The organism is Bacillus sp. PAMC26543 (genome assembly GCF_014250375.1).
Classification (GTDB): Bacteria; Bacillota; Bacilli; order Bacillales; family Bacillaceae; genus Bacillus; species Bacillus halotolerans.
Window position 1 is genome coordinate 295858 of sequence record NZ_CP060193.1, and the last position, 57671, is coordinate 353528.

Consider the following 57671-nt stretch of genomic DNA (forward strand, 5'->3'; position numbering starts at 1 on the left):
AAGAGACGTTCTGACTAAATTCCGGATGTGCCGGAGTGCCGAGAAACGAGTGCTGATGCCGGTCAAGCATTTTATTCGCAAGGAGCGAGGCATTGATGTACGATAATAAAGGGTCATTTATCCTAGCAGCCGTCATAAATCAGCAACAAAATAGACAATAATCCGTCACATCGTGTGGGTCTTTTTAGGTATTTCGGGCTTTATTTTTGAAGCAGATCGTTGTAAAGTACTTAATATGAACCATATAGAGATCGTGCCATTCGTCAGTCTGGCAATCTTGAATCATATTGGACGATTTTTTGACGTATTTGTGAAATATTGAACAATATTTTTTTCGTTTATTTTGTGAAATACTGATCAAAGTTTCGGTTCTGCTTGTGAAGTAGTGAACAATATAACATTCTCAACCGGAAATGGAGGATAAAGCATGAGTGAATTAGTATTAGCCCGCATTCAATTTGCATCAACAACGTTGTTTCATTTCTTGTTTGTGCCAATGTCTATCGGGCTTGTGTTTATGGTTGCATTGATGGAGACTCTTTATCTTGTGAAGAAAAATGAGCTGTACCTCAAAATGGCGAAGTTTTGGGGACACTTATTCTTAATAAATTTCGCAGTCGGTGTTGTTACGGGGATTTTACAAGAATTCCAGTTTGGACTGAACTGGTCTGATTATTCCCGTTTTGTCGGAGATGTATTTGGCGCGCCGCTTGCGATTGAAGCATTATTGGCGTTTTTCATGGAATCTATTTTTATCGGATTATGGATTTTCGGGTGGGACCGCCTGCCTAAAAAAATTCATGCGCTCTGCATTTGGCTCGTGTCATTCGGAACGATTATGTCGTCTTTCTGGATCTTAACAGCGAACTCCTTTATGCAGGAGCCGGTCGGCTTTACGATCAAAAACGGCCGCGCGGAAATGAATGACTTTGGCGCGCTGATTACAAATCCGCAGCTTTGGGTTGAATTCCCGCACGTCATTTTCGGTGCGCTTGCCACCGGGGCTTTCTTTATCGCCGGTGTCAGTGCTTTTAAACTATTAAAGAAAAAAGAAGTGCCATTCTTTAAACAATCTTTCAAACTCGCAATGATTGTCGGGCTTTGTGCAGGCCTTGGCGTCGGCCTTAGCGGACACATGCAGGCTGAACACTTGATGGAGTCACAGCCAATGAAAATGGCTGCCAGTGAAGGGCTTTGGGAAGACAGCGGCGACCCTGCCGCTTGGACGGCCTTTGCCACAATTGATACGAAAAATGAAAAGAGCTCTAATGAAATCAAAGTTCCTTACGCATTGAGCTATCTGGCTTATCAAAAATTCAGCGGCAGTGTCAAAGGAATGAAAACACTTCAGGCAGAGTACGAAAAAGTGTACGGAAAAGGCGACTATATTCCGCCTGTCAAAACGACGTTCTGGAGTTTCCGCATTATGGTTGGAGCAGGTGTTGTCATGATTCTTGCTGCGTTAGGCGGCCTTTGGCTAAACCGCCGCAAAAAGCTGGAAAACAGCAAATGGTATTTGCGCATCATGATCGCATTGATTTCCTTCCCGTTTATTGCGAACTCCGCGGGCTGGATTATGACAGAAATCGGGCGTCAGCCTTGGACGGTCATGGGTTTAATGACAACGGCTCAATCCGTGTCGCCTAACGTAACGGCGGGCTCCCTGTTATTCTCAATCATCGCGTTCGGTGTGATGTATATGATTTTGGGCGCATTGCTCGTCTTCTTGTTCATCCGTGAAATTAAAAAAGGCGCGGAGCATGATGATCATCATGATGTTCCTGTATCAACAGATCCATTTAGTCAGGAGGTATACCATGGCATCTCTTCATGATCTTTGGTTTATACTCGTTGCTGTATTGTTTGTAGGTTTCTTCTTTTTGGAAGGCTTTGATTTTGGGGTCGGCATGGCGACCCGTTTTCTTGGCCATAATGAATTAGAGCGCAGAGTGCTGATCAACACGATCGGACCGTTCTGGGACGCGAATGAAGTATGGCTTTTGACTGGTGCGGGTGCTATCTTCGCGGCGTTTCCAAACTGGTATGCAACAATGCTGAGCGGTTATTACATTCCGTTTGTCATTGTGCTGCTTGCGTTAATGGGCCGCGGGGTCGCGTTTGAATTCCGCGGCAAGGTTGATCATTTGAAATGGGTAAAGGTTTGGGACTGGGTGGTTTTCTTCGGCAGTCTGATTCCTCCGTTTGTGCTCGGTGTGTTATTTACGACATTATTCCGCGGTATGCCGATTGATGCGGATATGAACATTCACGCGCACTTATCTGATTATATAAATGTATATTCTGTACTAGGCGGCGTGACCGTAACACTTCTTTGCTTCCAGCATGGATTAATGTTCATCACGCTGCGTACGATTGGTGATTTGCAGCAGCGCGCCCGACAAATGGCGCAAAAGATAATGGGTGTTGTTTTTGTGGCGGTGCTTGCTTTCGCGGCCCTTTCTGCTTATGAGACAGACATGTTTACACGCCGCGGCGAGATTACAATACCGCTTGTTGTTTTAACTGTCATCTGCTTTATGCTTGCAGCTTTATTCATCCGCAAGAAAAAAGACGGCTGGACATTTGCGATGACAGGCGCGGGGCTTGCTCTGACCGTAGGAATGATTTTCATTTCATTATTCCCTCGGGTGATGGTCAGCTCGATTCAAAGCGCGTTCGATTTAACAGTAGCTAACGCTTCTTCCGGTGATTATTCGCTAAAAGTCATGTCAATTGCAGCATTAACGCTATTGCCGTTTGTAATCGGCAGCCAGATCTGGAGCTATTATGTCTTCCGGAAGCGCGTCAGTCATAAGGAGCCTATGACTTATTAATGGGAAAAGACCTGTTTCGATATAAAGGAATGAAGCGGATTCTCACCGTGATTACTTGCTTAACGCTGATTCAGACAGCCGCTATTATCATGCAGGCAGAGTGGCTGAGTGAAGCTGTAACCGGGCTTTTCAACGGGAAGAGCATTGCCTCCCTGTTTCCGGTGATCGGCTTTTTCCTCATCGCTTTTGTCGCGCGGCACGGGGTGACAGTGGCGCGTCAGAAAATCGTCTATCATTATGCCGCCCGGACGGGAGCTGATTTGAGGAAAAGCTTTCTCGATCAGCTGTTCCGCTTAGGCCCCCGCTTTGCAAAGAAAGAGGGGACGGGGCAAATGGTGACGCTGGCGATGGAAGGCATCAGCCAATTCCGCCGCTATCTAGAGCTGTTTTTGCCGAAAATGGTCAGCATGGCGATTGTGCCGGCTGCGGTTGTCATCTACGTGTTTTTTCAGGACCGGACTTCTGCGATTATTTTAGTTGCGGCCCTGCCGATTCTGATTATTTTTATGATTCTTCTTGGCCTTGTCGCACAGCGAAAAGCGGATCGCCAGTGGAAATCATACCAGACATTGTCCAACCATTTCGTTGATTCTCTTCGCGGATTGGAGACTTTGCGTTTTTTAGGATTGAGCAAATCGCATAGCAAAAACATTTTCCACGTCAGTGAGCGGTATCGCAAAGCGACAATGAGCACACTGCGGGTGGCGTTTTTATCTTCATTTGCTCTCGATTTTTTCACGATGCTGTCGGTGGCGACAGTTGCTGTGTTTTTAGGCTTGCGTTTGATTGACGGCGATATTTTGCTTGGCCCCGCTTTAACAGCGCTTATTCTGGCACCTGAATATTTTCTGCCGGTGCGGGAAGTGGGAAATGATTATCATGCGACACTTAATGGTCAGGAAGCGGGCAAGACGATTCAAAACATATTATCTCAGCCGGGATTCAAAGAAGAGGCACCGCTTCAGCTTGAAACATGGTCCGATGAGGATGAACTGAAGCTGTCAGGTGTCTCAGCCGGCCGAGCGATGTCTGATATTACTCTTTCATTTAAAGGGAAGAAAAAAATCGGCATCATTGGAGCAAGCGGTGCCGGAAAATCAACTTTAATCGATATTCTCGGAGGATTTTTGGAGCCCGATGACGGTGTTATCAGTGTGAATGGTTCAAGCCGTTCGCATCTGCAGGACGGGAACTGGCAGAAAAACCTGCTCTATATTCCGCAGCATCCTTATATTTTTGATGATACGCTGGCGAACAATATCCGGTTTTATCACCCAAGCGCTTCTGCTGAAGATACAGCCCGCGCTGCTTCCTCAGCGGGATTGACGGAGTTTGTAAACACTCTTCCTGAAGGGTTGGAGGGACGGATCGGAGAAGGCGGCCGGGCGCTCAGCGGCGGTCAGGCTCAGCGTGTCGCGCTTGCCCGCGCTTTTTTGGGTAACCGCCCGATTCTGCTGCTGGATGAGCCGACCGCCCATCTGGATATCGAAACAGAATATGAAATAAAAGAAACGATGCTGGATTTATTTGATGACAAGCTCGTCTTTCTCGCGACACACCGCCTCCATTGGATGCTTGATATGGATGAAATTATGGTGCTTGACGGAGGCAGGGTAGCAGAAATCGGGACTCACGATGAATTGCTGTCGAAAAACGGTGTGTACACCAAACTCGTGAAGGCACAACTGGGGGAAAGAGCATGAAGAAAGAAGAATGGATTCTGCCGTATATCAAGCAAAATGCCCGTCTGTTTGTTCTTGTTGTCTTTTTGGGTGCGGTAACGATTTTTTCCGCTGCTTTTCTCATGTTTACTTCTGGGTTTTTAATTTCAAAGGCGGCGACAAGGCCGGAGAACATCCTGCTCATTTATGTGCCGATTGTCGCCGTTCGAACCTTTGGGATCGCCCGGTCTGTGTCACGCTATGTGGAGCGCCTGATCGGGCATCATATCATTTTGAAAATCGTGTCCGACATGCGCGTCCGCCTTTACAACATGCTTGAGCCTGGCGCTTTGATGCTGCGGTCCCGTTTTCGCACGGGAGATATGCTCGGCATTTTGTCTGAGGATATTGAGCATTTGCAGGATGCCTTCTTAAAAACCATTTTCCCTGCCATCTCAGCCTTGCTTTTGTATGCTGTTTCAGTGATTGCGCTTGGCTTTTTCTCTTGGCCGTTTGCCATTTTGCTGGCGCTTTATTTGTTTGTTCTGGTTGTGCTGTTTCCGGTCGTGTCTTTGCTTGTGACGCGGGCGAAGAATGCCAAGCTGAAAAGCGGGCGAAATGTGCTGTACAGCCGTCTCACAGATGCCGTGATGGGTGTCAGCGACTGGATGTTCAGCGGCCGCCGGCATGCTTTTATTGATTCCTATGAAAGAGAAGAAAACGCTTGGTTTGAGCTGGAACGCAAAAAACATCGTTTTACAAGATGGCGGGATTTTGCCGCGCAATGCCTTGTCGCCGGCCTCATTTTGCTGATGCTGTTTTGGACGGCGGGGCAGCATGCAAATGGCGAACTCGCCAAAACGATGATTGCTGCCTTTGTGCTTGTTGTGTTCCCGCTGACAGAAGCTTTTCTGCCGCTTTCTGATGCTTTGGGCGAAGTGCCGGGTTATCAGGATTCTATCAGAAGAATGAACAAGGTGGCTCCTCAGCCTGAGGCTTCACAAACAGAGTCTGCGGCTGACAGGCTTGATCTCAAAGACGTCACTTTGGCGTTTCGTGATGTGACGTTTTCTTATGACAACAGCAGCCAAGTACTGAACCATTTTTCCTTTACGCTGCGCCAAGGAGAAAAAATGGCGCTGCTCGGCCGGAGCGGCTCAGGAAAATCAACATCACTCGCATTAATTGAGGGCGCATTGAATCCTGACTCAGGCTCGGTAACGTTAAACGGAGTGGACACGGCGCTTGTAAAGGATCAGATTGCTGATGCGGTGGCTGTGTTAAATCAAAAGCCTCACTTGTTTGATACAAGCATTTTGAATAACATCAGGCTCGGAAACGGAAAGGCGAGCGACGAGGATGTGCGCCGCGCCGCAAAACAGGTGAAGCTGCATGATTACATTGAGTCGCTGCCTGACGGATATCATACTTCAGTTCAGGAAACCGGAATCCGATTTTCAGGAGGAGAGCGGCAGCGGATCGCGCTCGCCCGGATTTTGCTGCAGGATACGCCGATCATTATACTTGATGAGCCTACAGTAGGCTTGGACCCTATCACGGAACGCGAACTGATGGAAACCGTGTTTGAGGTGCTGAAAGGTAAAACGATTCTTTGGATTACGCATCACTTGGCGGGAGTGGAAGCAGCCGATAAAATCGTCTTTCTTGAAAATGGAAAAACAGAAATGGAAGGAACACACGAGGAACTGCTGGCGACGAACGAACGGTATCGCCGTCTTTATCACCTCGACGTTCCTGTAAAATAAAAGACAGCCTCTGGGGCTGTCTTTTTTGTTTGAAAAGGAAGTAGTGCAGGAAAAATAAGAAGAGATAATAAGAGGAGGTATGGATATGAATGTTCCGATTTGGACGGAAGAGCATGTAAGGGCTGCGCTCCCTGAAAGAGATGCAGCGAGCCATAAAGGTACGTACGGTACGGCTTTGCTGCTGGCGGGAAGCGACGACATGCCGGGCGCTGCGCTTTTAGCCGGGCTTGGTGCCATGCGGAGCGGTCTCGGCAAGCTTGTCATCGGCACGTCTGAAAGCGTGATCCCGCTGATCGTTCCGGTTCTGCCGGAGGCCACGTATTGGCGTGACGGCTGGGAAAAAGCGGCGGGCTCTGGCCTTGAAGAGACGTACCGGGCAATTGCGATCGGTTCGGGGCTTCCGCAAACAGAGAGGGTGCAGCAGGCCGTTGATCATGTCCTTGAGAAGGATTGCCCCGTTATTTTGGATGCCGGGGCGCTGACAAAGCGCACGTATCCGAAACGGAAGGCGCCCGTCATCCTTACGCCGCATCCAGGTGAGTTTTCCCGAATGACAGGGGTTCCGGTGAAAGACTTACAAAATAAAAGAGCGGAATATGCCAAGGAGTGGGCGGTTCAGCTGCAAACGGTGATCGTGTTAAAAGGAAATCAAACCATCATCGCGTTTCCCGATGGCGACTGCTGGAGCAATTCGACCGGAAACGGGGCACTCGCCAAAGGCGGAACCGGCGACACACTGACGGGAATGATATTGGGCATGCTTTGCTGCCACAAAGACCCGAAACATGCCGTATTAAATGCCGTATACTTGCACGGTGCATGCGCCGAGCTTTGGACTGACGAACACTCTGCTCATACGCTGCTCGCCCACGAGCTCTCTGACATGTTGCCTCGTGTGTGGAAACGATTTGAATGAAAAAAGCTGTCTTCATAGGGAAGACAGCTTTTCTTGATAAGCCGCTCGTTTTTTCAGGCGCGGTTTCATGAGTACATAATATAGAACAGAAGGCACGGCTAAGCCGATAATCCATGCAATATCCCCGCCGCCAAACATTTTTGCCAATGGCCCGATGTAAAAGGATGTATTGATAAACGGAATTTCTAACAAGATGGACAGAATGAAAGCAATCGTTGTGATCCAATTGACTCTTCCATATGGCCCGTTGACATCAAACATCGCTTTGACCTCATAGTTCCCGTGGCGGACGAAGTAGTAATCCACTAAATTGATCGCCGTCCATGGAATTAAGAAATAACTGATAAAAAAGATAAAATTCAAAAACAGCTCCATAAAATTACTTTGCCCGAGAAGGCTTAGGACTGTTCCGACGATTGTGACGCCAAGGATCATGATGATTCTGATTTTCGGTGTGACTTTTAATTTCAGAAACGGCTCAAGCGTAGTCGTCGTGGACATAAAAGCTCCATACAAGTTAAAGACATTAATCGCCATCTGGCCAAATAAAACAATGATCAGCATAATGAACGAGAAGGGACCGAACAATTGCACAATCTGGGTCCCTGAGTTTGTCGTAAAATCAGGAAGTGCCGTGGTCAGCAGCGCGCCGAGCAGCATCATCCAGATGGAGCTGACAGATGTTCCTGCATAGCTGTACCAAAACGTTTGGGACGCCGGTGTTTTAATTGGCAGATATCTGGAATAATCGGCGACATAAGGCGCATAGGCAAGCTGCCAAGTTGCTACGGCGCTGACTGCCACCAAGAAAACGGGCAAGTCGATCGTCCCGGGCATCCAGCTGCCTGCCGGAATCGGTAATTGGAAAATGAGTATCGTTGCAGCAAAAAATACGGCAAAAGAGGTCCAAGAAAGGATTTTTTGCATTTTGTGAATCAAATCATGACCGAAAATGGTGAGTAAAAAACATGCGGCGCTTAAGCCTATAATGCTCCATGATCCCGGGATGGGAACAAAGCTGCTTAAGGTCCCGGCCGCCAGAATTGTACTGCTTGCGAAGAAACCAAGGTAGATAAACATGACTAAGAAGAGGGGAAGAATCGCTCCGATTACGCCGAATTGGGCACGGCTTTGAATCATTTGCGGGATGCCGAGCTGGGGTCCTTGCGCGGAATGAGAAGCCATAAATATGGCACCAATTAAGGTTCCGCAAATAATAGCGGCAACACTCCAAAACAGATTAAGTCCCATTGCAACGGGAAGAGTACCGGTCACTAACGTGGTGATATGCATATTGGCCCCGAACCATACGGGAAATAAATCTTTTGCTTTACCATGTCTTTCTTCATTCGGAATATATTCAATCGTTCGCCTTTCTACTTTCAATGCATCGTCCTCCATATATAATGAAATTTTGAAATAGACATAAAAACATAGCTTAACAGACTGTACTTCGCTTTACAAATTTAGATGTTCACGAAAACTGATGAGAGGCCAGTGAAGTCAATAGATCAAAAGAATTATAAAAAAAGTTGAACGCTCTGGAATCCGGTGTCGTCTCATAAGGCAAGATAACAAAAAAAGGGGGGATCGCGGCCGTTGGATACAAATGAAGAACAGCAATTGATTCAGCAGGCGAAAGAGGGAAGCGACGAGGCGTTTACAGCCCTTTTTCAGCATTATTATTCTTTTCTATATAAATACTTGTTAAAGCTTTCCCTTCACCCTGACGTTAGCGAGGATCTAGTTCAGGAAACCTTTCTGAAAGGATACGTCCATCTGGGGAGTTTTCAAGGCCGATCCAAATTCTCCACTTGGCTGATCTCTATCGCGTCAAGACTCTACCTTGATCACCAGAAAAAGAGGAAGAGAGAATGGAAACGAAATCAGGCTGTTACAGAGGAAACGATACGCAAGATCAAATGGGATGTGTCAATGAAAGGCTCTGAGTGGAGCGAGACGCTTGATCTCTTTTCTCAGCTTGACCCGAAGCTGCGCACGCCCGTTTTATTAAGGCACTATTACGGCTATACCTATGCTGATATCGGGCTGATGCTGCATATCAAAGAAGGCACGGTAAAGTCCAGAGTCCATAAAGGGCTCCAGCAAATCAGAAAGGAGTGGACTGATGAATAAAGAAAAGCGATCTGTTCATTTAAAATCGGAATTGCAGAAAATTGACCAATGCGCCAACCCGAATATACCGAGTCAAAAAGAATTGCTTGATCAGCTGTCACAAATGAAAGCCGAACGAAGAAAAAGCGTGCTGAAAGAAGTTATCTTATTTGTGTTCTGTGCACTGATGGTGGTAAGCGCGGCGACTCTGGCATTTACTCAAGTTCCCGCTGCTTTTGTCGTGTTTCAGGTCTGTGCGCTGGCAGTCCTGCCGATTTTGATTGCGGCTGAGAAAAAACGATACCTTGGCGAACGTGAGGTGAAGCGCTGATGTCCCAAACAGATTTGACGATTTTTGTGTTTGCTTATCTCATTGCATTGGCACAGGGAATCTTTTTATTCATTGATGCGAAAAAACGGGATCGTCTGGCATGGGTGTGGGGAATTGTCGGACTGATTCAAGTGCCGATGCCTCTGATTTGCTATTACTTTTTTGTGATAAGGCCTGACCGAAAAAATAGGAGGATCAGCTAATGAATATTTCTTGGGAAATGATTGTACCGCTGATTGTGTTACAGGCCGTGCTGGCAGTGTTTGCCCTGATCAGCTGTGTGAAAGAAGAGCGGACAAATGGGCCGAAATGGATGTGGGCAGCAGTGATTATATGCATCAATATTATTGGGCCGATTTTATTTTTTACCGTCGGCAGAAAGCAAAGGTGAGCGAGCATGCTATCTATTGAGTCATTATGCAAATCATACCGGCATCATCAAGCTGTACGGAATGTCAGCTTTCAAGTCATGGAGAACGAGTGTGTCGCTCTATTAGGACCGAATGGGGCTGGTAAAACCACAACGCTTCAAATGCTGTCCGGCCTGCTGTCACCCACCTCCGGGACGATCAAGCTATATGGGGAGCAAAAGGCAGATCGCAGTATGATCGGCTATCTTCCGCAGTACCCGGCTTTTTATTCCTGGATGACGGCTAATGAATTTTTAACATTTGCCGGGAGACTGTCTGGCCTTTCAAAGAAAAAATGCCAAGAGAAAATAGGCGAAATGCTGGAGTTTGTCGGTTTGCAGGACGCGGCAAACAAAAGAATCGGCGGTTATTCTGGCGGCATGAAACAAAGGCTCGGTCTGGCTCAGGCTCTGCTTCATAAACCGAAGCTTTTGATTTTGGATGAACCGGTTTCTGCCCTGGATCCTTCAGGGCGTATCGAGGTGCTGGATATGATGCGGGAGCTGAAAAAACATATGGCTGTTTTGTTTTCTACTCACGTTTTGCACGATGCGGAGCAGGTGTGTGATCAAGTCGTGATCATGAAAAGCGGCGAGATTTCATGGAAAGGCGCTTTACAGCAGCTCAAAGAACAGCATCAAACGAATGTTTTCACTCTTACTGTGAAAGAGAAACTGAAGGGCTGGCTTGAAGAGAAGCCTTATATATCCGATGTTGTCTATATGAATCCGTCCCAAGCTGTATTTGAGCTAAGCGATACAGGATCTGGCAGGATATTGCTGAGTGATTGTATCCAAATGGGATTGACAGTCACCCGTTTTGAACAGAAAACAGAGTCTCTCGAAGACGTCTATCTTAAGGTGGTGCACGCATGAATGTCATGATGACGCTATTACAAAAGGAATGGCTGGAAGGCTGGAGAAGCGGAAAGCTGATCTGGCTGCCCATTGCGATGATGATCGTGGGGCTGACACAGCCGCTGACCATTTATTATATGCCGGAAATCATTGCGCATGGGGGGAATCTTCCAGACGGTATGAAAATCAGTTTTACCATGCCTTCCGGATCTGAGGTGATGGTGAGCACGCTTTCCCAATTCAACACGCTTGGCATGGCGCTGATCATCTTCAGTGTCATGGGCAGTGTGGCGAATGAAAGAAATCAAGGTGTAACGGCTCTGATTATGTCGCGGCCTGTGACGGCAGCCCAGTATATATTGAACAAATGGATCACCCAAAGCATGATCGGGATCGCGTCGTTTGCAGCTGGGTACGGACTTGCTTATTATTACGTCCGGATATTGTTTGAGCATGCATCGTTCAGCCGCTTTGCAGCAAGCCTCGGGCTCTACTCTCTTTGGATGATGTTTATTGTTACTGCAGGGCTTGCCGGAAGCACGATGTTTCGGTCTCTCGGAGCAGCCGCGGCAGCCGGAATTGGGCTGACGGCTGCCGTTTCCTTTGCTGTCTCGCTTTTTCCTGATGGTGCGAAATGGCTGCCGGCTGAGCTTTGCAAGCAGGCGGAGCATATTCTGCTTCATGGAGAGCGGGCGGACTTTTTCGGATGGTCGCTCACATTCTCCATTCTGTGCATCATGCTTCTGGCCGTTTTTTCTGTGTGGCGCTTCCGCCGGTATGAAAGCTATTAACTGATCAGTTTTCGCTTTGTGGCCAGCATCATCATCAAAGCGGCCAATGCCATCAATCCGGCTCCATAAAATACCTCGGCCAAACCGAAAATCTGTGCGATTTTTCCGGCGAGAAGGGGGCCGGTAAAGATGCCCAGCGCATAAAACGATTGATAAAATCCCATGGCTGACATTTTTAAACGCGCTGAGCTGATATCGACGACCCGGCTTAACAATAGGGGAAACACAAAGCCAAGCGCCAGACCGATGAAAGCATGGGTCATGCAAACTGTGAGCAATGAAGCTGAAAAAGGAACGAACATCAAACAGACTCCAATGACAGCAAAACAGATCAGCATGGTGCCATAGGCGACTCTTCCGGTAAAACGCAAAAACAAAAAGCTCAGGGTAGCCGCTGCATGAGGGAGAAAAAAGGCGCTCATCACCCAAAGCAGTTCGATGTCTCCCATTCCGAGCTGGTTCATGTAAAGCGGCGTAAAACCAAACACCGTCATAAATAGCACGGCATGAGCTGTCATAGATAGAATCGTGAAAAGCTTCAGCTTCGGCAGCCGCAATGTGTCTTTGATGTATTGCGTTATACGGAGAGACTTACGTTGCCCAGGAGAAACGGACGGATCTTTAATAAAGCAGCATATCACAAGGCCGATGCACGAGGCAGCCAGTGCCATCCAAAACGGAACCTGCCTGCCTAAATGCGCTGCTGCAAGCCCGCAGAACACAATGCTGACAAACTGAGGCATGACGGTAAAAAACTGCATGATGCCCATTGCTTTTGAGGCACTGCCATCTTTGAAATAATGAGCGTATAGAATCGTCGCCATCACCCACATGGATGCTGTAATCCCCGCGAGAAGCCGGGCGGTCAGGACGAAGAAAAAAGAATCAAACGCAAGAAAAAGCACGCTGCTGAGAATGGAACATCCAAAGCCGGCGATTAACAATGGCTTGCGCAGAGAAAATAGAATTTCTGACAGAAGCCCAAGCGGGAACCGCAGCAGGATTTGGGTCACCCCGTAGCTTCCGAGAATCATGCCGATCGCTCCGTATGAAAAGTGCAGATCCTCCAAATACAGGCTGAAAACAGGAACGTAAATATAGCCCGAAAACCAAAAACAAAATACCATGCATAAGAAAACGGCGTGATCTAAAGTGCCGATTGTTTTTTGCTGAGGAATCAGCGGCTGCTGAATTTCCATGCTCTCACCACCTCTTTCCTTCCAGTACAACACAATTTGTGGAAACGTTTCAATAGAGAAATGAAAAAACAGGACTTCAAAAAGTCCTGTTCTTGGTGTTAATACGGATCAGACGGATGGCTTTCCTGTTCAGCCTGCTCGGCGGCTTGAGCCGTTTCTGTCGTGCCAACCGGTCCGTTGCTGTTATTTTCTGAAGCCTTTTTCAGCCCTTCCGCCACGCGTTTTCCGTAGTCCGGATCGGCTTTTGTGAAATTCTCAATCATTTGCTCCTGAATTTCTTTTCTGCAGGTTGAAAGCGTATTGACCAGATTTGTGATGAGTTCAGTACGCTCAAACTCAGTAAATCTCCGGTACGTTTCACCGGCTTGTCCGAAATTGTTCGTTCTGTCGATCGTTTCCCGCTTCAGGTTACCTTCGACATGCGGGGTGTGGTCTTTACCATCTTGCTTCGCTTCCTTCAGCCCGCCCATAATCGACGGTTCATAGTTGACATGCGGATTTTGACCTTCGCCGATATCCACGCGGTATTGCATTTGCCCCCCTTGCTGGTTGGTCGCGACGTGTTTTTTCGGTGAGTTGATTGGCAGCTGCAGGTAGTTTGCGCCAACTCTGTACCGCTGCGTATCGGAATAGGCAAACGTCCGTCCTTGAAGCAATTTGTCATCAGAAAAATCAAGTCCGTCGACAAGGACCCCTGTGCCGAATGAAGCCTGTTCTACTTCAGAATGGTAATTCTCAGGGTTTTTGTTTAACACTAATTTGCCGATCGGCTTCCACGGAAAGTCCTCTTTATACCACAGCTTAGTCGGATCAAGCGGATCAAAGTCGAGCTCCGGATGCTCGTCATCACTCATGATTTGGGCATACACCTCCCACTCCGGATAATCGCCGTTTTCAATAGCTTCATACAAATCCTGTGTCGCGTGGTTGAAGTTTTTCCCCTGAATCTTTTCTGCTTCCTTCTGTGTCAGGTTGCGGATGCCCTGTTTCGGTTCAAAATGGTATTTCACAAGAACGGCCTTGCCTTCCTCATTCACCCATTTGTAGGCATGAACGCCTGAACCCTGCATCTGCCGGTAGTTGGCCGGAATGCCCCAAGGCGAAAACAAGAATGTGATCATATGTGTCGCTTCAGGAGATTGAGAAATGAAGTCGAAAATACGTTCACCATCTTGGATATTGGTCACCGGATCAGGCTGAAACGCGTGTACAAGATCCGGGAATTTCAGCGGATCGCGAATAAAAAAGATTTTCAGGTTGTTCCCGACCAAATCCCAGTTTCCGTCTTCAGTATAAAGCTTAACGGCAAAACCGCGCGGGTCCCGTAATGTTTCAGGTGAATGTTTTCCGTGATTCACCGTGGAAAAACGGACAAATGCCGGCGTTTTCTTGCCTTTTTCCTGAAAAAGCTTCGCTCGTGTGTACTTTGAAATCGGCTCGTCTCCAAAACTGCCATAGGCTTCGAAATATCCGTGTGCGCCTGCACCCCTGGCATGCACAACACGTTCGGGAATGCGTTCCCTGTCAAAGTGGCTGATTTTTTCGAGAAAATCGTAATTTTCCAGCGTTGTCGGCCCTCTGTTCCCGACCGTCCTCACATTCTGGTTGTCGGTGACAGGATGCCCCTGTCTGTTCGTCAAGGTATCCTCTGACTCGTTTTTCCCGGATGTCTTATGAGAAAGTGCATCCTCACTGCCTTCGACATTTGTGCCGTGATACTCTTTTTGATGATCATCTTTCATTGGTTGAGCCTCCTTTTTGAACGGTAACAATATTCCCTTAATGGAAGAATTTTAAAACTGAAGTTTTTTTTTAGCTGCTTCGGGAATGGTACAATTACCAAAACGAAAAAAGGAGAGTACGACATTCGTGACCAGAAAAAGAAATACGCTGCCCATCACGTTTTATCAAAAAACGGCCCTAGAACTGGCTCCTTCTCTTCTCGGCTGTCTTTTGGTAAAGGAAACGGATGAAGGGACAGCTTCAGGTTTTATTGTGGAAACAGAGGCCTATATGGGAGCCGGGGACAGAGCAGCCCACAGCTTTAATAACCGCCGGACGAAGCGGACTGAGATTATGTTTGCTGAAGCTGGCCGTGTGTATACGTATGTGATGCACACTCATACATTGCTGAACGTCGTTGCCGCAGAAGAGGATGTTCCGCAAGCGGTATTGATCAGGGCGATTGAGCCTCATGAAGGCCAGCTGTTAATGGAGGAAAGAAGGCCGGGCCGGCGTCCGAGAGAATGGACAAATGGTCCCGGAAAGTTAACGAAAGCGCTTGGCGTCACGATGAATGACTACGGACGCTGGATCACGGAACAGCCGCTTTACATTGAAAGCGGGTACACACCGGAAGACATGTCAACCGGCCCGCGCATCGGCATCGACAACAGCGGAGAGGCGCGCGATTATCCGTGGCGTTTCTGGGTGACGGGAAACAGGTACGTGTCGCGTTAGCATGTTTAAACAAAGGGGAATCAGGGGAATGGTTGAGAAAAAAGAAGGGAGAATCGGAGCTTTGAAAAAAATGATCAAAACCGTTATCAAATGGGCGCCGGTCATTTACCCGGTTGTTCGAAAAATCATGAAGGACCGCAAGGCGTCTAAACAAAAGAACATGTCCGCATCCCGAACAGCCGGCTGATCCCGGCTGTTTTTTTATGGGTCTGTTTTCCCTCTTGTCCTCCCGATGTTCATTGACTTGCATTTCTCCCCATTATAGAATTTATATACATTTCGCTTTCCCTTCACCACATCCTTTCTGCCTACTTATGTAATTCCTGCATCTATCTTGATAGGAGGTTTTTCTCATGCTGCATGGGCGACTTCGTGAAATTCTGCGCTTATTGATGGCGGCTGAAGTTCCGGTGACAAGCTCGGTATTTGCCGCACATTTACATGTGACGACGCGGACGGTCCGCAATGATATAAAGGAACTCCAAGATGTGATAAGCGGCCATGGCGCTTTGGTTCAATCGGTAAGAGGCTCGGGATACAAGCTGCGCATTCATGACGAGCAGACCTTTAGAACGCTGCTGCAAGACGTGTTTCAGCAGAAAAAGGGGCTGCCGGTATTTCCCGAGGAGAGGATTACATATCTCATGAAACGGCTGCTGCTGGCGGATCATTATCTCAAGCTGGATGAGCTGGCCGAAGAACTTTTTATCTCAAAATCTACACTCCAAACCGATTTAAAGGAAGTGAAGAAACGGCTGCTTCCTTACCGCATTGTCATGGAAACACGTCCGAATTACGGCTTCAAGCTGCGCGGAGACGAGGTGCAGATGAGGTACTGTATGGCGGAGTACATTGTTGATGAAAGAGAAACAGAAATTGATTTTCTGAATGAAAAGGCTGATATTTTGCCAAAGGAAGAAATTGAGATCATCCATTCTGTGATTATGAGAAAGATTAAAAACGACCGGATTCCTCTGTCTAACCTTGGATTGAATAACCTCATCATTCATATCGCCATCGCCTGTAAGCGGATCAGAACGGAACACTATGTTTCTCTTTTCCCGGAAGATATGGATCACATTCTGCATCAAAAAGAATACCAGGCTGCTGAAGCAATTGTGAAAGAACTGGAATCAGCCCTTAGCGTCACGTTTCCGGAAAATGAAACGGCTTATATCGCCATGCATCTTCTCGGCACGAAACGAATGACACAGCCGCAGTGCGGAGAAGGCGAATTTTCAATCGATGAAGAAACAGATCGGCTGACTGCCGCCATGATCGAAGCGGTCGACCGAGAATTAAAGCTCGGCATCCTGCATGATCAAGAGCTGAAAATTGGCTTGGCACTGCATGTAAAACCCGCGATCACCCGCAACCGGTATGGCATGAATCTGAGAAATCCGATGCTGGCAGCGATCAAAGAAAATTATCCTCTCGCCTTTGAGGCCGGAATCATCGCCGGAATCGTCATAAAAGAAAAAACGGGCATCGATATTCATGAAAATGAAGTCGGTTATTTAGCGCTGCACTTCGGCGCCGCAATTGAACGGAAGAAAACAGAAAGCCCGCCGAAGCGCTGCATCATCGTTTGTGCGTCAGGTGCGGGAAGCGCCCAGCTTCTGAGGGAAAAACTTCGCTCCCACTTCGGCAAACGGATCGATATTCTCGGCACGGCTGAATATTACAGTCTTGACCAGTTGTCTTATGAATCGATTGATTTTGTGGTCAGCACCATTCCGATCAAAAAAGAACTCCCTGTGCCTGTACTAAAGGTAAACACCATCTTAGGCGGAACCGATTTTACAAAAATAGAATCCATCCTGAATGATGAGAAAGAAAAAGCTGTCAGCTATCTCAAAAAGGATCTCGTTTTTTTCCAGAAGGATCTGCGTTCGAAAGAAGAGGTGATTCAATTTTTAGGTCAGAAAGCAGTGGACGGCGGCTATGCGAATAAGGAAATCATAGATTCTATATTTGATAGAGAAGAGATGTCGCCAACGTGCTTCGGCAACCTCGTGGCCATTCCGCACCCGCTCGTCCCGCAGACGCAAACGACATTTTGGGCCGTCTGTACGCTCAAAAAGCCGATAGACTGGGAGAATAAACGGGTTCAATTTGTTTGCCTGCTTTGTGTCGAAAAGGAAAACAAAGCGGATTTGCAAAGCATGTATAAACTGCTCGGCAGTATTTTGGATGATCCGGCAGCGGTAAGCCAGCTGTTAAAAAGCCGCACGTACCAAGAGCTCTCCGATGTGTTTGACAAAAAACGATAAACTGACAGCCTGGATATACCTTTTTTCCGTTTCCTGCGGAAAAACCTTGAGTGTTTATGAAAGCGATTTCATAATATGATGTTATCAACAGCAGGACATACAAATTCTATCAAACTCTTAGGGGGTCTTTTACATGAATATATTACTCGTTTGTGCAGCAGGCATGTCAACAAGCTTACTCGTCAGCAAGATGGAAAAAAGCGCGCAGGAACAAGGAAAAGACTATACCATTTGGGCAGTATCAGGTGATTCTGTACAAAATCATATCGATAAAGCGGATGTATTGCTCCTCGGCCCGCAAGTCCGTTACATGCTTCCTCAGCTGAAAAAACTAGGAGAATCAAAGGGTGTTCCGGTAGACGTCATTAACACAGTCCATTATGGGACGTGCAACGGAGCGGAAGTGCTGAAATCGGCTGAACAGCTTGGAAACGCGTCATAGAGAGGGGCGGGCTATGTGAATAAAGTCAATCAGTTGTTAGAAGAGAAGGTCATGCCTATAGCGGGAAGAATTGCGGGGCAGCGTCATTTGCAGGCGCTCCGTGACGGTATCATTTTAACAATGCCGCTTATTATCATCGGCTCCTTTTTCCTCATCATCGGCAACCTCCCGATTCCCGGATATGCCGATTTTATGGCAAAAACGTTCGGCAGCGCCTGGTCTGAGAAGCTCGCTTACCCGGTTGATGCCACCTTTGAAATTATGGGGCTTGTCGCCGCATTCGGCATCGCCTACAGGCTGGCGGAGAAATATGGGGTCGATGCCTTGTCAGCTGGTGCCATCTCCCTTGCGGCTTTCCTCTTAGCGACACCGTATCAAGTGCCGTTTACGCCGGATGGCACGACGAAAGAGATGATGGTCAGCGGCGGTATTCCGCTTTCGCTGATGGGAAGTAAAGGCCTGTTTGTCGCCATGATTATCGCGATGGTGTCAACAGAGATTTACCGTCTCATTATCCAGCGCAATATGGTTTTTAAAATGCCGGATGGTGTTCCGCCGGCGGTCAGCAAGTCATTTGTCGCTTTAATCCCCGGCTTTGCCGTCATCTTCCTGATTTGGGCAGCACGACTGATTGTTGAAGCGACGCCGTTTGAAAGCCTTCATAATATTGTGAGCGTTTTACTGGGAACACCACTCTCCATTCTTGGCGGAAGCCTCGGGGGCAGCCTTATCGCAGAAGCCGTCAAAATGCTTTTATGGGCCTGCGGTCTTCACGGCGCCAACATTGTCGGCGGCGTTATGGCACCGATTTGGTACGGCGCCATGGATGCCAACCGGATCGCGTTCCAAGCCGGTGAGGAGCTGCCTAAGATTTTCACCCAGCAATTTTTCGATATCTGGATCAATATCGGCGGAAGCGGTGCCACTCTTGCACTGGTTGTCACGATGTTCCTTCGCGCCCGAAGCAAACAAATGAAGCAGCTCGGAAAGCTTGCGATCGGCCCGGCGGTCTTCAATATTAACGAACCGATCATTTTCGGAATGCCGATCGTCATGAACCCGATGCTCTTGATTCCGTTTATCGTCACGCCGCTTATCACACTGACACTCACATACATCGGAATGAGCACCGGACTTGTCGCCAAACCTGCGGGTATCGCAGTCCCGTGGACCATGCCGCCGATCTTTTCAGGCTACTTGGCGACAGGAGGCAAAATATCAGGCGCGGTCATGCAAGCCATTAACATTGCCGTTTCCTTTGTTGTCTACTACCCGTTCTTCAGAATGTGGGATAAACAGAAGCTGAAAGAAGAAAACGAATTAGAGCTCGTTCAAACGCCTGCTGTTTCAGACGACAAAGAGGCGGCTTTGTAAAGAAAGGAGTGAGTCGCGTGAATGAGAAAATGGAGCAAATTATTTTTCAAATCATTCTTCACGGAGGAAACGGAAGGAGCTCCGCAATGGAAGCGATCGCCGCCGCGAAAAACGGCGACAGCGAAGAGGCGCGGAGTAAGCTTCAAGAAGCTGCGGATGAATTATCAAAAGCCCATCATTATCAGACAGAACTGATCCAAAGTGAAGCAGGCGGAGAAAAAACAGAAATGACACTGCTGATGGTCCACGCTCAGGATCATTTAATGAATGCCATGACAGTCAAGGATTTGGCGGCTGAATTCATTGAGCTATATGAAAAAATCACCGTGCAAGGGGGAGCAAGCATATGACAAAAGGATTGAAAATTGTAACGATTGGCGGAGGCTCAAGCTATACACCGGAGCTTGTGGAAGGTTTAATCAAACGGTACAAGGAGCTGCCTGTACGTGAATTATGGCTCGTTGATATTCCTGAAGGCGAGGAAAAATTGAACATTGTCGGCACGCTCGCCAAGCGGATGGTTGAAAAAGCCGGTGTCCCAATCGACATTCACCTCACTTTGGACAGGAGGGAAGCGCTGAAAGATGCAGATTTTGTGACGACTCAATTCCGGGTCGGACTGCTCCAGGCGAGAGCCAAAGATGAGCGCATTCCATTAAAATATGGCGTCATCGGCCAGGAAACAAACGGCCCGGGAGGACTCTTTAAAGGATTGCGCACCATTCCGGTCATCCTAGAGATTGCGAAGGACATCGAGGAGCTTTGTCCGAACGCATGGCTCGTCAATTTCACAAATCCGGCAGGTATGGTGACGGAGGCCTTGCTTCGCTACTCCAACCTGAAGAAAGTCGTCGGTCTCTGCAATGTCCCGATCGGCATCAAAATGGGCGTAGCGAAAGCGCTCGATGTAGATGTTGACCGGGTAGAGGTTCAATTTGCCGGATTGAATCATATGGTGTTCGGAATGGACGTCTTCTTAGACGGCGTCAGCGTGAAGGATAAAGTCATTGAAGCGATGGGTGACCCGAAAAACGCAATGACAATGAAAAACATCTCCGGCGCTGAGTGGGAGCCAGAATTCTTAAAAGCACTCGACATGATCCCTTGCGGCTACCACCGCTACTATTTCAAAACAAAAGAAATGTTCGAGCACGAGCTTGAAGCATCACAAACGGAAGGCACCCGTGCTGAAGTAGTGCAAAAGGTAGAGCAAGAGCTGTTCGAGCTTTATAAAGATCCAAATTTGGCGATCAAGCCGCCGCAGCTTGAAAAACGCGGAGGTGCTTACTACAGCGATGCAGCGTGCAATCTCATCAGCTCCATTTACAATGATAAACACGACATTCAGCCGGTGAACACGGTCAATAACGGTGCGATTGCAAGTATTCCAGATGATTCCGCTGTTGAAGTAAACTGCGTGATGACGAAAAACGGCCCTAAGCCAATCGCCGTAGGCGATCTGCCAGTATCTGTCCGCGGTCTCGTCCAGCAAATCAAATCATTTGAGCGTGTCGCGGCGGAAGCGGCTGTCACAGGCGACTACCAAACAGCGCTGCTTGCCATGACGATTAATCCTCTCGTACCATCCGACACAGTGGCCAAACAGATCTTAGACGAAATGCTGGAGGCGCACAAAGCACATCTGCCGCAGTTCTTTAACAAAATTGAAGCATAAAAAAAACCGGCCCGTTTTGGGCCGATTTTTTGTTTATTTGCTTTCAGTGAGCGTTGCGACTTCAGTCGTCCATCCAAATTCATCAGGAACTGTACCCTTTTGAATGCCTGTGATCGTGTCATACAGCTTTTTAGAGATTTCTCCCGTTTCACCGTTGTTGATCATCAGTGTTTCGTCATTCCAGATCAGTTCGCCGACTGGAGAAATAACAGCAGCCGTACCCGTTCCGAAGGCTTCTTCAAGAACGCCGTCTTTATGGGCTTGGATGACTTCATCAACGGCGATTCTTCGTTCTGATACCGGAAGCCCCCAATGCTTAAGCAAAGTAATGACGGAATTGCGCGTGATGCCCTCCAGAATGCTGCCGTTCAGCATCGGTGTCACAATTTCACCGTTGATTTTAAAGAAGATGTTCATGCTGCCGACTTCTTCGATGTATTTTTTCTCAATGCCGTCCAGCCAGAGAACCTGAGAAAATCCTTTCTCTTCTGCTACCTGCTGCGCTTTTAAGCTTGAAGCGTAGTTTCCTGCGGTTTTCGCATCTCCCGTTCCGCCTTTTACCGCACGGACAAATTCACTTTCCACAGCAATTTTGACAGGCTTAATGCCTTCTTTGTAATATGAGCCGACCGGAGAAAGGATGATAAAGAGCTTATACGTATGAGATGCCGCGACACCAAGGAAAGGTTCGGTTGCGATAATGAATGGACGGATGTAAAGGGACGTGCCCTCCGCATTCGGAATCCAGTCTTTATCAATAGCGATCAGCTGTTTTAAACCCTCAAGAACCTGTTCTTCATCAATTTGCGGAATACAGATGCGGTCATTTGATTTATTCAGGCGCTCCATATTTTTTTCCGGTCTGAAAAGCAGAACATGGTCATCCTCTGTGACGTAAGCCTTTAAGCCTTCAAACACCGTTTGGCCATAGTGATATACCATTGCGGCCGGGTCCATTGAAACGGCTTGATAAGGAATGATTCTCGGATCGTACCAGCCTTTATCAGATGCGTAGTCCATTACAAACATGTGGTCTGTAAACACTCTTCCGAAAGAAAGCTGATGTGGATCTGGTTTCGGTTTTTTGGCTGATGTTAATTCAACTCGAATCGTTTGTTTAGTCATGGTCAATCTCCCTGTTGTTAAATTGTTTATATTATCAAACTTATTTGAAAATATTTTATATTCTATTGTATACCTTCACCAAATAATCGCAATAGGTTTGCTCAAATTTGTAAAAAATTTATAAGAAAAAGCAGGAGAAATTAATTCTCCTGCGCATTCATTTGTTCAAATACTCTGTCGTAATCGGCACGGACCGCATTCCGCAGACCTTCGACACGTTCATTTGTAATCTCTTGTTTGCCTTCTTTTAAGCCGTCTAAGAAATATTGAACATATTCTTCAGGTGTAATGCCGCGGTACGTCAGACCTTGCTTATCGCGTGATTTTTGATTTAATCCCGTGTCAACCATAGGCGGCGCCATCTCGATCACTTCAACGCTTGTATCACGAAGCTGGTATCTGAGCGTGAGTGAGAAGGAGTGGAGCGCCGCTTTTGTTGCACAGTACACCGGATAAACAGCTAACGGGTTAAACGCGAGCCCGGACGTTACCTGAACAATTGCCGCTTCCGGCTGATTCATCAAGTGAGGCGTAAAAAGAGCTGATAAATGGACAGGCGCTTGGATATTCAGCTCTATTTCATCCCCGTCCACAAAGAGTTCCTCAGTCCCTTTTTTAAAGTCAATTTCCTTTTGAATGCCCGCATTGTTAACGAGAACGTTCAGCTTTGGAAATTCCTTCTGGGCCCATTTAAACAATGCCTCACGCTCCGCGCGGTCTGCGACATCGCATTGTTTTGTATAGAGGGCTGGGAGCTGTTTTTTTGCTTCTGCAAGACGTGTTTCGCTGCGTCCGCAAATGATCACTTCATTCCCGAGCTCAAGCAGCCGTTTGGCCAGTTCAAGCCCGATGCCTGCTGAACCGCCTGTGATCAAAACCGTATTGCCTGTCATCTTCATTGATGTAACACCTCTTATCAAGCTGGCTGTGATTCCTTTACTATTTCAAATCTTAGCAGGAAATATGCAGCCGCGTCCTAATAGATGCTCACGATGAAGTAACCTTTCCGGTTTTATAGAATTCATCAATTGCCTTATCCACATACACCCAGCCTTTCCAGCCGATGTGGATGGTATCTTTCATAAAATAAGGGTCATATTCATGACCTGAAAAATCAGCGACTTGGAAGCCCTTCGCTTTAATCTGTTTATTGACCTTTTCATAATAGTCAGTGCGCCCTTTTTTCGGGAAGCCTGTGTAGTCATACCATTTTCCGTTAACAGGGATGGTGACAAACATAGGCTCTGCGCCCGCGTCTTTCAGTATATGAAGCATCAGCTCAAAATCGCCGTATTCCGGTGACTTCGCATACGATCTGCCTTTGTTTTTCCCTTTCAGCTTAGGCACTTTCGGCTTCAGCTTTTTATAAACAGGATTGTCGATGTGAAAATCGTTAGACCCGGAGTGGCGTTTGCCTGATTCATCGGCCAGTTTATTTAATTCAGACCATGACTTATCCTTCACGGATTGTGAGATATAGCGCTTTGGTCCTGTGGTTTCCGTCGCTGAATAATAAAGGTCTTTCTTTTCTAGCATCTTGTAATATACTTTTGCCGCCGGCTTCAGCGCGTTCACTTTCCATGTCTGGCCATTCACCATCGCCTTATAAAGCTCGGAAAGTACAGCATCGTTTTGAACAGCTTTGAAGCGCAGCATACGCTTCATCATTTTCTTTTTCACGTCAGGGTCGATCTGCTCGTTAAAAGCCAAATCCAGCCCTTGAAGCGCGGAATAGTTCGGCGCAAAATGCTGTTCATCAGACCCGCGCTTAATAAACCACTGCGGAGAAACGATGAAAACAATTTTTTTGCCCTTCAGCTGATCCATATGGGCAGCGAAGTTTAAGGAGTGTATCAATGACTGGGATCCGCCTTTGCCGACAAGGTAAGGCGTAAATCCCTCATTGTTTACTTTGAAATAATTGGATGGGTGGAACTCATCCAGCCGGGAAAGCTCAGAAGACCCGTAAATCGGAAGATATGTCGGATCATTGAGCATCTGATTTTGTAAATAAAGCCCCTGAAACATACTCGGGTTCAAGGCTGTTGCTGACTCTTCAACCCGTTTATCGGTGATGAAGCCTGTCAGCCATGAAGATGGAACTGCGATGGCGCCTGCGAATAGAATAAACGCCAAAATAATTGGACCGAAAAAACGCTTTTTCATTATTTCAACTCAGACAGCTGGTTTACAATGTGATTAGGCGTATTCCATACATCCCGGTCGAATTCAGTGATAGGCACCAGAATATCAAAACGGTTTTCAATCGCAAGCAGCAATTCTACTGTTCCAAAAGAATCAAGCAAACCTTCTTCAAAAATTTCAATATCAGGGTTTTCCTTTACGATGTCATCCTGGCAAACCTCTGCTAAAACGTCTAATACCTCTTGTTTAAAATCCATAGTTTTCTAATCTCCTTTAATGATGGTGATGAAATAGCTTTCCTGAGAAAATATAAAACCCAAAGCACACAAAATGGAACGTGATCACAATAGCGAGAATCGTTGTCCAGCGGTTGGACGGGAGCCATTTATATTTCTTATTCCACTTCTCGAAAAAGTTGTAACACGTCATCAGGACGGCGTGATAGAGGCCGTAGATGATATATTGCGGCGCAAGGCCGTGCCAAACCCCCATCAGCATAAACAGCAGGAAATACCCGATGTTTGAGACGGCCATACGGTTTTTGATCCACTTTTTCTTTGTCATCCAAAATACAAATCTCATAAATACATAGTCTCTGAACCAAAATGACAGAGACATATGCCAGCGGTTCCAGAAATCTTTAATATTTTTGCTGATAAACGGTTTATTAAAGTTTTCCGGCGATTTAATCCCCATAATATAGCTGACCCCGACGGCAAACATCGTGTAGCCGGCAAAATCAAAGAATAAATACATGCTGTAGCCGTACATGTAAAGCAGATTCCCGAGGATCTTATTGTGCGTGATCGCGGGAAGGTTCATGATGAAATACGTGTTGATCGCATAGCCGATAATAAACTTGTAAAGGAATCCAATGAAAATCTTGTGAATCCCCGTATACAGCAGATCGGCATATTCCTCTTTTGTCCATGCCTTCTGCTCATCCTTGACGAATCTGCGGTACCTGTCAATCGGACCGGAAGAAATCGTCGGGAAAAACAGGATGAAATACAGCAGGCGGTGAAGCGGCAGCTGTTCCTTCAGCAGCCCGTCTCTCGCTTCCATAATCAGCTGAACGCCTTTAAAGGTTAAATACGAAATCCCTAAAAAGCTGATCAGGTTATGCGCCGGATGATGCGGCTGCGGATGAGAAAGAAACGGCCATATTTTTGACAAGAATAAAGGCAGAATAGACGCGATAACAGCCGAGCAAAAGACAAAGCCGCTGTTCGCTTTCTGCCGGTACGCCAGGTAGCCGCTGATCAGGAGCACCTGCCATATGGTAAACAGACACAGGGCGATGACGCCGTGTAAGTCATGCGAGAAAATCAGAGCCAATATAAGAATGGATATAAACATGTTGTATGCCTGGAATCTTTTCCCGTTCAAGCCGAGAATGATGGTCGGCAGAAGAAGAATGCCAAGCAATATAAAGAATAAAAACGAGCTGTAAGGCGTCATACAAGAACCTCTTCGCGGATGCGTTTCCGGTCAATTTTGCCGTTAGCCGTCATTTGAATGTGATCCTGATAAATGAACTTTCTCGGAATCATATAAGCCGGCAGGAAAGCGGCAAGCTCTTTTTTAATCGCACTCGTCAGCTGGAACTCCTTCTGGAATTCGTGCTCCTCAGGCACAATTGCAGCTATCAGATATTCGACAGTTCCGTTTGGCTGATACGGAATCACAACAGCTGAGCGCACGTACTGAGACTGTCTCACATGAAACTCAATTTCCTCCAGCTCCATCCGGTACCCGTGAAGTTTAATCTGGAAATCCAAGCGGCCTTGGCAGAAAATCTGACCATCTTGTGTATAACCAGCATCACCAGTTCGGTATGCCCATTGGCCTTCATAAGAGAAGAATGCTTTATCTGTCAGCTCAGGCTCACCGAGATAGCCGCGGCTTACACTCGGGCCTGCAATGACGATTTCGCCTTTTTCTCCATCCGGGAGCTGATTCCCCTGTTCATCCATAATCAAAATGTTCATATCCGGTTTGGCGAAGCCGACTGGCAGAGATTCGTGCCGGCTGATGATGTCACTTGTAATTTCAACAGACGTAACAGCGACTGTCGCCTCAGTCGGACCGTACGTATTAAAGATTCTCGCTTTCGGGAAACGCTCAAGCAGCGCTTCGGCTACAGAAACCGGGAGAACCTCTCCGCAAAACATAAATGTGTCCGCCTCAGGAAGCAGATCTTGTGAAAATCCAGGATCCATCAGGCACATTTGCACAAAGGATGGCGTCGATGTCCATATATTCAGTCCGGACTTTTTGAGCTCTTCGAATAAGATCTTCGGCTTATTCACGGCGTCCTTTGTCACGCAGTGTAAAGTACCGCCTGACTGAAGGCACGGATAAAGATCCATGACGGATAAATCGAATGAAAACGGTGCTTGGTTTAAAAACGTTTTGCCTCCGTTGATCGGGAAGTCTGCGCAAATCCAGTCTGTGAAGCTTTGAAGGTTCGCGGCAGAAATCTGCACGCCTTTCGGATTGCCCGTGCTTCCGGAAGTGTAAATGATATAAAACGTTTCGTGTCCTGTCACCCATTGATCACGGCTGACAGTGCCTTCGTTTTCCAGCAGTTCTTCCGCTGATACTGTCTGAATCAGCCCGCTGTCAATATCAACAGGAAGACCAGATACGTGAATCAGCAATTCGGCGCCCGAGCTTTCAATGATTTTCGCAATCCGCTCGGACGGAATGGACAAGTCAACCGGGATATAAGGATGTCCCGCCTTGACGCTTCCTAAAAAGGAGACAATCATGTGCGGTTCCATATGTCCGTACACCAGAACAGGAGAACCCTTTTCTCCAGAAACGCGTTTTTTGATCGCGGCAGCCGCACGGTCAGACAGCGCCCAAAGTTCCTGATATGTGAGCGACTGGCCTTGAGAGCGGAAGGCTTCGGTTTGCGGATAAGTTTCCGCATGTGTTTGAATAGCATCTAAAAGTTTCATTGTTATTCTCTCTCCAATTAGAAATCGTTATAAATATAAGAACCGGTATTCGCGGTGTGAAAACCATACATAAAAAACAAAACAAGCAGTATCAACAAATAAAAGCCTGTATGACATGTCCACTTGACAGCGGGTTTTTCATACAGCTGTTTCATCAATTGCAGCATATTCAAATTCCCTTCCCGTTTTTTCGACAATTACATGAGTATATGACGAGCGGATGCGCAAAAAGTTTCATATTTTCCCTAATATCCCTCAAATTTATATATCGGCTTCTGCCTTCAGAAGTGAATTTTTATCTTTGAAAGAGTATGAATGAAGTTTCTCTGACTGATTCATTATAAAGGAAAGAATAAATGTTATGAAGAGAACTTTTTAACTTTTAAAAAGCGTAAATGATTTAAAAAAATTTTTCCGCTCCTGTTTGTAAAGGCGCAGGCAGAACTCTAATGAAATCAGGGCAGAAAGCGTATAATAAGAAGGAAAACGCCCGCTTAAGGTATCTTGTGAAATGGTGGAGAAGTCATTATGATAGATAAGGAAGCAAAACGCAAGTTTCATCAAGTGGCCGGCTGAAAAAAAGTAAGCCTTTTAATAGAAAGGAAGAGGAAGATGAACCAAACAAATAAGGGTGAGGGTCAGACAGCGCCGGAAAAAGAAAGTATGGGGCAGATCCTGTGGCAATTAACGCGACCGCATACATTAACGGCGTCGTTTGTTCCTGTGCTTCTCGGAACAGTTTTGGCGATGTTTTATGTGAAGGTTGATTTGCTGCTGTTTCTGGCTATGCTGTTTTCTTGCTTATGGATCCAGATCGCGACGAACTTATTCAATGAATACTACGATTTTAAACGCGGGTTAGATACAGCTGAATCTGTCGGAATCGGCGGCGCAATTGTCAGACATGGTATGAAGCCCAAAACGATTCTGCAATTAGCTCTCGCTTCATACGGCATTGCCATTTTACTCGGTGTTTATATTTGCATGAGCAGCAGCTGGTGGCTGGCTGCCATCGGTCTCGTCGGAATGGCGATCGGCTACCTGTATACAGGCGGGCCTCTGCCGATTGCATATACACCGTTCGGTGAGTTATTCTCAGGCATTTGCATGGGTTCGGTGTTTGTGCTGATTTCATTTTTTATTCAGACAGACATGATCAATAAGCAGAGCATTTTCATTTCGATTCCGATTGCGATTCTTGTCGGCGCGATCAACCTGTCGAACAATATTCGTGATATCGAAGAGGATAAAAAAGGCGGACGCAAAACATTGGCGATCCTGATGGGGCATAAAGGAGCCGTCACTCTGCTGGCTGCGTCGTTTGCTGTCGCTTATATTTGGGTTGTCGGCTTGGTTATTACCGGAGCTGCAAGCCCATGGCTGTTTGTCGTCTTTTTGAGCGTGCCTAAGCCGGTTCAGGCGGTGAAAGGCTTCGTCAAAAAAGAATTGCCGATGAATATGATTGTGGCGATGAAATCCACAGCGCAAACCAATACATTTTTCGGATTCCTGCTGTCGATTGGATTATTGATCAGCTATTTCCGGTAAGAAAGAAGACCGCTTTTTCGAGCGGTCTTTTTTTGTTACATTCGACAGGATTTTGTAAAAAAATTCATAGAACCTAGCAGCAGGCAGGCACGTCTAGTACATGGACAGCGGATAAAGATCCGTTAAAGGAGATGACGAAAATGGATTTATCTGTAACACATATGGACGATTTAAAAACCGTCATGGAAGACTGGAAAAACGAACTGTTAGTTTATAAATTTGCGCTAGATGCACTTGATACAAAGTTTTCGATTATCAGTCAGGAATATAATTTAATTCACGGCCACAATCCGATTGAGCATACAAAATCACGTGTGAAAAGCTTTGAAAGCATCGTAAATAAACTCATGAGAAAGGGCTGCGAGATTACGACACAGGAAATGAAGGAACATATCAACGATATTGCCGGTGTGCGTATCATTTGTTCCTTTATTTCTGATATTTATAATGTCGTGAACGTCCTGAAGCAGCATGAGGATTTGCGGATCGTAAAGGTAAAGGATTATATTCAGAATCCGAAACCGAACGGCTACCGAAGCCTGCATTTGATTATTGAAATGCCTGTGAACTTAACGAACAGAGTGGAATACGTCAAAGCAGAAATTCAAATCCGCACCATCGCCATGGATTTCTGGGCGAGCTTGGAGCATAAAATCTACTATAAACTGAACAACGACGTCCCTAAACATTTAACCGATGAACTGAAGGAAGCGGCGGAGATCGCCCACTATTTAGATGAAAAAATGCTGGGGATTAAGAAAGAAGTGGATTAGAAAAGACGGCAGCAATGTGCCGTCTTTTTTTATTTGATATCTTCATAAATATCAGAGGCTTTTGCCTTGATATGTGCCTTCTTGCCGGTTGGTTTTTTCTCTTTTTTCACAGCTTCATAGACAGAGGCTGTCACAAGGTCGCCAGCCTGCTGAAGGCGTTCTTTGCTGATATGTTCGATAGAGTCTTCAGGGGTATGGTACCACGGCTCTACTTCTTCTGTTTCCGGATCTCCCCAAATAAAGTTAGCGGAATCTATGCCGGCTTCATGGAATGGCACGTGATCGGATGAGCCTCCCTGTGTCAGAGACAGGCGGTCGAATCCAATTTTTTCAGCGGCCGTATGGCTGGATTCCCAAACATCGTTAGATTGCCCGTCCAATGTGTTGACATACAGCTCAGACGCATTCTCCCAGCTTGTACCCACCATGTCTAAGTTGAAGTTCACTTCGCTTCGTTTCAACTCTTTTTCTGATAGATGATCTACATAATGAGAGGAGCCGAGCAGGCCGAGCTCTTCAGCGCCAAAGGCGATAAAGCGGATTTCCTTGTCAGAAGGAATGCTTTTCAAGACGCGTGCCATTTCCAGCATGACAGATGTGCCTGATCCGTTGTCATTTGCGCCGGGCGAGAAAGGAACACTGTCATAATGGGCTGTAACGTAGACAATATCAGGATTTTTGATGTTCTTTGGTTTTTTGATACCGATGATGTTCTGAGAGGTTTGGTTTGAGAATGCTTTTAGTTGTAAGGTTGCTTCTTTTTGCTGGATAAGAGTTTCACCGTCTTCTTTCTTAATTCCGACGACAGGAATGCTGACTGTATTTCCTGATAGATTTGGGGTGACAGGCACAAGGCTTTCCTTATTATTGTAAATGATCACAGCCGTTGCGCCGGCCGCCTCGGCATTCCTGGCTTTCTCATAATATGTCAGGTCTCCTCTTGAAATCAAAGCGATTTTCCCCTTGGCGTCAGCGGAGAAATCATCAGGATATCCTAAACCGGCGTGATACAGCGGAGCGTTGAGGCCCTTTTCTTCAGTTGGTGTAGAGCCGGATGCCGCCCGAATGAGGATCTCACGGCCTTCTGAGGATAGCGTTCCTTCAAGTCGGTCAGGAATGCCAAACGTTTGAACCTTCACATCGAGTTTTAATTTTTTCAAGGATGAAGCGATCCATAAGGCACTCTTTTTTTCGGCAGATGTCCCGGCTATTCTGGGGCCGATTGTTTCACTAAGCTGTGAAATGGTTGAGTATGCGCGCTTTGCTTTGAATGGGAGCTCCCGCTGGATATCTGATATTTGAACAGCATGCGCAGCAGGGGTGACACTCTGTGCCGGCAAGAGAACCGTGCCGGCCGTTAAAACGGCCATCGTCATTACAGTCAAAAGCTTTTTCATAAACATGAACCTCCCCTAATGTTTGGATGGGGAATATTTCGGGATGCTAAAGGATTTTCCTGCAAACTGAAGCGCATTTTTGAAAAGACAGTTCTTTATACCTGCAAAAAAAACGCTTATGAAAGCCGATTTCATAAGCGTCAGGACATCAAATTATCGGAGTTTTAAAAACTTGCGTTTGCCGACCTGGATGATCATATTCTCCTCTATCTCTGCATCGGCGTGAATGTCTGTTATTTTCTCTCCGTTAATCCGGACACCGCCGTTTTGAATCATGCGGCGCGCCTCGCTTTTCGAAGAGAGAAGGTCAAGAGTGACGAGCAGATCGATCATCGCGATCGTTTTCTCGCCTTTCCAGTTCACAGCCGGAATATCCTCAGGCAGGCTGTTTTCCTGAAAGACTGTTTTGAAAGATTGTTCGGCTGCTTCAGCGGCTTCTAATCCGTGGTACATTCGGACAATCGTTTTGGCTAAAAGCATTTTGGCATCCCTTGGGTGAACGGCGCCGGTTTCTAAGTCCTTCACGAGCCGTTTTTTCTCTTCAAGCTCCAAGTCCGTTGCCAAATGAATGTATTTTTTCATCAGGCTGTCGGGCAGTGACATTGTTTTCCCGTACATGTCGTTCGGATGTTCGTCAATGCCGATGTAGTTGTATTTCGATTTCGACATTTTCTCAACACCGTCCAAGCCTTCCAAAAGCGGCATCAGGATGACGACTTGTTTTTCTTTGTTGTATCGTTCTTGAAAATGCCGCCCCATCAGCACATTGAAATGCTGGTCTGTTCCTCCTAATTCAATATCGCTTTCCAGAACGACGGAATCGTATCCCTGCATCAACGGGTAAAAGAATTCATGCAGGGAGATCGGCTTTTGCATGGCGATGCGTTCTTCAAAGTCATCGCGTTCCATCAGGCGGGCTACTGTTATTTTGCCTGCTAAGTCAATAACGTCCTCCAGATGCAATGTTTTCAGCCATTTCGAGTTGTAGTGCAGCTCGACTTTTTCTGGATCAAGCACTTTCCCGAATTGCTGGAAGTATGTTTTGGCGTTGTGCTGGACTTCTTCATCAGTCAGCTGTTTTCTGGCCGCGGACTTGCCTGTCGGATCACCGATTTTTCCTGTGAAATCGCCAATCAAGAGCTGCACAATGTGGCCGTTTTCTTGAAATTGGCGAAGCTTGTTTAAAACGACCGTATGTCCCAGATGAACATCCGGTGCAGAAGGATCTAATCCGAGCTTAATTTTAAGCGGTGTGCCTGCCGCAATCGATTTGACAAGCTTAGCCTTTAATTCCTCCGGCGGTATGACTTCTTGGGCGCCTGTCATATATAGATCAAGCTGTCTTTCGACTTCTTCTTGCTGTGCTGCTGTGAGCTGATCAAATGTTTTCATCGTTCTTCCTCCTTTTTTAGAAACACAAAAAGAGCCGCATCCCGATAAGGGACGTGGCTCAATGCACGCGGTACCACCCTGGTTGAAGACATTGTCTTCCGCTCATTCGATAACGGTTTCCCGTCCTTTGCTACTAACGTTCACAAAGAAAGCTCGGGGAGGTAATTCGCGTTTGCCTGTGTGCCGGCTCGCACCTTCCGCCGGCTCTCTGAAACAGGGAGACAAACCGCTACTGGATTCCCGTCAAAGCTTATGATGTATGAAGATTGTCCGCTACTTTTCTAAGCAGTCCTGTCAGGGTTTTTTGCTCCTCTTTTGTCATGCCCGTAATCAATTCCGTTTCCCCTTTGTGAAACTTTGGGTAGAGTGCTTCGATCGCTTGTTTGCCGGATTCAGTGATTGTGACAAAAACAAGTCGCCGATCTCTGGTATCGATACTTTTGGAGCAAAAACCCTTTTTTTCGAGCGTTTTGATCACGTTGCTTGCTGTTGCTGTTGAAATGCCTGACAGCTCAGCGATTTTTCTCGTTTCGAGTTTGCCCCACACCCATAGATCGTAAAGAATGGAGAAAGCGGTCCAAGATAATTTGTAAGAAGAAAGAACCTCAGTCTCCATTTTGACACGGAGCCTTTGCGCAGACCGATACAGGTTCGTCGCGATCGAAATGGCTTCCAGGTTGAGTGACTCAACGGGCATTTGTTTAAGCTTGCTGAGTGTGTCATGCTCTTCTTTGCGAAGCTGCTGCTGTTTATCTAAACGTTCCATTTGTCGCCGCCTTAAATTATCAGAATCATTAGCTGTGAAATGAATTGTAGCAGAGACGATGGTGAACTTCAAGCCTATATTTTTTGGTTGCATAAAAAAAGCCAAAAGAACACCACAATAAAGAAAAACCCGCAGACGGGGGTGCAGTTGTGCAAAAATATGTTCAAGGCGTGTATAAACACGATCCGTTTCATCTGTTTTCGACAGAGCATGCAGTGACATTAAGCTTGATCGGCATGCTTGCCATTCTTTTGTTTTTGTTCCGCCGGCCACTCAGCCGGCCAGCATTCAGTACATTTCTGCGCTATTTGTTTGTGTTTCTTTTGCTTGCTTCACAAATTGGTTACCAAATATGGATGATCGCCGCGGGCAGGTGGTCGGTGCGGACTTCTCTGCCCCTTCAGCTGAGTGACTTGTCTGTGTATTTATCAGCTATTATGCTGGTGACAAAGAGCAGAAAGCTGTTTGTGTTTTTGTATTTTGTCGGCATCGGAAGCTCCCTTCAGGCGCTTCTGACCCCAGACCTTGGTATGTTCTCATTTCCGCATGTGCGGTATATTCTCTTTTTTATTTCGCACGGATCCGTGTTTCTGTCCTGTTTGCTTATGGCGGTGATTGGCACGTACAGACTCAGACAGCGCTCTTTATGGGTGACTGTATTGATTGTCAATCTGTACGGAGGAATCATTTATCTGGTTGACCGCTGGCTGAAAGCGAATTATATGTATTTAACGAAAAAGCCGGGCGGTTCTTCGCTATTGGATGTTCTCGGGCCTTGGCCATGGTATATCGCCTCAGCTGAAGCCATTACGATCGCGAGCTTTTTCATCCTTTATTGGCTTTATCGGATGTTCAAAAAATAACACCTCTTTTGTTGTATAGCACATTCTATTTAAAAAAATATTGGAGATTAGTGTTTAATTTTCTGAAAAAGGGAATGTAACTTGTACAACACAAAGGGAGATGAATACCATTGAAGAAAGATGAAATTATGCATATCGTATCATGCGCAGATGATAATTATGCTCGTCATTTAGGTGGGATGTTCGTTTCTTTATTGACAAACATGGACCAGAACAGAAAAGTAAAGCTATATGTGATTGATGGGGGAATTGAGCCTGATAACAAAAAAAGGCTGGAAGAAACCACATTGAAGTTCGGCGTGCCGATTGAGTTTTTAGAAGTGGATGCCAACCAGTATGAACATGCGGTGGAAAGCAGCCACATTACAAAAGCGGCGTATTACCGCATTTCGATTCCTGACTTAATTAAGGATGAGAGCATTAAGCGGATGATTTATGTCGATTGTGATGCACTTGTCCTTGAGGATATTTCGAAACTATGGGACTTGGACATCGCTCCATACACCGTTGCTGCTGTGGAAGATGCGGGGCAGCATGAACGTTTGAAAGAAATGAATATCACTGACACGGGAAAATATTTTAACTCTGGTATTATGGTTATTGATATGGAACCTTGGAGAAAGCAAAACATCACAGAAAAAGTTCTCAACTTTATCAATGAAAACGGTTCTGAAGATTTTCTTGTGTTACATGACCAAGATGCGCTGAACGCGATCTTATATGATAAGTGGTATGAGCTTCATCCGCGCTGGAACGCTCAAACATACATCATGTTAAAACTGAAAACACCTTCGACACTGTTAGGACGGAAGCAATATAATGAAACGAGAGAAAACCCGGCAATCGTCCACTTCTGCGGCGGAGAAAAGCCTTGGAACTCCAATACAAAACATCCGTATCGCGATGAGTATTTCCATTACATGTCCTATACAAAGTGGAATACGATCGGAAACCCGGCTATCAATCAATAATCTATATATGAAAAAACGCTTTTGAGATGATCAAAAGCGTTTTTTTGTTTGTCAGCGGGCCACTGACCGATGATAAAAGCGCTGAATATGCATGGCGATATAGCACAGTTCTTTTTCAGGAAATTCAAAGCCGTATTCTTTTTTCACAAATGTGCCGATGCTTTTGGCGCATAGGAAAGCATCCTTGAATCTTTCTTTTATGATGGCGATCATTTCTGAATCCAGCTCGTAAATGGTTTCGCCTGCTTTGATATGCTGAATGGCAAAGCGCAAATGGGTCACGAGCCTTTCGTAAGAAATGGTATCCTCCACAATGTTGATCGACAGCTGGGTTTCAATAATGCCGATAATATCACGGATCATCGTTGTAATATCAAGTGTCTGTGTCATGTCGCCGGCGTTGTTTCTCGCTGTGTGAATGTGCATGGCGATATTGCCGATTTCATCCTCAGGAATCTCAATGCCCAGTTTCTCTTTAATCAGCGCTCTAGCCCACATGCCGATTTGGAATTCCTTCGGATAAAGAACTTTGATCTCATTCAGCAGCGGATTTTTGATGACCATTCCGTTGCTCAGGCGTTCGATCGCAAATGAGAGGTGGTCTGAAAACGCAACGTGAATCCGTTCGTTGATTTTGATGTTCAGTTCTTGTTCAGCATGGGAAATAATTTGCTCGGAGATTTGAATATGGTCTTCCGGCAATGTTTCTAAAATCTCTTCGAATTGTTTATAGTCAGGTGTATCTTTTCTGACGAATGTTTTTTCGATTTTAGACGGATCGACAATATCATTTTTTCTTTTGTCGAACGCAATTCCTGCACCCAAGAGAATCTTCTCTTCATTTTGATCCTTTACGACGATTGCATTATGATTTAAGATTCTTTTAATTTTCATAGCTTTTTGTCCTTTCATCCCCCGTTTTATGAATGAAATCGAATAAATCCAGTTATTCTGTCTCTTCTTTAAACCCGAGAAACAACGTAGCTATAAAAGCAGAGACGGCCGCGATCAAAAAACCGATCATATAATGAACAAAATTCGCAATGCCAAACGGCAGCACGATTGAAATCATCGGGATGCCGGTCAGTCCGTAGGAATTCGAAACGACGTGTGCCCCAACTACATACGCCCCGCCGAGAGCGCCTCCAATAGCGGCTCCGATAAAGGGGCGGATCAGCTTCACATTTACTCCGAAAACAATTGGTTCCACAATGCCTAAAAAAGCGGTAAGGGAAGCGGGGAGCGCGATTTTCTTCAGGCTTGACTGCTTCGTTTTGAAGAAAACCGCCAGTCCCGCTCCGCCTTGCGCCACATTCGCCATTGACCATATCGGCACCAAAAAGTTCACACCCACATGAGGGTCAGCAAGCAAAGTCGCTTCAATCGCATAAAAGCTATGATGCAAGCCTGATAGAACGATAGTGGAATAGATGCCCCCGAAAAGAGCTCCGGCAGCAATGCCCGCGTGGTGATAAATGTATTCAATCGATTGTGATATGACCTGGCCGATGATAGCTGCGGCGGGGTTCATCACAATCAGCGCGAGACATCCTGTCACCATCACAGTGATAAAGGGAATGATCACGACATCAAGTGACTTGGGCACAATCGTTTTTAAAAGCTTCTCAATTTTGCTCATGATATAAATGGAGAGAAGAATCGGTATAATGGCGCCCTGATAGCCCATCAATGGAATGTGCAGCCCCCATATGTCCAAGGAAGCGGGGGTTTTGCTGCCGAGCATGGATGGATCAAGCAAATCAGGATGAGTCAGAAGCCCTCCTATCAATGCCCCTAAAAATGGGTTGCTGCCAAATTGTCTGGCGGCACTGAAGCCAACCAAAATCGGCAGCAGAATAAAGGCGGTGCTGGACACGAGATCCAGCATTTTGATCCACGGACTGTCGGCAGAGAACCAGTGAAAGACCTGAATCATGCCGATCAGCCCCATGAGCAAACCGTTTGCTGTTATCGCCGGGATAATCGGCATGAAAATATCGGACAGCGTTTTAGCAAATGTTGTGACGGGGTTCAGTTTGCGTCTGGCATGTTTCTCTTGAACAGCCTCTTCAGAAGGCGATGCCTCCCACACACAAACGACTTCTTTATAAATTTTGTTGACGATACCTGCCCCAAAAATAATCTGGAACAGGCCATATCTGAAAAAGGTGCCCTGCACACCTTGCAGATTCTCAATAGCACGTATGTCGATTTTCGTTTCATCCTTTACTTCAAAACGAAGACGAGTTGTACAGTGGCTGATGCTGATAATGTTGCTTTTTCCTCCTGCGAGGAGCAATAATTCTTTCGCAATTTCTTTTTGCAAACAATAAAAACCTCCTCTGCTGAAGAAAAGTCGGCTTGTTCATCGTATCAAATGAAAAGTTGACAATCAAAATGAAAAAAGTGAGAAAAATGTAAAGCGTGCAGAGCCATCAAAAAATGCCCTCGTCGGGTGACGGGGCATTACGAAACATATAAAGCAGAAATGTCATTGGCGCCGTTATGAGCCCAACACGAAAAGAAGAGTTAAAATGCCTTCTTTTTCTAGGCACTAATACTCCCTTTGCATCGTTGGGTCTTGCCTGCTTGCCAGTCACAATCCCGCAATATGCAGTTGATATCTGTAATACCGTTCATTTTATGCTGTTCACAGCAGGATAGCAATAGTATGAAAAGCCTGTGAAGCAAATGGGAAAAAGGTTGCGTACACAGTTTAACAGACGAAAAAACCTTTAAGACGTAACACTCGTCTTAAAGGTTTTTTCAATTATTTCTTCGGCTTAACGGCGTTCAGCCGTTTTTGCAGCTTTGTTTTTTCATGGGATGCTTTTAATTGATTTACTGCGGACTGAGCGGCTGTTTTTGATTTTTTTGTCTTGTCTTTTTCCGCTTTTTTCACTTTGGCTTTGGCTGTTTCGACTTTTTTGGCTTCAGCTGCCGCCACTTTTTTCTTCACTTTATCTAACCGTTTTTGCAATGACGTTTTGTCTTTTCCGGACTGAAGTTCATTGACGGCCTTTTGGGCATTCGCCGCGTTTGCGTCAGTTGATTTCTTTTCCGCTGCGGCGACTGATTGCTGCGCCTTTTTTACATTGCTGCTTTTCACTTTGTTGAGACGCTTCTGCAGGGACGTTTTTTCTGAACCTGCCGGAAGCTTGCTGACTGCCGATTGAGCGCTGCTGACATCTGTTTTCTTTTTGCTTTTTTCCGCTTTGGCGACTTTGTCCTTCGCTTGCTTTGATGCGATATAGCGCTTGACCTGATCTAACCGTTTTTGCAGGTTCTTTTTATCCGTGCCGTTCGGCAGTTTGTTGATCGCGGCTTGTGCTGTATCAACGGTTTGCTGGGTTTTATACTTTTCTGCCTTTGCCACTTTGTCCTTCGCGTCTTTTACATTTCTGTATGCCTGAACGTTATCCAGTCTTTTTTGCAAAGCTTTTTTGGCGCTGGAATTAGGCAGCTTGCTGACGAGCTTTTTCGCTTTGTCGATATCGGCTTGTGTTTTTGTCTGTTCGGCTTTTTTGACCGCTTGCTCAGCCGCCGCGTACGCTTTATCTGCCTGCTGGGCTTTATACCGGATCAGGCCATAGCCGAATTGCTGATCGCGGCCCGTAATTCCGAGATCAACGATGTTTTTCTGCATGAGGGCGCGAAGCTGCACGTTCGTGTTACCAGGATCACGCTGTTTTAATAACGCAAACATGGCAGCGGCGTGCGGTGTCGCTTGGGATGTGCCGCTTCCCGTCGCGTAATATTGATGTAAATACGTGCTCGTGATGTCTGTTCCCGGTGCTGAAAATTCAACTTGATTTCCTGTTGTTGAAAAGGCTGCGAGCTGATTGTGTTGATTTGTCGCTGACACTGCAACGACACTGCTGTATGCCGCCGGGTAATTTACTGGCTTGCCGTTTCCTTCATTTCCGCTTGCGGCAACGAGCAGTACGCCTTTTTCATATGCTTTGTCCATGGCGTCATGAAGAATCTGGCTGTCTGAAGACGTGCCAAGGCTCATATTGACGATATCCATTCCATTCGCTATCGACCAGTCGATCCCTTTGAGAAGACCTTGAAGATCTCCCGAGCCGTTCTGATCCAGCGCTTTAACCGCATATATTTGTGCTTCCGGTGCGATGCCGTCAATTCCGTAGCCGTTATGCTTAGCGCCGATAATCCCGGCGACATGTGTTCCGTGGCCGTTATCGTCTTTGTAAGAAGAGGTGTAACTGACAGCTGAGTACCCGCCGGAAATCGACAGGTCGTCGTGGGGGGAGATCCCGCTGTCAATGACAGCGATTTTGACGTTTTTGCCTGTCAGCCCCTCCTTCCAAGCCTGTTTGACCTGAATCGGTTCAAGATTCCATTGTTCGAAGTTGTCAGTGGTGTCGGCGTTCTCTGACAGTACTTTGAGGTCTGTATTGTCCGCTGCAGTGAACGTGACATTGTTTTCGACATACAAAATATCAGGATCCTGGTTGAATTCTTTTACTGTCTCTGGATCTGCTGTAACAGCTACCGCTGGAAGATGCTGATACTGCTGCTCAACCTCAGCATCACTGTCCAGGACGGTTTCCTTGCCGTCTTTGTTTTTATAGACCACAATGACCTCTTTCTCGCTGCTGGTTTCTGCATGTGCAAGAGGCTCTAGGGCGAGAAAACTGAAAAACAGAGTGACTGATACAACAAGTTTGCAAAACATGTTTTTCATGGTTCTTCTCCTTTTTCTATGATGTTTGATATATATATCGGAGGAAAATGTGATTTTGATAATAAGAAGGAAAGATTTTTTCATTGAGAGGGTTGTTCAGAAGAATGCAGATTTTTTCCGCAGAAAGAGGAAATTTTCCACATGAATTTGTAAGCGTTTTCAAAATAAGATAAAGAAAACATTGCAAAGGTTGTTTACAAAGCAGTGAAAAAAGGGGGCTTTTCAGATGAGCGCGTTCACTCGGGTGATGGAAGAAAAAATCATGCCTGTCGCTGGGAAAATTGCCGGGCAGCGGCATCTCAGCGCTTTGCGTGACGGAATTGTTTTGACCATGCCGCTGATTATTATCGGTTCTGTCTTTTTGATTTTAACCAGTCTGCCGATTCCCGGTTATGCTGATTTTATGACGAGCGTGTTTGGGGAACAGTGGGCGGATAAGCTCGGCTATCCTGTCAATGCTTCATTCGATATTATGGCAATGATTGCGGCTTTCGGGATCGCCTATCGGCTGGCGGAAAGCTACGGTGTTGATGCCCTGTCGGCCGGAGCGATTTCAATTGCAGCCTTCTTATTGGCAACGCCGTTCGAGGTGCCTTTTACGCCGGATGGCTCAACAGAATCAATCATGATCGGAGGCGGCATTCCCATTACATTGCTCGGCAGCAAGGGACTGTTTGTCGCCATGATCATCGCCTTGTTTTCGACTGAAGTCTATCGGTACATCATTCAAAAAAATATTGTGTTTAACATGCCTGACGGCGTGCCGCCGGCGGTAAGCAAATCATTTGTCGCGCTGATTCCCGGCTTTATTATCGTATTTCTTATATGGCTGGCGCGTCTTCTGATTGAAATGACGCCTTTTCAAAGCCTGCACAATGTCGTCGGAGACCTGCTCGGCACGCCGCTTTCCATCCTTGGAGGCAGCCTCGGCGGGAGTCTGATCGCTGAATTCGTGCAAATGCTGCTTTGGGCATGCGGCATTCACGGCGCTTCGATCATCGGCGGTATTATGGCGCCGATTTGGTATGGCGCCATGGATGCAAACCGTCTCGCGTTTCAAGCGGGCGAGGCGCTGCCGAGTATTTTTACGACTCAGTTTTTTCAAATTTGGATCAATGTCGGCGGAAGCGGAGCAACGCTGGCGCTTGTACTCACAATGCTTGTTCGGTCCCGAAGCAAACAGATGAAGCAGCTCGGCCAATTAGGGATTGGTCCTGCGCTATTTAACATCAACGAGCCGATCATTTTCGGCATGCCGATTGTGATGAACCCGCTCCTTATCGTTCCGTTCATCATAGCCCCGCTCCTCACAATTACCGCCACTTATATCGGCATGAGCACCGGACTGGTGGCAAGGCCCGCCGGAATCGCCGTGCCATGGACCATGCCGCCGCTCATATCAGGGTACCTGGCGACAGGCGGAAAAGTATCTGGAGCGGTCATGCAGCTGGTGAACCTGTTCATTACATGTGCTATCTACTACCCGTTTTTCAGAATATGGGATCATCAAAAATGGAAGGAAGAGAGTGCGGTTGAATCCGGGGATAAAAATGCGACGTGATGTAAGCTGTAATAGATCATCAGCTGTTAAAGGGCTGATGATCTTCTATCAACTATAAGTAAATGTTAGAATATGTAAAGGGGGTGCCCATGCTAGAATACATATGGTTAGATGACGAATCACCAATCTTAAAACAAATACCAGTTGAATATACATCAGCTGCTATTTTATTTTCTCCTTTTATTCAAATGCCTGAAGGGTGGGAAAAAGCTAAGAGAAAAAATGAGTATGAGCATATTTATCCAAATGATCAAGAAGTAAGGGAAAAAGGAAAAGCAGTTACATGGAAAGAGATCATGTCTTCATGCGGATTCCAAACACATGCAGAGCTGGCGCTGGCTTTGAAGACATCGATATTTGCTTTAAGGGATGAGTACGCGAGAGAGGATTTGGCTGAACTTTTACATGCGAACTTAAAAGGAGATCTCTTTTATCCCAGTGAGGACCATATTTCAAATTTTCATATTCCCGGTTTGGTAAAAGTGCTTCGTTACAACGGCTCCAATCGGTTTTATTACTCAGAACCAATTGTGGAAAACAGCGGCTTTCTGGACACAACTGAGGCTAACTTGCGGACGGTTCTTGATGAAGCCGCCGCAGATCTCATTTTGACTGATGAGAAAATGGATTTTGTATTTATGAGTGTATACGACTCATTCATGAATGTTTTTCTTGCGAAAGATGAAAACATTCATGACATGGTTCAGCGTATGGGCTGGGAGGCCATGTTTTGCGATGAAACTACGTATATGAATTGGTATAGATAAGAAAAGAACGTACCTCTAAACAGAGATACGTTCTTTTTTCTTACCGCTGAAAGAACTCTATCCACTCGCCGTCAGGACCTTCGATATAAAAATACCGATACCCGTTTGGAAGTGTTGTGATCTCTTCGTCGATAAATTTCGCATTCATTCTTTCCGCTTTTGTATATTCGGCCGCGATGTCATCAGTCAGCAGGGCAATGTGATGCACTTTACCTTCGGCGGGAAGCTCGCTGCTGTAGCCTTGAATCAGTTCGATTTCTGTTTCCGGACCATCTTCAAAGCCTAGAAAAGCAAGCTCGATAATACCGTTCGTATGAGTGATGCGGTCCTTCAATTTCATGCCGAGAACCTCTTCATAAAATGAAATGGACGCGTTCATATCTCTTACCATAATGCCTGTATGGTCAATTCGTTTTGCCATGCTGTTCCTCCTAGAAACTCTTTTTGTCTATCGTAGAAAAACCTTTCCTTTCTGTCAATGAAGACATCTTGGCGTTTTGTGGTACGATAAGAAAAAGCAAACAGAAAGAGGACGAACATATATGAAGCTACTCACCCTAAAGCAAGCACATGCTGCAAAAATCAAAAAAGGCTATCCGCTCATCGAAAAGGAAGCTCTCACCGGCAGTGCGGGGCACGTCAAAGAAGGCGACCTCGTTGATGTCATGTCTGAAAGCGGCGAGTTTCTCGCAAGGGGCTATTACGGCCTGCAAAACAAAGGGGTCGGCTGGACGCTCACACGCAATAAAAATGAACATATCGACCAAACATTCTTCCTCAGCAAATTAACAAAAGCGGTACAAGCGCGTGCAAGTCTTTTCGCGGCGCCTGATACAACGGCTTTCCGTCTCTTTAATGGTGAGGGCGACGGCATCGGCGGCGTCACTGTTGATTATTATGACGGATACCTGCTGCTCCAATGGTACAGCAAAGGCATTTACACCTTTAAAGAAACGCTCATTGCCGCTCTGGATGAACTGGATATTGGATATAAAGCGATTTACGAAAAGAAACGCTTCGATACGGCTGGACAGTATGTCGAGGATGATGACTTCGTGAAGGGAGAAAGAGGCGAGTTCCCGATCATCATTCAAGAAAACGGGATACAATACGCGGTTGATTTAAACGAAGGCGCCATGACAGGCATCTTTTTAGATCAAAGACATGTGCGCAAAGCGATCAGAGACCGCTATGCCAATGGAAAAAACGTCTTAAACACGTTTTCTTATACGGGTGCGTTCTCAGTGGCGGCAGCGTTAGGCGGAGCGGAGAAAACAACAAGCGTGGACGTGGCAAATCGAAGCCTGGCCAAAACGATCGAGCAATTCAGCGTGAACAAGCTGGATTACGAGGCGCACGATATTAAAGTGATGGATGTTTTTAAATACTTCTCATATGCGGCGAAAAAGGATCTGCGCTTTGATCTGATTGTTCTCGACCCGCCATCCTTTGCCCGCACAAAAAAACGCACCTTCAGCGCGGCCAAGGATTATAAAAATCTGCTGAAGGAAACGATCGCCATTACAGCCGACAAGGGCATCATTGTCGCCTCTACAAACAGCAGCGCCTTCGGAATGAAGAAATTCAAAGGCTTTATCGATACCGCGTTCAAAGAAACAAATGAACGCTATACGATTATAGAGGAATTTACATTGCCGGAGGACTTTAAAACGATGTCAGCATATCCGGAAGGCAATTACTTAAAAGTTGTCTTTCTGCAGAAAAAATAAAAGAAAAAAGCTGCCCGGTTCAGGGCAGCTTTTTATGTAGAAATGATTTGCTGGACGCGTCCGATACGGCCATCTTCCAGACGGACTTTAATGCCGTGCGGATGATAGCTAGATTTCGTTAAAATATCCTTCACTGTGCCTCGCGTCAGTTTTCCTGTTTTTTGATCCGCTTTCAATACAATATCTACCTGCAATCCTTTAGAAATGCTGCTCCGTTCTTGCCCGTTCATAGCACACTTCCTTCCTTTTTATTCATTATAGTCGTTATGGTTTAAAAGTAACAGCCGGCTGATGAAGCGTATGTTTATTTTTTTCTGCTTTTATTAAATATAATGTCAGCCCTGCGCCCGCTATGCTGAGAATGGCGAAGAGCAGATAGACCGCGAAGATGGAAACGTAGTCAAAAATGTATCCGCCAACAAACGTACAGAACCAGTTGCCGAATCCGTTGCCGATGGCGGCGTACATGGTTAGCGCTGTCGCCTCCACATGGCTTGGGGTAATCTTTTTGACGTATTGCAGCGCCGCCGGAATAAATAAACCAATAGAAACGCCTTGGAGGCATACCGTCGCATAAATGATCCATAACGAAGGCTCTGTGAAGTAAAGCGTCCATCTGAATAATGAAACCCCGCCGGACAGTATGATGACATTGAGCAATCCCATTTTATCTATGAATTTCTGCGCAAACCTCATAAACGGAATCTCTGAGATCACTCCGATAAAAAATAAAAGGCCAATGGCGGAAAGAGACGCGCCGCTTTTGTCGAGAAACAGACTGAAGTATGTATTGTTCGCTAAATTTGGTGCAAATGTCGTAAAGGTGATGATCATAAAGATAAGGAAAGTTTTGTTGCTGACCAGCTCCCGGAACCCTTTGCGGATATTGATCTTTGTTTTTGTTTTCTGCTGGCCCGGCATCTGTGAGGCCAATATGGCTGCCATGCACAGAAAGGCACAGCCAAAGATAAAGATGACGTGAATGGGGTACAGCTGATTCGTCACCTGTCCCATGACAAACACCGCAATGCCGAAGCCGAGAGAACCAAACAGGCGGATTCCGCCGTAGTTTCCGTTTGTTTGTTGTGTGTAGCGTAAAGAAATGCTGTCTGACAATGGAATGATTGTGCTCTGAAAGGCTGCAAAACAGGCCGCAATCAGAATAAACAGGGGAAAGCCGTCAAATGCGATGTAGCCGAGCCCGATGACACCTGTTACTGATGTACAAACCGCAAGCAGGCTTTTTGTTTTTTGCGTATAATCACTCAGCATACCCCAAAACGGCTGGAAAAAGATCATCACAATCGGGCCGAGTGACATAATCAAGCCGACTTGTGAGCCGCTTAAATGCTGTTCCTTTGTTAAATACATGCTGAGCAGCGGAATGATACTGCCTGTGCCCAGGAAAGCAAACAAATAAAATCCTTTTAATGCTGCGTAGTGCCGTTTCACCTGCAAGTTATGCATGGGGGTGCCTCCTTTGGTATCCACAAATTACATTATATTGTAATTTTGCAGCTTTTCAATGGAAGGAGACACAAAAAAACTGCCCTTGCCAGGACAGTTTTTTCTTCCTACATAAATGAAATTAAAAACGGCGCCGCGCAAAGCGTCATAATCGCCGCAAGGATCATTGACACGCTGGAAATCGTGCCGGACACTGAGCTAAGCTCAAATGCTTTGGATGTGCCCGCTCCATGTGCGCTTGTGCCGAGCAGCACGCCCCGCGCAATTTCGTTATCAATGCGGAAATAGCGGATGACCATCGGGCCGATGACGGTGCCGAACAATGCAGTCAAAATGACAAATATGGCTGTGACCGCAGGCATTCCGCCGATCATTTCAGATACGTTCATGGCGATCGGCGTTGTCACTGATCTTGGAACGAGGCTGTCAATCAAGCCAGTTCCGAGGTGAAGCCATTTCGCAATAAGAGCTGTAGAAATAATCGCGATGCATGAGCCGAAGGCGACGTTCAAAATAATTTCCACTGCGTATTTCTTTAAAACAGGGAAATATTTATAAAGCGGGATCGCAAATGCCACGGTAGCCGGCTGAAGCATATCGGTCAGCACTTCACCGCCAAGATTATATGTCTCGTACGGGACATTCACCAGCAGCAGCAGACCGACTAACACAGCGGGCGTCACCAATAGCGGCGACGTATAGACTCGCGGAAAACGAGAATATACTTTTTTTGCTCCTAAATACACCAAAACCGTTAATAACAAACTTACAATTCCGATGAACACGTATGTTTTTTCTCCTTTCTTTTCGCAATGATTTGTGTAAGCGTTCCTGTGGACACCATCACGACAAACGTGCTGATGATGACAACAAGCAAAATGCTGACACCGAATTTTGACATAATGTCTCCGTATTCAATCACTCCGACGGCAGACGGGATAAAAAATAAAAGCAGCTCCCCAAGAAGCCACGCCGCGCCAAGCTCTATCCATTCAAGCTTGATGATGTTAAAGTGTAATAATGTGAAAAGAATCACAATCCCAATTATACTGCCGGGAATATTTATATGAAGAAGGGCTGTCACCCAATTAATCAGCCGAGCAAATATAAATAACAGAGCGATTTGAATAACGGTTAGCAACAGTTTTTTCATATTGATGCCTCCCTTATATTCATATTGTACATGAGGTTACGCTATAGGTAAAATATATATTAAGCATAATAAGTATTCCTTTTGTCTATAGAAAGGGTGAAACAAATGGACATCCGCCATTTAACATATTTTTTGGAGGTCGCCCGTCTGAAAAGTTTTACGAAGGCGTCCCAATCACTTTATGTTTCCCAGCCGACGATATCGAAAATGATCAAAAATTTAGAAGCAGAGCTTGGGATCGAGCTTTTTTACCGAAACGGCAGACAGGTGGAGCTGACGGACGCCGGCCATAGCATGTACGTGCAGGCGCAGGAAATCATTAAATCATTTCAAAACCTGACATCCGAGTTAAATGATATTATGGAGGTCAAGAAGGGGCATGTGCGAATCGGACTGCCGCCGATGATCGGCTCAGGTTTTTTCCCGAGAGTGCTCGGCGATTTTCGGGAAAATTATCCGAATGTGACCTTTCAGCTTGTTGAGGACGGCTCTATCAAAGTCCAAGAAGGCGTTGGGGACGGTTCTCTTGACATCGGTGTTGTTGTTCTCCCCGCAAACGAAGACATTTTTCATTCATTTACGATCGTAAAAGAAACATTAATGCTTGTCGTACACCCTTCCCACCGGCTGGCGGGTGAGAAAGAGAGCCGATTACAGGATTTGAAGGAAGAGCCTTTTATTTTCTTCAGGGAGGATTTTGTTCTCCACAATCGAATTATGATGGAATGTATCAAGGCCGGATTCCGACCCCATATCATTTACGAAACCTCACAATGGGATTTTATCAGTGAGATGGTGTCAGCCAACCTGGGGATCGGACTTTTGCCGGAACGCATATGCCGCGGCCTTGACCCGGAAAAGGTCAAAGTCATCCCGCTTGTCGATCCGGTCATCCCTTGGCATCTTGCGATTATATGGAGAAAGGACCGCTATTTGTCCTTTGCGGCAAGAGCTTGGCTTGAACATACGAAATCGTATTTATGGGATTCGAAAAAAAGAGAGAGTAAAGGATGATGCTAATATGGATGCACAATCAGCAGCAAAACGTCTAACAGCCGTCCGGAAGCATAGCCCTCTGGTGCACAGTATAACAAACAATGTTGTGACAAATTTTACAGCGAACGGCCTGCTCGCCCTCGGTGCATCACCCGTAATGGCTTATGCGAAGGAAGAGGTCGCCGACATGGCGAAAATCGCGGGCGCGCTCGTTTTAAATATCGGAACGCTAAGCAAAGAAACCGTCGAAGCTATGATCATTGCGGGTAAATCAGCGAATGAACATGGCGTACCCGTCATTCTTGATCCCGTGGGGGCTGGAGCGACACCGTTCCGCACTGAATCGGCACGTGAGATGATTCGTGAGGTGCGCCTCTCTGCAATCAGGGGAAATGCCGCGGAAATTGCACATACCGTCGGTGTTTCGGATTGGATGATCAAAGGAGTCGATGCCGGTGAAGGCGGAGGCGACATCATCCGTCTGGCTCAACAGGCGGCGCAAAAACTGAACACGGTCATTGCGATTACTGGGGAAGTCGACGTAATTGCCGACGCATCTAACGTATACACTCTTCATAACGGCCACAAACTGCTGACGAAGGTGACAGGCGCCGGATGTCTTCTGACTTCAGTTGTCGGTGCGTTTTGTGCAGTGGAAAAAAATCCGTTATACGCTGCCATCGCTGCGATTTCCTCATATGGTGTTGCGGCACAGCTTGCCGCGCAGCAGACAGCTGACAAAGGTCCGGGGAGTTTTCAGATTGAATTGCTGAACAAGCTGTCTTCTGTCTCTGAACAGGATGTATTAGAGTTAGCGACAATAGAAAGGGTGACAGTCTCATGACACGTATTTCTCGGGAAATGATGAAAAAGCTATTATCTGTTTACTTCATTATGGGTTCAAACAATACGAAAGCTGATCCTGTGACAGTCGTGCAAAACGCATTAAAAGGCGGTACCACTCTGTACCAGTTTCGTGAAAAGGGCGAAGGCGCATTGACAGGAGAGGAGCGGATTGCCTTCGGCGCAAAGGTTCAGGCGGCATGCCGTGAAGCCGGAGTCCCTTTTATTGTCAATGATGATGTGGAGCTGGCACTGAAGCTGAAGGCAGACGGTGTGCACATCGGCCAAGAGGATGCGAAAGCAAAAGAAGTACGTGACGCCATTGGCGATATGATCCTTGGCGTGTCCGCCCATACGATGTCTGAGGTGAAGCAAGCCGAGGAGGATGGAGCAGATTATGTCGGTCTTGGTCCGATCTATCCGACGGAAACAAAAAAGGATACAAGAGCTGTGCAGGGTGTGTCTCTGATTGAAGCGGTGAGACGTCAAGGCATCAGCATCCCAATTGTCGGCATCGGCGGCATCACAATAGAAAATGCCGCTCCCGTCATCGAAGCGGGGGCTGATGGTGTCAGTATGATCAGCGCTATCAGTCTGACGGAAGATCCGGAAGAAGCCGCACGCAAATTTTACGATGTTATTCACACATATAAGACCGGCAGATAACCCGACTTGCCTTCAAAAGGCTGTCCTGTAAAGGGCAGCCTTTTTGCTGTTCCGCCAAGGTTTTCAGACCTTCAAATTTTCATTGACAAAGATCGGGAACTGGCTATGATTATGATATACAATGATAATCATTTTCAATTACAGGAGGAACATGATGGCTCGGGGGCTGACACTTATATTACTCAGCTTGTTGATGTTTTTCGGTTCGGCGGTGCATGCGGAAAATGATCCGATTGCTTCCCTGCTTGAATTAAACAAGCAAATGATCAAATCTGTACAAGACGGAGATATAGATTCCGCACAGCAAACATTTGAGACCTTCAAATCGGCGTGGAAAAAGGAAGAACCATCTATTAAGAAGGAAAACCTTTCATCCCACAGCAAAATGGACTCGAATATCGCTATGATTTCTCTTTCTTTCATTAATCAAGACGCGAACAAACTCGAAACACAGCTTGAAGAGCTTTCTTCTCACTTAGAAACCTACCAGCAGGCTGTCGTACTGAAGAAGGCATCCTCTGGTCAATCAAGGGCGTCCTTAACAGCCTATATTCAAAGCTTAAAAGACACAAAACAATTGATAGAAAAAAAACAGATGGGTGAAGCGTCAGCCGCTATCGACAACTTAATCACATCTTGGCTGGCCGTAGAAGGAGACGTCGTATCCCAATCCAAAGAAGCGTATACCACATCGGAGGAAAATCTGGCACTCATGAAGGCTGAAATCGACAGCCATCCCGATCAGGTAATAAAGCAAATTGACGAAATGATTCAATTGCTTGAGCCGATTGCTTCGAGCAGCTACAGCTGGTGGGACGCGGCATTGATCCCAATTCGAGAAGGGATGGAGGCGCTGCTTGTCATCGGGGCGCTTTTGACCATGACAAAAAAAGCCCGTGTCACCCGTTCTTCTGCATGGATCTGGGGAGGCGCGTCAGCCGGCATGTTCGTTTCCTTAGCAGCCGGAATCGGCGTCACCCTCCTGTTCTCCTCGAATGTATTCGGAGAAAACAATTTCTTGCTAGGCGGAATCACCGGCTTGCTGTCCGCTGTCATGCTTTTGTATGTCGGGGTGTGGCTGCATAGAAACGCCTCGATGGACAAGTGGAGAGAAAAAATCAATATCCAGAAATCACAGGCACTGAAAAAACGAAGCCTGCTGTCCTTTGCGCTCATTGCATTTCTGGCAGTCGTGAGGGAAGGGCTCGAAACAGTCATCTTTTTCATCGGCCTTGTTGGAAAGCTCTCTCTCACTGAGCTGATCGGCGGGACAGCCGCGGGGCTTGTCGTTCTCGTCATCGTCGGTGTTCTTATGATGAAGCTCGGAATGCGCATTCCATTGAAGCCGTTTTTTCTGCTGTCAATGGCGGTTGTCCTGTATATGTGCGTGAAATTTCTCGGAACAGGCGTCCACAGCCTGCAGCTCGCGGGGATTCTTCCGTCTGACGCAGAAAGCTGGCTGCCGTCTGTGTCCGTTCTCGGAATTTATCCGTCCGTGTACAGTACGATTCCGCAATTGCTGATTTTGCTATTTTTACTGATTGCGCTTATCTCAGAAGCGGCAAAACATTATACAAACGGAAAGGAACTGACAAAATGAATATCACAAAGATTGCTGTAACAGCCGGATGCATCCTTGCACTGTGTGCGGGATGCGGAGCCAATGACACTTCGTCAACTAAAGAAAAAGCGTCATCTGATAAAAGCGGAGTAAGCAAAGAGATCGCAGCTTCCGTTGATAAAATGGAGAACATGATTTCCGAGCTGAATGAATCAGCAGAAAAAGCCGATCAAAAAGAGATTCAAAAGAAGGGGAAAGAATTAAACAGCTACTGGCTTTCTTTTGAAAATGATATTCGCAGCGACTATCCGTTCGAATACACAGAAATCGAAAAGCACCTTCAGCCTATCTATACAGAGGCGCAAAAAGCCAAACCGGATACAGACAAAATTAAGACAGAATCCGAGTCACTGAAAGCGTCCTTAGAAGAGCTGACAGAAGCGAAGAAGAGCAGCAAAAAGGCAAGCGATCAGCTGGCAAAAGCGGCAGATGAATATAAAGATTACGTCAAAGAGCAGAGCGATCAGCTTGTGAAGGCGACTGAAGCATTTACAGCTGCCGTGAAGGCCGGCGATATTGAAAAATCAAAGACGTTATATGCGAAAGCGCGCGTCTATTACGAGAGAATTGAACCGATTGCGGAAAGCCTCGGAGATCTTGACCCGAAAATTGATGCCCGTGAAAACGATGTAGAAGAAGGGGACAAGTGGACAGGGTTCCACAAGCTTGAGAAAGCCATTTGGAAGGATAAACATATTTCCGGGGAAAAGGCGACGGCTGACCAGCTTGTCAAGGATGTAAAAGAGCTTGATGGTTCGATTGAATCATTGACATTAACGCCAGAACAAATTGTGGCGGGTGCGATGGAGCTTCTGAACGAAGCAGGTATTTCTAAAATTACGGGTGAAGAGGAGCGCTACTCACGAATCGATTTAGTCGATCTTATGGCAAATGTTGAAGGCTCTGAGGCCGTGTATCAAACTGTGAAAAGCGCGCTCGTAAAAGACCACTCTGATCTGACGGAAAAGCTGGATACCGAATTCAGCGAATTTGAAGTTTTAATGGCAAAATACAAAACGAATGATCAGGCCTATACGTCTTATGATAAATTAAGTGAAGATCAAATCAGAGAGCTGAGCACAAAGCTGACGACTCTTTCTGAAACCATGTCGAAGATTGCGAATGTGCTATAAAAGGAGTTTTGTAACAGCATGAGCGATGAACAGAAAAAGCCAGAACAAATTCACAGACGGGACATTTTAAAATGGGGAGCGATGGCTGGGGCGGCCGTGGCGATTGGCGCCAGCGGCCTCGGCGGTCTCGCTCCGCTTGTTCAGACCGCGGCTAAGTCATCGAAGAAGGACGAAAAAGAGGATGACCAGGTTGTTCCATTTTACGGAAAGCATCAGGCCGGAATCACTACTGCCCATCAGACGTACGTGTATTTTGCCGCGCTTGATGTGACGGCGAAGGAGAAAAGCGATATCATCACGTTATTCAGAAACTGGACCAGCCTGACACACATGCTGACGTCAGGCAAAAAAATGTCGAGCGAACAGAAAAATCAATACCTGCCGCCGCAGGATACAGGTGAATCGGCTGATTTACCGCCTTCCAACTTAACGGTTACATTTGGCTTCGGGCCTGACTTTTTCGAAAAAGATGGGAAGGATCGTTTCGGACTGAAAAGCAAGAAACCGAAACACCTTGCTGCCCTTCCGGCTATGCCGAATGACAATCTCGATGCGAAGCAGGGAGGCGGAGACATCTGCATCCAAGTATGCGCAGATGATGAACAGGTGGCGTTTCACGCGCTGCGAAACCTATTGAATCAAGCGGTGGGCACCTGTGAAGTCCGCCTGATAAACAAAGGCTTTTTAAGCGGAGGCAAAAAAGGAGAAACGCCGCGCAATCTATTTGGGTTTAAAGATGGAACAGGAAACCAAAGCACCAAGGATGACACCTTGATGAATTCGATCGTGTGGATTCAGTCCGGCGAGCCTGACTGGATGACCGGCGGAACTTATATGGCTTTTCGGAAAATCAAAATGTTCCTTGAAATTTGGGACCGCTCTTCCCTGAAAGATCAAGAGGATACTTTCGGCCGCAGAAAAAGCTCAGGGGCACCTTTTGGCCAAAAAAAAGAAACAGACCCTGTCAAGCTGAATCAAATCCCGTCAAATTCGCACGTCAGCCTTGCGAAATCTACGGGGAAACAAATTTTGCGAAGAGCCTTTTCTTACACAGAAGGCATTGACTCCAAAACCGGCTATATGGATGCAGGTCTCCTGTTTATCAGCTTTCAAAAAAATCCCGACAATCAGTTCATTCCCATGCTGAAGGCACTTTCGGCAAAGGATGCGTTAAATGAATATACGCAAACGATTGGTTCTGCTTTATATGCAATTCCCGGCGGGTGTAAAAAAGGAGAATATATCGCCCAGCGGTTGCTTGAATCATAAAAAGAAGCCATGCGGGCTTCTTTTTAAAAAAACAGTTGTAACTTTTATTGTTACAGTTTAAAATCAACCTATACGAAAGGAGACAATCATGACAGTACAGATAAAAGTTTATTCAGATTACGTGTGCCCATTTTGTTTCATTGGAAAAGCCGCTTTTGAAGAGGCGATAAAAGGAAAGGATGTTGAAGTCGAGTGGATGCCGTTTGAATTGCGTCCAAGTCCTTCACCGCAGCTTGATCCTGTAAACGACCCTTCCAAGAAGTATATGTGGCAAACCTCGATCAGACCGATGGCGGAGAAATTGGGAGTCGATATCAAATTTCCAAACGTCTCGCCTCACCCATATACAGACTTGGCTTTTGAAGGCTTTCACTTTGCCAAAAAATACAACAAAGGACATGAGTACAATACCCGTGTATTTGCAGCATTTTTCCAAGAGGGCCAAAACATCGGGGAGATTGATATCTTGACGAAGCTGGCGGAGGAAGTTGGCTTAGACGGAGCATTATTCAAAGCTGCGCTGGAAGGAAGAACATATCACGACGTGCAGCGGCAAGCTCTGAAGCACGCCTATGAAGAAGCTGACATTACAGCCGTACCAACCTTTGTCATCGGCGACACCGTGATTCCAGGAGCAGCCGGCAAGGAAGTATTTGAAAACGCGATTTCTCAGGAACAACAGAAAACGTAACCTAAGAAAGCTCTCTAAACAAAAATCTGTTTAGAGAGCTTTTTTTAATCCTGATCCATATGAATTCCCGTATGCGCCTTCACCTGAATTTCCGCAAATGTATCTTCACTAGCCGTTTTATCAGAAGACAGAAGCGTTCCAAGCCACGCACCGAGGAAACCGAGCGGAATCGAAATGATGCCCGGATTAGACAGCGGGATGAGCGGCTCGCCTACAAAAATAGCACCTCCGGCCGGGTCCCACACACTCGGGCTCATCGACACGAGGACAAGTGCACTGATCAGCCCAGTCAGGCTGCCCCATAATGCACCTGAGGCATTGAATCTTTTCCAAAACACAGTAAACACAATCAGCGGAAGATTTGCGCTGGCGGCAACGGCAAATGCCAATGCGACAAGAAAGGCGACATTTAAGGATTGAGCAAAAATCGCAAGAATGATAGACAGCACTGACACGGCGACAGATGCCCATCTAGCCGCTTTCATCTGTTCTTTCTCAGTTGCTTCTCCTTTTCTGATAATCTGGCTGTAGATATCATGGGCAAACGCAGAAGCGGCAGACAGCACCAAGCCTGTCACCACTGCCAAAATCGTGGCAAAGGCGATGGCTGATACAAACGCGAACAGGAAATCTCCCCCGAGTGCTTTTGCCAGAAGCGGCGCCGCCATGTTTCCCGCTGGATCGGCCGTTGTAATCGCGTCAAAACCGACAAACGCGGCTGCACCAAATCCGAGAAATACCGTCATAATGTAAAACACACCGATGATCCATGTTGCTGAAACGACTGATGCCCGGGCAGTTTTGGCATCCTTAACTGTATAAAAGCGAATTAAGATATGCGGAAGGCCGGCGGTCCCCAGCACAAGTGCCAAATTCAGCGACAGGGTTTCAAGCGGGACCTTGTATTTGTTCCCTGGATTTAAAAAATCAGCGCCAAGCGGGGTAGCGGTTTTCATTTGCTCAAACATTGTATTAAGGTTAAAACCAAATTTAGAAAAAACGATGATGGAGATGACGAGGGTGCCGGCCATCAGCAAAACGGCTTTGATAATCTGAACCCAGCTCGTCGCGATCATTCCGCCGAACACGACATAAATGGTCATGAGCACTCCGACAATCAGAACGGCCGCGGTATAATCGAGCCCAAGCAGCAGTTTAATCAGCGCCCCTGCCCCCACGAGCTGAGCGATCATATAAAAGGTAGAGATGGCGATGGTATTGAGAGCGGCGACACCGCGGATCTTCTTTTCTTTAAAACGCGCCGCAATCATGTCCGCCATCGTATACTTTCCGAGATTCCGAAGCGGCTCCGCCACGATATAGAGGACAACGAGATAAGCGACAAGAAAACCGATGCTGTAAAAAAATCCGTCGAACCCATATAACGCAATCATTCCGGCAATGCCGAGGAACGACGCGGCAGACATGTAGTCGCCGGCAATTGCCAGTCCATTCTGAACACCGGTGAGCCCGCCGCCGGCCGTATAAAACTCACTCGTCGTTTTCGTTTGTTTCGCTGCAAAATACGTAATCACAAGCGTCAGTCCGACAATCGCTAAAAATAACAGAAACGCTGTCAGGTTCATGTCTGTTCACCCTTCAGCTCTTCTTTTAAAGCGTTTACAAATTGGTCGTAACGAGCTGCCTTTCGGGAATACACCGTACAGAGTGTCCACGTCATAGCGAATTGAGCGATAGCAAACAGCCAAGCCCATGAAACAGCACCAACTGCCGGAGTATTCAAAAAGGTGAAATAAGACGTTAAAACAGGGAGTGAAAAATAAAAGACAAAAAAGAAAATCGCAGTTGGAACAATAAAGGCCCGTTTCTGCTTCAAAAAGGCTTGAAAAGATGGAGACCCAGCAATCTTTTGGTAATCAGCTTGCGATCTGTACATGGCTTTCCTCCTTTTATTCTGCTGAAAAATAAGCATAAAGGTACACCAATAGGTATGTACAGAAAGTCTGATTTATTCTTCAGGATCATAAAGTGGACGAAAAAAGCAGGAAACGTGAAGATAAGAACGCGGGGGTATAAAACGGGCGAAGGTTTTCCAGCTGCTGTATATTAACAAGTTTGCTTTCAAAACCTCACCAAATGCAGCCTTGCAAAGCTGCTCTTTTTCTAAAGTCCGGTTTCATGTTCGCATCACCTCTTTATGACAATGCATGTGCCAAGAGGTGACCGCATCACCAGCTGTCTGTCATATTTTAGGCTGAAACACCGTTTGTCCTCAAAATCGGCGCAGTATATAAGCTATCGAATAGAGGAAATGGTGAAAACTCAGATCAGATGATAGAAAAGCCAGAGGTAAAAGATCCGCCTGTCCGGATTAGTCTTGGCGGACGGTTTTTTTGTGATTGGTTTTCCTCATCGCTGTTTCAGATTCTAAAAACTGCCTCACATCATGAATGCCTAACCCAATGGATCTAGCTTCTTGAATCAACAAATGCCAATCTTTGTCCAAATCTTTTTTAACTTGAGTTTTCATAGTAACCTCCAATTGTATAAAATGTTTTCCTGCAACATCCTGGCAATAAAAGGCAAGCCGGTGCGATGATGAGGCGAGTACAACAAATTTCACACATAGTTGCTCGGTGTTCACAAACTGAAGGAAAAATCACCTACCTATTCCCTAAAAAAATGACTAATATAACCAATGGACCTTATTTATAATAATAAACAATTAAATACTGACTGGATAGTATGTAAATGAAAATAAATCCTATTGCCTATTAAATATGACCCCTTAACAACCGAATAGCATACCTCTGGAAAGAAATAAATACCGCAAAAGATTGATCCGGTGTAAGATAAGGGTAATCATACCGGCTGGAGAAAAATATGAAAAAAAACAAATTTCAAATTAAAAGAGAGCAAACATTTGAAAAATTTATAGAGGCTGGCTTGAATCTATTGATTGACCGAGCGTATGACCCTGTGTCTGTAGAAGAAATCAGCAGAGCTGCCGGGTACAGTAAAGGCGCATTTTATGTTCATTTTGACAACATGGAAGACTTCCTGCAGCATATCTTCGAAAATCATCAAATGAAAAAACAGATTATCATCGGCTACCTGGATGAAATCGAGCGGACATCTGCGAAACCGCTGACGCTGCATGAGGCTGCAAAACATGCCGCAGAGCTGCTGTTTTCTTACTACAAAAATAAACCATCATGGGACATCACCTCGTTTGCAATGAATATGCCGACCTTTAAAGCTGTCCAAAAATGCAAGGCTTATGTAGGGCTATACGAATTGTGGGTGGAAGAAAATACTTCATATATTCATTGGCTGAAGGAGAGAAAGCTGGTTGACGACAGTATTGATCCTGTATATACGGCTAAAATAATATGTGCGGTGCTTGACGGAATCATCAAACAATCGCGTGTATTGGGCCATCCGGCCACATTCCGCAGCTTTTTTGACGCGCTTTCCGTTTTTGTTACTTTTAACCGCGAATACGCAAAGCTAAGAAATTTGAAAAGTTTTTCAGAAAGCGAGGAACATCAGTGAAGTATAGAGAAATGATTATGTATATCATTATGGGAGTTTTCACGACAATCGTGAATATCGCCAGCTTTTATATATTGGTAGAGATCATGAATGTGGATTATAAAGCTGCTACAGTAGCCGCTTGGATTTTGTCTGTTCTGTTTGCTTACATCACAAATAAAGTATATGTGTTTCAGCAGAAGACAGATGACCTGCAAAGCCTGCTGAAAGAGCTCACTGCCTTTTTCAGCGTTCGGGTGCTGTCTCTCGGCATAGACCTTGGCATGATGATCATCCTTGTCGGACAGTTCCATACAAATGAAACGCTGGCCAAAATACTCGACAATGCGGTGATTGTTGTCGTCAACTATGTCGCAAGCAAATGGCTCGTCTTTAAAAAGACAAAAGAAGAAGGGGTATGACAAGGGCGGCAGCATATGATCTTCCGTTTTCGTTACAGAAAGACCGGGAAACAAAAAATAAAAACCATGAAAGGTGATGCACATGCGGGAAGAATTGAA

The 57671-nt window shown here is 46.2% G+C and carries 59 protein-coding genes and 1 other annotated feature (1 of these 60 running past the window's edge); of the genes, 35 read left to right on the plus strand and 24 right to left on the minus strand.

Going from position 1 to position 57671, the window contains the following annotated elements; all coding sequences use genetic code 11:
- Positions 1-427: 427 nt before the first annotated feature.
- The 5 genes from cydA to H7F27_RS01480 all read left to right on the plus strand — a co-directional run bounded on the left by cydA (position 428) and on the right by H7F27_RS01480 (position 7177).
- Positions 428-1834, plus strand: coding sequence for a cytochrome ubiquinol oxidase subunit I (cydA, locus tag H7F27_RS01460; protein ID WP_024123352.1), 1407 nt, complete (start codon positions 428-430; stop codon positions 1832-1834).
- Positions 1818-2834 (plus strand): cytochrome d ubiquinol oxidase subunit II, encoded by a 1017-nt coding sequence (gene cydB, locus H7F27_RS01465; protein ID WP_095712697.1) that lies wholly within the window; start codon positions 1818-1820, stop codon positions 2832-2834. Before cydA ends, cydB begins: the two co-directional genes overlap by 17 nt.
- Positions 2834-4537 carry a thiol reductant ABC exporter subunit CydD gene (gene cydD, locus H7F27_RS01470; RefSeq protein WP_185848463.1) on the plus strand — a complete coding sequence of 568 codons (1704 nt, stop codon included), beginning with the start codon at positions 2834-2836 and terminating at the stop codon, positions 4535-4537. The genes cydB and cydD overlap by 1 nt, the downstream gene beginning before the upstream one ends.
- Positions 4534-6261 carry a thiol reductant ABC exporter subunit CydC gene (cydC, locus tag H7F27_RS01475; RefSeq protein ID WP_024123350.1) on the plus strand — a complete coding sequence of 576 codons (1728 nt, stop codon included), beginning with the start codon at positions 4534-4536 and terminating at the stop codon, positions 6259-6261. Before cydD ends, cydC begins: the two co-directional genes overlap by 4 nt.
- An 85-nt stretch (positions 6262-6346) precedes the next feature.
- Complete coding sequence (locus H7F27_RS01480; protein WP_101859750.1) at positions 6347-7177, plus strand: NAD(P)H-hydrate dehydratase; 831 nt, start codon at positions 6347-6349, stop codon at positions 7175-7177.
- 12 nt (positions 7178-7189) lie between these two features.
- Here H7F27_RS01480 and H7F27_RS01485 read toward each other — a convergent pair whose 3' ends face one another.
- The gene (locus tag H7F27_RS01485) at positions 7190-8563 is read right to left on the minus strand and encodes a purine-cytosine permease family protein (RefSeq protein ID WP_185848464.1); all 1374 of its coding nucleotides are present in this window, start codon (positions 8561-8563) and stop codon (positions 7190-7192) included.
- A 213-nt stretch (positions 8564-8776) separates the two neighbouring features.
- On the opposite strand from H7F27_RS01485, the gene sigY reads away from it, so the two are divergent.
- The 6 genes from sigY to H7F27_RS01515 are packed head-to-tail and all read left to right on the plus strand — an operon-like array spanning position 8777 to position 11681.
- A complete protein-coding gene (sigY, locus tag H7F27_RS01490) occupies positions 8777-9313 on the plus strand; it encodes an RNA polymerase sigma factor SigY (RefSeq protein ID WP_185848465.1) in 537 nt (178 codons plus the stop codon).
- The gene (locus H7F27_RS01495; protein WP_185848466.1) at positions 9306-9623 is read left to right on the plus strand and encodes a YxlC family protein; all 318 of its coding nucleotides are present in this window, start codon (positions 9306-9308) and stop codon (positions 9621-9623) included. The genes sigY and H7F27_RS01495 overlap by 8 nt, the downstream gene beginning before the upstream one ends.
- Positions 9623-9826 (plus strand): transcriptional regulator, encoded by a 204-nt coding sequence (locus tag H7F27_RS01500; RefSeq protein ID WP_185848467.1) that lies wholly within the window; start codon positions 9623-9625, stop codon positions 9824-9826. Before H7F27_RS01495 ends, H7F27_RS01500 begins: the two co-directional genes overlap by 1 nt.
- The gene (gene yxlE, locus H7F27_RS01505; protein WP_024123344.1) at positions 9826-10014 is read left to right on the plus strand and encodes a sigma Y negative regulator YxlE; all 189 of its coding nucleotides are present in this window, start codon (positions 9826-9828) and stop codon (positions 10012-10014) included. Before H7F27_RS01500 ends, yxlE begins: the two co-directional genes overlap by 1 nt.
- A 6-nt stretch (positions 10015-10020) precedes the next feature.
- Positions 10021-10908: an ABC transporter ATP-binding protein gene (locus H7F27_RS01510; protein ID WP_185848468.1), complete on the plus strand. Its 888-nt coding sequence runs from the start codon at positions 10021-10023 to the stop codon at positions 10906-10908.
- Entirely contained in the window at positions 10905-11681 is a 777-nt protein-coding gene (locus H7F27_RS01515) for an ABC transporter permease (RefSeq protein WP_024123342.1), read from the plus strand. The genes H7F27_RS01510 and H7F27_RS01515 overlap by 4 nt, the downstream gene beginning before the upstream one ends.
- Here H7F27_RS01515 and H7F27_RS01520 read toward each other — a convergent pair.
- Positions 11678-12880: an MFS transporter gene (locus H7F27_RS01520; protein ID WP_185848469.1), complete on the minus strand. Its 1203-nt coding sequence runs from the start codon at positions 12878-12880 to the stop codon at positions 11678-11680. The genes H7F27_RS01515 and H7F27_RS01520 overlap by 4 nt on opposite strands.
- 98 nt (positions 12881-12978) lie before the next feature.
- Positions 12979-14622, minus strand: coding sequence for a catalase KatX (katX, locus tag H7F27_RS01525; RefSeq protein WP_095712707.1), 1644 nt, complete (start codon positions 14620-14622; stop codon positions 12979-12981).
- Between the two features lie 127 nt (positions 14623-14749).
- Here katX and H7F27_RS01530 point away from each other — a divergent pair, with 127 nt between their 5' ends.
- The 7 genes from H7F27_RS01530 (at position 14750) to licH (ending at position 21104) form a co-directional block, all read left to right on the plus strand.
- Entirely contained in the window at positions 14750-15340 is a 591-nt protein-coding gene (locus tag H7F27_RS01530; protein WP_095712708.1) for a DNA-3-methyladenine glycosylase, read from the plus strand.
- A 28-nt stretch (positions 15341-15368) separates the two neighbouring features.
- Positions 15369-15527: a hypothetical protein gene (locus tag H7F27_RS01535; protein ID WP_044159993.1), complete on the plus strand. Its 159-nt coding sequence runs from the start codon at positions 15369-15371 to the stop codon at positions 15525-15527.
- Between the two features lie 166 nt (positions 15528-15693).
- Positions 15694-17613: a transcriptional regulator LicR gene (gene licR, locus H7F27_RS01540; RefSeq protein WP_024123337.1), complete on the plus strand. Its 1920-nt coding sequence runs from the start codon at positions 15694-15696 to the stop codon at positions 17611-17613.
- A 133-nt stretch (positions 17614-17746) separates the two neighbouring features.
- The gene (licB, locus tag H7F27_RS01545) at positions 17747-18055 is read left to right on the plus strand and encodes a PTS lichenan transporter subunit IIB (protein ID WP_024123336.1); all 309 of its coding nucleotides are present in this window, start codon (positions 17747-17749) and stop codon (positions 18053-18055) included.
- 15 nt (positions 18056-18070) lie between these two features.
- Complete coding sequence (gene licC, locus H7F27_RS01550; protein WP_101859758.1) at positions 18071-19429, plus strand: PTS lichenan transporter subunit IIC; 1359 nt, start codon at positions 18071-18073, stop codon at positions 19427-19429.
- 17 nt (positions 19430-19446) lie between these two features.
- Positions 19447-19779, plus strand: a complete 333-nt coding sequence (licA, locus tag H7F27_RS01555; protein WP_024123334.1) for a PTS lichenan transporter subunit IIA — start codon at positions 19447-19449, stop codon at positions 19777-19779.
- Positions 19776-21104, plus strand: a complete 1329-nt coding sequence (licH, locus tag H7F27_RS01560; protein ID WP_044159985.1) for a 6-phospho-beta-glucosidase LicH — start codon at positions 19776-19778, stop codon at positions 21102-21104. Before licA ends, licH begins: the two co-directional genes overlap by 4 nt.
- Positions 21105-21137: 33 nt before the next feature.
- On the opposite strand, the gene H7F27_RS01565 is transcribed toward licH, so the two are convergent.
- From H7F27_RS01565 to H7F27_RS01595, 7 genes are all read right to left on the minus strand, one after another.
- Positions 21138-22229 (minus strand): branched-chain amino acid aminotransferase, encoded by a 1092-nt coding sequence (locus tag H7F27_RS01565; RefSeq protein ID WP_095712711.1) that lies wholly within the window; start codon positions 22227-22229, stop codon positions 21138-21140.
- A gap of 140 nt (positions 22230-22369) precedes the next feature.
- Entirely contained in the window at positions 22370-23128 is a 759-nt protein-coding gene (locus tag H7F27_RS01570; RefSeq protein WP_185848470.1) for an SDR family oxidoreductase, read from the minus strand.
- Between the two features lie 88 nt (positions 23129-23216).
- Positions 23217-24395, minus strand: coding sequence for a D-alanyl-lipoteichoic acid biosynthesis protein DltD (gene dltD, locus H7F27_RS01575; protein WP_024123330.1), 1179 nt, complete (start codon positions 24393-24395; stop codon positions 23217-23219).
- On the minus strand, positions 24395-24631 hold the full coding sequence (dltC, locus tag H7F27_RS01580) for a D-alanine--poly(phosphoribitol) ligase subunit DltC (RefSeq protein ID WP_024123329.1): 237 nt from the start codon (positions 24629-24631) through the stop codon (positions 24395-24397). Before dltC ends, dltD begins: the two co-directional genes overlap by 1 nt.
- A gap of 16 nt (positions 24632-24647) precedes the next feature.
- Complete coding sequence (gene dltB, locus H7F27_RS01585) at positions 24648-25835, minus strand: D-alanyl-lipoteichoic acid biosynthesis protein DltB (protein ID WP_095712714.1); 1188 nt, start codon at positions 25833-25835, stop codon at positions 24648-24650.
- Positions 25832-27340, minus strand: a complete 1509-nt coding sequence (gene dltA / locus H7F27_RS01590; RefSeq protein ID WP_095712715.1) for a D-alanine--poly(phosphoribitol) ligase subunit DltA — start codon at positions 27338-27340, stop codon at positions 25832-25834. Before dltA ends, dltB begins: the two co-directional genes overlap by 4 nt.
- Before the next feature lie 17 nt (positions 27341-27357).
- The gene (locus H7F27_RS01595) at positions 27358-27507 is read right to left on the minus strand and encodes a teichoic acid D-Ala incorporation-associated protein DltX (RefSeq protein ID WP_010332387.1); all 150 of its coding nucleotides are present in this window, start codon (positions 27505-27507) and stop codon (positions 27358-27360) included.
- Positions 27508-27952: 445 nt separating this feature from the next.
- Here H7F27_RS01595 and H7F27_RS01600 point away from each other — a divergent pair, with 445 nt between their 5' ends.
- Both H7F27_RS01600 and ywaC read left to right on the plus strand, forming a co-directional pair.
- Entirely contained in the window at positions 27953-28888 is a 936-nt protein-coding gene (locus H7F27_RS01600) for a 1,4-dihydroxy-2-naphthoate polyprenyltransferase (RefSeq protein ID WP_059335211.1), read from the plus strand.
- 140 nt (positions 28889-29028) lie between these two features.
- Positions 29029-29661 (plus strand): GTP pyrophosphokinase YwaC, encoded by a 633-nt coding sequence (gene ywaC / locus H7F27_RS01605; protein ID WP_010332385.1) that lies wholly within the window; start codon positions 29029-29031, stop codon positions 29659-29661.
- Between the two features lie 29 nt (positions 29662-29690).
- On the opposite strand, the gene H7F27_RS01610 is transcribed toward ywaC, so the two are convergent.
- The 3 genes from H7F27_RS01610 to H7F27_RS01620 form a co-directional block, all read right to left on the minus strand.
- Complete coding sequence (locus H7F27_RS01610; protein ID WP_185848471.1) at positions 29691-31058, minus strand: M28 family metallopeptidase; 1368 nt, start codon at positions 31056-31058, stop codon at positions 29691-29693.
- 153 nt (positions 31059-31211) lie between these two features.
- On the minus strand, positions 31212-32450 hold the full coding sequence (tyrS, locus tag H7F27_RS01615) for a tyrosine--tRNA ligase (RefSeq protein WP_185848472.1): 1239 nt from the start codon (positions 32448-32450) through the stop codon (positions 31212-31214).
- A gap of 44 nt (positions 32451-32494) precedes the next feature.
- Positions 32495-32706 (minus strand) — a binding site (T-box leader).
- Positions 32701-33216, minus strand: a complete 516-nt coding sequence (locus H7F27_RS01620) for a MarR family transcriptional regulator (RefSeq protein WP_024123319.1) — start codon at positions 33214-33216, stop codon at positions 32701-32703. It overlaps the preceding feature by 6 nt.
- A 149-nt stretch (positions 33217-33365) precedes the next feature.
- Between H7F27_RS01620 and H7F27_RS01625 the strand changes: the two genes are divergently transcribed.
- Together H7F27_RS01625 and H7F27_RS01630 are read left to right on the plus strand one after the other, a co-directional pair.
- Positions 33366-34079, plus strand: coding sequence for a YwaF family protein (locus H7F27_RS01625; RefSeq protein WP_185848473.1), 714 nt, complete (start codon positions 33366-33368; stop codon positions 34077-34079).
- A 110-nt stretch (positions 34080-34189) separates the two neighbouring features.
- Positions 34190-35050: a glycosyltransferase family 8 protein gene (locus tag H7F27_RS01630; protein ID WP_024123317.1), complete on the plus strand. Its 861-nt coding sequence runs from the start codon at positions 34190-34192 to the stop codon at positions 35048-35050.
- 51 nt (positions 35051-35101) lie between these two features.
- Here H7F27_RS01630 and sacY read toward each other — a convergent pair whose 3' ends face one another.
- From sacY to H7F27_RS01645, 3 genes are all read right to left on the minus strand, one after another.
- Complete coding sequence (gene sacY / locus H7F27_RS01635; RefSeq protein ID WP_044160381.1) at positions 35102-35944, minus strand: transcription antiterminator SacY; 843 nt, start codon at positions 35942-35944, stop codon at positions 35102-35104.
- Positions 35945-35996: 52 nt separating this feature from the next.
- A complete protein-coding gene (locus tag H7F27_RS01640) occupies positions 35997-37376 on the minus strand; it encodes a sucrose-specific PTS transporter subunit IIBC (RefSeq protein ID WP_095712721.1) in 1380 nt (459 codons plus the stop codon).
- 444 nt (positions 37377-37820) lie between these two features.
- Positions 37821-39758: a minor protease Epr gene (locus H7F27_RS01645; protein ID WP_185848474.1), complete on the minus strand. Its 1938-nt coding sequence runs from the start codon at positions 39756-39758 to the stop codon at positions 37821-37823.
- Between the two features lie 226 nt (positions 39759-39984).
- On the opposite strand from H7F27_RS01645, the gene celB reads away from it, so the two are divergent.
- Together celB and H7F27_RS01655 are read left to right on the plus strand one after the other, a co-directional pair.
- The gene (gene celB / locus H7F27_RS01650; RefSeq protein ID WP_185848475.1) at positions 39985-41319 is read left to right on the plus strand and encodes a PTS cellobiose transporter subunit IIC; all 1335 of its coding nucleotides are present in this window, start codon (positions 39985-39987) and stop codon (positions 41317-41319) included.
- 89 nt (positions 41320-41408) lie between these two features.
- Positions 41409-42086: a DUF2711 family protein gene (locus H7F27_RS01655; RefSeq protein WP_185848476.1), complete on the plus strand. Its 678-nt coding sequence runs from the start codon at positions 41409-41411 to the stop codon at positions 42084-42086.
- A 40-nt stretch (positions 42087-42126) separates the two neighbouring features.
- On the opposite strand, the gene glxA is transcribed toward H7F27_RS01655, so the two are convergent.
- On the minus strand, positions 42127-42507 hold the full coding sequence (gene glxA, locus H7F27_RS01660) for a glyoxalase GlxA (RefSeq protein ID WP_044159953.1): 381 nt from the start codon (positions 42505-42507) through the stop codon (positions 42127-42129).
- A gap of 121 nt (positions 42508-42628) precedes the next feature.
- Between glxA and H7F27_RS01665 the strand changes: the two genes are divergently transcribed.
- Positions 42629-43816 (plus strand): class I SAM-dependent rRNA methyltransferase, encoded by a 1188-nt coding sequence (locus H7F27_RS01665; RefSeq protein WP_101859768.1) that lies wholly within the window; start codon positions 42629-42631, stop codon positions 43814-43816.
- Positions 43817-43848: 32 nt separating this feature from the next.
- Here the strand turns inward: H7F27_RS01665 and H7F27_RS01670 are convergent, their stop codons facing one another.
- The 4 genes from H7F27_RS01670 to H7F27_RS01685 form a co-directional block, all read right to left on the minus strand.
- Positions 43849-44046: a YwbE family protein gene (locus H7F27_RS01670; RefSeq protein ID WP_010332373.1), complete on the minus strand. Its 198-nt coding sequence runs from the start codon at positions 44044-44046 to the stop codon at positions 43849-43851.
- 34 nt (positions 44047-44080) lie between these two features.
- Entirely contained in the window at positions 44081-45283 is a 1203-nt protein-coding gene (locus tag H7F27_RS01675) for an MFS transporter (RefSeq protein WP_024123309.1), read from the minus strand.
- Positions 45284-45390: 107 nt separating this feature from the next.
- Positions 45391-46068, minus strand: coding sequence for a CidB/LrgB family autolysis modulator (locus tag H7F27_RS01680; RefSeq protein ID WP_024123308.1), 678 nt, complete (start codon positions 46066-46068; stop codon positions 45391-45393).
- The gene (locus H7F27_RS01685) at positions 46050-46436 is read right to left on the minus strand and encodes a CidA/LrgA family holin-like protein (RefSeq protein WP_015714922.1); all 387 of its coding nucleotides are present in this window, start codon (positions 46434-46436) and stop codon (positions 46050-46052) included. The genes H7F27_RS01680 and H7F27_RS01685 overlap by 19 nt, the downstream gene beginning before the upstream one ends.
- Before the next feature lie 105 nt (positions 46437-46541).
- Between H7F27_RS01685 and cidR the strand changes: the two genes are divergently transcribed.
- The 7 genes from cidR (at position 46542) to H7F27_RS01720 (ending at position 53655) form a co-directional block, all read left to right on the plus strand.
- Positions 46542-47450 carry a cidABC operon transcriptional activator CidR gene (cidR, locus tag H7F27_RS01690; protein WP_095712727.1) on the plus strand — a complete coding sequence of 303 codons (909 nt, stop codon included), beginning with the start codon at positions 46542-46544 and terminating at the stop codon, positions 47448-47450.
- A gap of 7 nt (positions 47451-47457) precedes the next feature.
- On the plus strand, positions 47458-48276 hold the full coding sequence (gene thiM / locus H7F27_RS01695) for a hydroxyethylthiazole kinase (RefSeq protein ID WP_024123305.1): 819 nt from the start codon (positions 47458-47460) through the stop codon (positions 48274-48276).
- Positions 48273-48941, plus strand: a complete 669-nt coding sequence (thiE, locus tag H7F27_RS01700; protein WP_024123304.1) for a thiamine phosphate synthase — start codon at positions 48273-48275, stop codon at positions 48939-48941. The genes thiM and thiE overlap by 4 nt, the downstream gene beginning before the upstream one ends.
- A 154-nt stretch (positions 48942-49095) precedes the next feature.
- Positions 49096-50541: an FTR1 family protein gene (locus H7F27_RS01705; protein ID WP_024123303.1), complete on the plus strand. Its 1446-nt coding sequence runs from the start codon at positions 49096-49098 to the stop codon at positions 50539-50541.
- Positions 50538-51695, plus strand: a complete 1158-nt coding sequence (gene efeO, locus H7F27_RS01710) for an iron uptake system protein EfeO (RefSeq protein WP_095712730.1) — start codon at positions 50538-50540, stop codon at positions 51693-51695. Before H7F27_RS01705 ends, efeO begins: the two co-directional genes overlap by 4 nt.
- An 18-nt stretch (positions 51696-51713) precedes the next feature.
- Positions 51714-52964 (plus strand): iron uptake transporter deferrochelatase/peroxidase subunit, encoded by a 1251-nt coding sequence (efeB, locus tag H7F27_RS01715; RefSeq protein WP_095712731.1) that lies wholly within the window; start codon positions 51714-51716, stop codon positions 52962-52964.
- Between the two features lie 88 nt (positions 52965-53052).
- Positions 53053-53655, plus strand: a complete 603-nt coding sequence (locus H7F27_RS01720; RefSeq protein ID WP_151174607.1) for a DsbA family oxidoreductase — start codon at positions 53053-53055, stop codon at positions 53653-53655.
- A gap of 44 nt (positions 53656-53699) precedes the next feature.
- Here H7F27_RS01720 and H7F27_RS01725 read toward each other — a convergent pair whose 3' ends face one another.
- The 3 genes from H7F27_RS01725 to slrA all read right to left on the minus strand — a co-directional run bounded on the left by H7F27_RS01725 (position 53700) and on the right by slrA (position 56146).
- Positions 53700-55241 (minus strand): solute symporter family protein, encoded by a 1542-nt coding sequence (locus H7F27_RS01725; protein WP_101859770.1) that lies wholly within the window; start codon positions 55239-55241, stop codon positions 53700-53702.
- Complete coding sequence (locus tag H7F27_RS01730; RefSeq protein WP_024123298.1) at positions 55238-55552, minus strand: DUF485 domain-containing protein; 315 nt, start codon at positions 55550-55552, stop codon at positions 55238-55240. The genes H7F27_RS01725 and H7F27_RS01730 overlap by 4 nt, the downstream gene beginning before the upstream one ends.
- A gap of 435 nt (positions 55553-55987) precedes the next feature.
- Positions 55988-56146, minus strand: coding sequence for a transcriptional regulator SlrA (slrA, locus tag H7F27_RS01735; protein ID WP_024123297.1), 159 nt, complete (start codon positions 56144-56146; stop codon positions 55988-55990).
- A gap of 353 nt (positions 56147-56499) precedes the next feature.
- Here slrA and H7F27_RS01740 point away from each other — a divergent pair, with 353 nt between their 5' ends.
- The 3 genes from H7F27_RS01740 to H7F27_RS01750 all read left to right on the plus strand — a co-directional run.
- Positions 56500-57171, plus strand: a complete 672-nt coding sequence (locus H7F27_RS01740) for a TetR/AcrR family transcriptional regulator (protein WP_095712734.1) — start codon at positions 56500-56502, stop codon at positions 57169-57171.
- 17 nt (positions 57172-57188) lie between these two features.
- Positions 57189-57572 carry a GtrA family protein gene (locus H7F27_RS01745; RefSeq protein WP_024123295.1) on the plus strand — a complete coding sequence of 128 codons (384 nt, stop codon included), beginning with the start codon at positions 57189-57191 and terminating at the stop codon, positions 57570-57572.
- Positions 57573-57654: 82 nt separating this feature from the next.
- Positions 57655-57671 carry the start of a galactokinase gene (locus tag H7F27_RS01750; protein ID WP_185848477.1) on the plus strand. 1156 nt of this gene lie beyond the right edge of the window, so the window shows 17 of its 1173 coding nt (coding positions 1-17); it begins with the start codon at positions 57655-57657; its stop codon lies off the right edge, out of view.

Bases quoted from the DNA above. Each gene is read 5' to 3' on its own strand.
- cydA (WP_024123352.1), top strand. From the start codon at position 428: ATGAGTGAATTAGTATTAGCCCGCATTCAATTTGCATCAACAACGTTG.
- cydB (WP_095712697.1), top strand. From the start codon at position 1,818: ATGGCATCTCTTCATGATCTTTGGTTTATACTCGTTGCTGTATTGTTT.
- cydD (WP_185848463.1), top strand. From the start codon at position 2,834: ATGGGAAAAGACCTGTTTCGATATAAAGGAATGAAGCGGATTCTCACC.
- cydC (WP_024123350.1), top strand. From the start codon at position 4,534: ATGAAGAAAGAAGAATGGATTCTGCCGTATATCAAGCAAAATGCCCGT.
- H7F27_RS01480 (WP_101859750.1), top strand. From the start codon at position 6,347: ATGAATGTTCCGATTTGGACGGAAGAGCATGTAAGGGCTGCGCTCCCT.
- H7F27_RS01495 (WP_185848466.1), top strand. From the start codon at position 9,306: ATGAATAAAGAAAAGCGATCTGTTCATTTAAAATCGGAATTGCAGAAA.
- H7F27_RS01500 (WP_185848467.1), top strand. From the start codon at position 9,623: ATGTCCCAAACAGATTTGACGATTTTTGTGTTTGCTTATCTCATTGCA.
- yxlE (WP_024123344.1), top strand. From the start codon at position 9,826: ATGAATATTTCTTGGGAAATGATTGTACCGCTGATTGTGTTACAGGCC.
- H7F27_RS01510 (WP_185848468.1), top strand. From the start codon at position 10,021: ATGCTATCTATTGAGTCATTATGCAAATCATACCGGCATCATCAAGCT.
- H7F27_RS01515 (WP_024123342.1), top strand. From the start codon at position 10,905: ATGAATGTCATGATGACGCTATTACAAAAGGAATGGCTGGAAGGCTGG.
- H7F27_RS01520 (WP_185848469.1), bottom strand. From the start codon at position 12,880: ATGGAAATTCAGCAGCCGCTGATTCCTCAGCAAAAAACAATCGGCACT.
- katX (WP_095712707.1), bottom strand. From the start codon at position 14,622: ATGAAAGATGATCATCAAAAAGAGTATCACGGCACAAATGTCGAAGGC.
- H7F27_RS01535 (WP_044159993.1), top strand. From the start codon at position 15,369: ATGGTTGAGAAAAAAGAAGGGAGAATCGGAGCTTTGAAAAAAATGATC.
- licR (WP_024123337.1), top strand. From the start codon at position 15,694: ATGCTGCATGGGCGACTTCGTGAAATTCTGCGCTTATTGATGGCGGCT.
- licB (WP_024123336.1), top strand. From the start codon at position 17,747: ATGAATATATTACTCGTTTGTGCAGCAGGCATGTCAACAAGCTTACTC.
- licH (WP_044159985.1), top strand. From the start codon at position 19,776: ATGACAAAAGGATTGAAAATTGTAACGATTGGCGGAGGCTCAAGCTAT.
- H7F27_RS01565 (WP_095712711.1), bottom strand. From the start codon at position 22,229: ATGACTAAACAAACGATTCGAGTTGAATTAACATCAGCCAAAAAACCG.
- H7F27_RS01570 (WP_185848470.1), bottom strand. From the start codon at position 23,128: ATGAAGATGACAGGCAATACGGTTTTGATCACAGGCGGTTCAGCAGGC.
- dltD (WP_024123330.1), bottom strand. From the start codon at position 24,395: ATGAAAAAGCGTTTTTTCGGTCCAATTATTTTGGCGTTTATTCTATTC.
- dltC (WP_024123329.1), bottom strand. From the start codon at position 24,631: ATGGATTTTAAACAAGAGGTATTAGACGTTTTAGCAGAGGTTTGCCAG.
- dltB (WP_095712714.1), bottom strand. From the start codon at position 25,835: ATGACGCCTTACAGCTCGTTTTTATTCTTTATATTGCTTGGCATTCTT.
- dltA (WP_095712715.1), bottom strand. From the start codon at position 27,340: ATGAAACTTTTAGATGCTATTCAAACACATGCGGAAACTTATCCGCAA.
- H7F27_RS01595 (WP_010332387.1), bottom strand. From the start codon at position 27,507: ATGCTGCAATTGATGAAACAGCTGTATGAAAAACCCGCTGTCAAGTGG.
- H7F27_RS01600 (WP_059335211.1), top strand. From the start codon at position 27,953: ATGAACCAAACAAATAAGGGTGAGGGTCAGACAGCGCCGGAAAAAGAA.
- ywaC (WP_010332385.1), top strand. From the start codon at position 29,029: ATGGATTTATCTGTAACACATATGGACGATTTAAAAACCGTCATGGAA.
- H7F27_RS01610 (WP_185848471.1), bottom strand. From the start codon at position 31,058: ATGAAAAAGCTTTTGACTGTAATGACGATGGCCGTTTTAACGGCCGGC.
- tyrS (WP_185848472.1), bottom strand. From the start codon at position 32,450: ATGAAAACATTTGATCAGCTCACAGCAGCACAGCAAGAAGAAGTCGAA.
- H7F27_RS01620 (WP_024123319.1), bottom strand. From the start codon at position 33,216: ATGGAACGTTTAGATAAACAGCAGCAGCTTCGCAAAGAAGAGCATGAC.
- sacY (WP_044160381.1), bottom strand. From the start codon at position 35,944: ATGAAAATTAAAAGAATCTTAAATCATAATGCAATCGTCGTAAAGGAT.
- H7F27_RS01645 (WP_185848474.1), bottom strand. From the start codon at position 39,758: ATGAAAAACATGTTTTGCAAACTTGTTGTATCAGTCACTCTGTTTTTC.
- celB (WP_185848475.1), top strand. From the start codon at position 39,985: ATGAGCGCGTTCACTCGGGTGATGGAAGAAAAAATCATGCCTGTCGCT.
- H7F27_RS01655 (WP_185848476.1), top strand. From the start codon at position 41,409: ATGCTAGAATACATATGGTTAGATGACGAATCACCAATCTTAAAACAA.
- glxA (WP_044159953.1), bottom strand. From the start codon at position 42,507: ATGGCAAAACGAATTGACCATACAGGCATTATGGTAAGAGATATGAAC.
- H7F27_RS01665 (WP_101859768.1), top strand. From the start codon at position 42,629: ATGAAGCTACTCACCCTAAAGCAAGCACATGCTGCAAAAATCAAAAAA.
- H7F27_RS01670 (WP_010332373.1), bottom strand. From the start codon at position 44,046: ATGAACGGGCAAGAACGGAGCAGCATTTCTAAAGGATTGCAGGTAGAT.
- H7F27_RS01675 (WP_024123309.1), bottom strand. From the start codon at position 45,283: ATGCATAACTTGCAGGTGAAACGGCACTACGCAGCATTAAAAGGATTT.
- H7F27_RS01685 (WP_015714922.1), bottom strand. From the start codon at position 46,436: ATGAAAAAACTGTTGCTAACCGTTATTCAAATCGCTCTGTTATTTATA.
- cidR (WP_095712727.1), top strand. From the start codon at position 46,542: ATGGACATCCGCCATTTAACATATTTTTTGGAGGTCGCCCGTCTGAAA.
- thiM (WP_024123305.1), top strand. From the start codon at position 47,458: ATGGATGCACAATCAGCAGCAAAACGTCTAACAGCCGTCCGGAAGCAT.
- thiE (WP_024123304.1), top strand. From the start codon at position 48,273: ATGACACGTATTTCTCGGGAAATGATGAAAAAGCTATTATCTGTTTAC.
- H7F27_RS01705 (WP_024123303.1), top strand. From the start codon at position 49,096: ATGGCTCGGGGGCTGACACTTATATTACTCAGCTTGTTGATGTTTTTC.
- efeO (WP_095712730.1), top strand. From the start codon at position 50,538: ATGAATATCACAAAGATTGCTGTAACAGCCGGATGCATCCTTGCACTG.
- efeB (WP_095712731.1), top strand. From the start codon at position 51,714: ATGAGCGATGAACAGAAAAAGCCAGAACAAATTCACAGACGGGACATT.
- H7F27_RS01720 (WP_151174607.1), top strand. From the start codon at position 53,053: ATGACAGTACAGATAAAAGTTTATTCAGATTACGTGTGCCCATTTTGT.
- H7F27_RS01725 (WP_101859770.1), bottom strand. From the start codon at position 55,241: ATGAACCTGACAGCGTTTCTGTTATTTTTAGCGATTGTCGGACTGACG.
- H7F27_RS01730 (WP_024123298.1), bottom strand. From the start codon at position 55,552: ATGTACAGATCGCAAGCTGATTACCAAAAGATTGCTGGGTCTCCATCT.
- slrA (WP_024123297.1), bottom strand. From the start codon at position 56,146: ATGAAAACTCAAGTTAAAAAAGATTTGGACAAAGATTGGCATTTGTTG.
- H7F27_RS01740 (WP_095712734.1), top strand. From the start codon at position 56,500: ATGAAAAAAAACAAATTTCAAATTAAAAGAGAGCAAACATTTGAAAAA.
- H7F27_RS01745 (WP_024123295.1), top strand. From the start codon at position 57,189: ATGTATATCATTATGGGAGTTTTCACGACAATCGTGAATATCGCCAGC.